Annotated in this window: 40 protein-coding genes and 1 pseudogene; 21 read left to right on the forward strand and 20 right to left on the reverse strand. The window is 53.4% G+C overall.

Going from position 1 to position 53573, the window contains the following annotated elements; all coding sequences use genetic code 11:
* Together POG22_RS22490 and shc are read left to right on the forward strand one after the other, a co-directional pair.
* Positions 1–133 (forward strand): annotated as a pseudogene (locus POG22_RS22490) (IS30 family transposase); the annotation flags it as partial.
* Between the two features lie 506 nt (positions 134–639).
* Positions 640–2595 carry a squalene--hopene cyclase gene (shc, locus tag POG22_RS22495; RefSeq protein WP_498907204.1) on the forward strand — a complete coding sequence of 652 codons (1956 nt, stop codon included), beginning with the start codon at positions 640–642 and terminating at the stop codon, positions 2593–2595.
* A gap of 104 nt (positions 2596–2699) precedes the next feature.
* Here shc and POG22_RS22500 read toward each other — a convergent pair whose 3' ends face one another.
* From POG22_RS22500 to POG22_RS22515, 4 genes are all read right to left on the reverse strand, one after another.
* Positions 2700–3653, reverse strand: a complete 954-nt coding sequence (locus POG22_RS22500; RefSeq protein ID WP_063716817.1) for a GDP-L-fucose synthase family protein — start codon at positions 3651–3653, stop codon at positions 2700–2702.
* A gap of 109 nt (positions 3654–3762) precedes the next feature.
* On the reverse strand, positions 3763–4839 hold the full coding sequence (gene gmd / locus POG22_RS22505) for a GDP-mannose 4,6-dehydratase (protein ID WP_063716818.1): 1077 nt from the start codon (positions 4837–4839) through the stop codon (positions 3763–3765).
* A 165-nt stretch (positions 4840–5004) separates the two neighbouring features.
* Positions 5005–5742 carry an undecaprenyl-phosphate galactose phosphotransferase family protein gene (locus POG22_RS22510; RefSeq protein ID WP_063716819.1) on the reverse strand — a complete coding sequence of 246 codons (738 nt, stop codon included), beginning with the start codon at positions 5740–5742 and terminating at the stop codon, positions 5005–5007.
* An 83-nt stretch (positions 5743–5825) separates the two neighbouring features.
* Positions 5826–7007, reverse strand: coding sequence for a glycosyltransferase (locus POG22_RS22515; protein ID WP_063716824.1), 1182 nt, complete (start codon positions 7005–7007; stop codon positions 5826–5828).
* A gap of 174 nt (positions 7008–7181) precedes the next feature.
* Here POG22_RS22515 and POG22_RS22520 point away from each other — a divergent pair, with 174 nt between their 5' ends.
* Positions 7182–8303, forward strand: a complete 1122-nt coding sequence (locus tag POG22_RS22520; RefSeq protein ID WP_498907205.1) for a DegT/DnrJ/EryC1/StrS family aminotransferase — start codon at positions 7182–7184, stop codon at positions 8301–8303.
* 15 nt (positions 8304–8318) lie between these two features.
* Here the strand turns inward: POG22_RS22520 and POG22_RS22525 are convergent, their stop codons facing one another.
* Positions 8319–9086: a proteasome-type protease gene (locus POG22_RS22525; protein ID WP_063718234.1), complete on the reverse strand. Its 768-nt coding sequence runs from the start codon at positions 9084–9086 to the stop codon at positions 8319–8321.
* A 28-nt stretch (positions 9087–9114) separates the two neighbouring features.
* Here POG22_RS22525 and POG22_RS22530 point away from each other — a divergent pair, with 28 nt between their 5' ends.
* The 7 genes from POG22_RS22530 (at position 9115) to POG22_RS22560 (ending at position 11599) form a co-directional block, all read left to right on the forward strand.
* Positions 9115–9243 carry a hypothetical protein gene (locus POG22_RS22530; protein WP_498907206.1) on the forward strand — a complete coding sequence of 43 codons (129 nt, stop codon included), beginning with the start codon at positions 9115–9117 and terminating at the stop codon, positions 9241–9243.
* A 49-nt stretch (positions 9244–9292) separates the two neighbouring features.
* Positions 9293–9661 (forward strand): rubredoxin, encoded by a 369-nt coding sequence (locus POG22_RS22535; RefSeq protein ID WP_017662398.1) that lies wholly within the window; start codon positions 9293–9295, stop codon positions 9659–9661.
* Between the two features lie 99 nt (positions 9662–9760).
* On the forward strand, positions 9761–10765 hold the full coding sequence (locus POG22_RS22540) for a photosynthesis system II assembly factor Ycf48 (RefSeq protein WP_498907207.1): 1005 nt from the start codon (positions 9761–9763) through the stop codon (positions 10763–10765).
* Between the two features lie 108 nt (positions 10766–10873).
* Positions 10874–11119 carry a cytochrome b559 subunit alpha gene (psbE, locus tag POG22_RS22545; RefSeq protein WP_026097836.1) on the forward strand — a complete coding sequence of 82 codons (246 nt, stop codon included), beginning with the start codon at positions 10874–10876 and terminating at the stop codon, positions 11117–11119.
* Positions 11120–11155: 36 nt separating this feature from the next.
* Positions 11156–11287, forward strand: coding sequence for a cytochrome b559 subunit beta (gene psbF / locus POG22_RS22550; protein ID WP_017662395.1), 132 nt, complete (start codon positions 11156–11158; stop codon positions 11285–11287).
* Between the two features lie 9 nt (positions 11288–11296).
* The gene (gene psbL / locus POG22_RS22555; protein ID WP_017662394.1) at positions 11297–11419 is read left to right on the forward strand and encodes a photosystem II reaction center protein PsbL; all 123 of its coding nucleotides are present in this window, start codon (positions 11297–11299) and stop codon (positions 11417–11419) included.
* A gap of 60 nt (positions 11420–11479) precedes the next feature.
* A complete protein-coding gene (locus POG22_RS22560; protein ID WP_071592116.1) occupies positions 11480–11599 on the forward strand; it encodes a photosystem II reaction center protein J in 120 nt (39 codons plus the stop codon).
* A gap of 230 nt (positions 11600–11829) precedes the next feature.
* On the opposite strand, the gene POG22_RS22565 is transcribed toward POG22_RS22560, so the two are convergent.
* The 9 genes from POG22_RS22565 to POG22_RS22605 form a co-directional block, all read right to left on the reverse strand.
* On the reverse strand, positions 11830–12369 hold the full coding sequence (locus POG22_RS22565; protein ID WP_017662392.1) for an NAD(P)H-quinone oxidoreductase subunit J: 540 nt from the start codon (positions 12367–12369) through the stop codon (positions 11830–11832).
* Complete coding sequence (locus tag POG22_RS22570; protein WP_498907208.1) at positions 12362–13093, reverse strand: NADH dehydrogenase subunit K; 732 nt, start codon at positions 13091–13093, stop codon at positions 12362–12364. The genes POG22_RS22565 and POG22_RS22570 overlap by 8 nt, the downstream gene beginning before the upstream one ends.
* Positions 13090–13452, reverse strand: coding sequence for a photosynthetic/respiratory NAD(P)H-quinone oxidoreductase subunit C (gene ndhC, locus POG22_RS22575; protein WP_017662390.1), 363 nt, complete (start codon positions 13450–13452; stop codon positions 13090–13092). Before ndhC ends, POG22_RS22570 begins: the two co-directional genes overlap by 4 nt.
* 252 nt (positions 13453–13704) lie before the next feature.
* The gene (locus tag POG22_RS22580) at positions 13705–15384 is read right to left on the reverse strand and encodes a glycosyl hydrolase family 28-related protein (protein ID WP_498907209.1); all 1680 of its coding nucleotides are present in this window, start codon (positions 15382–15384) and stop codon (positions 13705–13707) included.
* A gap of 30 nt (positions 15385–15414) precedes the next feature.
* Complete coding sequence (locus POG22_RS22585) at positions 15415–16812, reverse strand: folate/biopterin family MFS transporter (protein ID WP_063718232.1); 1398 nt, start codon at positions 16810–16812, stop codon at positions 15415–15417.
* A gap of 107 nt (positions 16813–16919) precedes the next feature.
* Positions 16920–17696 carry a TIGR01458 family HAD-type hydrolase gene (locus POG22_RS22590; protein ID WP_498907210.1) on the reverse strand — a complete coding sequence of 259 codons (777 nt, stop codon included), beginning with the start codon at positions 17694–17696 and terminating at the stop codon, positions 16920–16922.
* Between the two features lie 96 nt (positions 17697–17792).
* Complete coding sequence (locus tag POG22_RS22595) at positions 17793–18392, reverse strand: Uma2 family endonuclease (RefSeq protein ID WP_498907211.1); 600 nt, start codon at positions 18390–18392, stop codon at positions 17793–17795.
* Positions 18393–18430: 38 nt separating this feature from the next.
* Positions 18431–20182: a caspase family protein gene (locus tag POG22_RS22600; protein WP_498907212.1), complete on the reverse strand. Its 1752-nt coding sequence runs from the start codon at positions 20180–20182 to the stop codon at positions 18431–18433.
* A 524-nt stretch (positions 20183–20706) separates the two neighbouring features.
* On the reverse strand, positions 20707–21084 hold the full coding sequence (locus POG22_RS22605) for a hypothetical protein (protein ID WP_498907213.1): 378 nt from the start codon (positions 21082–21084) through the stop codon (positions 20707–20709).
* 208 nt (positions 21085–21292) lie between these two features.
* On the opposite strand from POG22_RS22605, the gene POG22_RS22610 reads away from it, so the two are divergent.
* Positions 21293–21877: an NADPH-dependent FMN reductase gene (locus POG22_RS22610; RefSeq protein ID WP_498907214.1), complete on the forward strand. Its 585-nt coding sequence runs from the start codon at positions 21293–21295 to the stop codon at positions 21875–21877.
* A gap of 253 nt (positions 21878–22130) precedes the next feature.
* Here the strand turns inward: POG22_RS22610 and POG22_RS22615 are convergent, their stop codons facing one another.
* Positions 22131–24050 (reverse strand): tetratricopeptide repeat protein, encoded by a 1920-nt coding sequence (locus POG22_RS22615; protein ID WP_498907215.1) that lies wholly within the window; start codon positions 24048–24050, stop codon positions 22131–22133.
* Between the two features lie 327 nt (positions 24051–24377).
* Here POG22_RS22615 and POG22_RS22620 point away from each other — a divergent pair, with 327 nt between their 5' ends.
* From POG22_RS22620 to POG22_RS22640, 5 genes are all read left to right on the forward strand, one after another.
* Complete coding sequence (locus POG22_RS22620) at positions 24378–29246, forward strand: WD40 domain-containing protein (protein ID WP_498907216.1); 4869 nt, start codon at positions 24378–24380, stop codon at positions 29244–29246.
* A gap of 204 nt (positions 29247–29450) precedes the next feature.
* Positions 29451–30842 carry an adenylate/guanylate cyclase domain-containing protein gene (locus tag POG22_RS22625; RefSeq protein WP_498907217.1) on the forward strand — a complete coding sequence of 464 codons (1392 nt, stop codon included), beginning with the start codon at positions 29451–29453 and terminating at the stop codon, positions 30840–30842.
* Between the two features lie 626 nt (positions 30843–31468).
* Positions 31469–31771, forward strand: a complete 303-nt coding sequence (locus POG22_RS22630) for a hypothetical protein (protein ID WP_017662374.1) — start codon at positions 31469–31471, stop codon at positions 31769–31771.
* A gap of 48 nt (positions 31772–31819) precedes the next feature.
* The gene (locus tag POG22_RS22635) at positions 31820–32614 is read left to right on the forward strand and encodes an SIMPL domain-containing protein (protein WP_498907218.1); all 795 of its coding nucleotides are present in this window, start codon (positions 31820–31822) and stop codon (positions 32612–32614) included.
* 76 nt (positions 32615–32690) lie between these two features.
* Positions 32691–33353 (forward strand): HhH-GPD family protein, encoded by a 663-nt coding sequence (locus tag POG22_RS22640; RefSeq protein WP_498907219.1) that lies wholly within the window; start codon positions 32691–32693, stop codon positions 33351–33353.
* Here the strand turns inward: POG22_RS22640 and POG22_RS22645 are convergent.
* Positions 33350–34039 carry an SDR family oxidoreductase gene (locus POG22_RS22645; RefSeq protein ID WP_498907220.1) on the reverse strand — a complete coding sequence of 230 codons (690 nt, stop codon included), beginning with the start codon at positions 34037–34039 and terminating at the stop codon, positions 33350–33352. The genes POG22_RS22640 and POG22_RS22645 overlap by 4 nt on opposite strands.
* A gap of 50 nt (positions 34040–34089) precedes the next feature.
* On the reverse strand, positions 34090–36282 hold the full coding sequence (locus POG22_RS22650) for a hypothetical protein (RefSeq protein ID WP_498907221.1): 2193 nt from the start codon (positions 36280–36282) through the stop codon (positions 34090–34092).
* A 901-nt stretch (positions 36283–37183) separates the two neighbouring features.
* Here POG22_RS22650 and POG22_RS22655 point away from each other — a divergent pair.
* Entirely contained in the window at positions 37184–44395 is a 7212-nt protein-coding gene (locus POG22_RS22655; protein WP_498907222.1) for an Ig-like domain-containing protein, read from the forward strand.
* Between the two features lie 93 nt (positions 44396–44488).
* Here POG22_RS22655 and ribD read toward each other — a convergent pair whose 3' ends face one another.
* Complete coding sequence (gene ribD, locus POG22_RS22660; protein ID WP_498907223.1) at positions 44489–45610, reverse strand: bifunctional diaminohydroxyphosphoribosylaminopyrimidine deaminase/5-amino-6-(5-phosphoribosylamino)uracil reductase RibD; 1122 nt, start codon at positions 45608–45610, stop codon at positions 44489–44491.
* A 360-nt stretch (positions 45611–45970) separates the two neighbouring features.
* Between ribD and psbP the strand changes: the two genes are divergently transcribed.
* The 4 genes from psbP (at position 45971) to POG22_RS22680 (ending at position 50603) form a co-directional block, all read left to right on the forward strand.
* A complete protein-coding gene (psbP, locus tag POG22_RS22665) occupies positions 45971–46519 on the forward strand; it encodes a photosystem II reaction center PsbP (RefSeq protein WP_017662512.1) in 549 nt (182 codons plus the stop codon).
* A 163-nt stretch (positions 46520–46682) separates the two neighbouring features.
* A complete protein-coding gene (locus tag POG22_RS22670) occupies positions 46683–47321 on the forward strand; it encodes a nucleoside triphosphate pyrophosphatase (protein ID WP_498907224.1) in 639 nt (212 codons plus the stop codon).
* Between the two features lie 152 nt (positions 47322–47473).
* Positions 47474–48991 (forward strand): phytoene desaturase family protein, encoded by a 1518-nt coding sequence (locus tag POG22_RS22675; RefSeq protein ID WP_026097849.1) that lies wholly within the window; start codon positions 47474–47476, stop codon positions 48989–48991.
* A gap of 247 nt (positions 48992–49238) precedes the next feature.
* A complete protein-coding gene (locus tag POG22_RS22680) occupies positions 49239–50603 on the forward strand; it encodes a 16S rRNA (cytosine(967)-C(5))-methyltransferase (protein WP_498907225.1) in 1365 nt (454 codons plus the stop codon).
* Here POG22_RS22680 and codA read toward each other — a convergent pair.
* Both codA and argJ read right to left on the reverse strand, forming a co-directional pair.
* Positions 50583–51809: a cytosine deaminase gene (codA, locus tag POG22_RS22685; RefSeq protein WP_498907226.1), complete on the reverse strand. Its 1227-nt coding sequence runs from the start codon at positions 51807–51809 to the stop codon at positions 50583–50585. The two genes, POG22_RS22680 and codA, sit on opposite strands and share 21 nt — an antisense overlap.
* A 177-nt stretch (positions 51810–51986) precedes the next feature.
* Positions 51987–53228 (reverse strand): bifunctional ornithine acetyltransferase/N-acetylglutamate synthase, encoded by a 1242-nt coding sequence (gene argJ, locus POG22_RS22690; protein WP_498907227.1) that lies wholly within the window; start codon positions 53226–53228, stop codon positions 51987–51989.
* Positions 53229–53573 lie beyond the last annotated feature (345 nt).

Here is a 53573-nt window from a genome sequence, read left to right on the forward strand (position 1 = left end):
AATCTTGTCACCAGATGCGGTCAAAAAAGCAGTAGATTTACTCAACGATCGTCCTCGAAAATCTCTTGACTATCGAACCCCTTCTGAGGTATTTTATAGTCAGGGATCGGAGACCGTTGCATTTCAAACTTGAATTGGCGTTCTTTAAGTCTTAACCTAGATCGGAAATTGCAAATGGTGGTGGGCATTACCTACCACCAATCTTTTTTGATATCAAAACTTCACAAACGTCAAACATAAAAACATAGTTTGGAGTAGGTTAGGTTTCAGCTTCGCTCAACCCAACAGCCGCAAAATTGAGTGCTAAAGCTTGCATTTGATACAAAATCCGAATTTCAAACACTGGTTTTTTTAACCCGATACGCCCTTATATCCCCCTCTCCAAAGGAGGGCTAAAGGGGGATGTGGTGAAGACTTCTTAAAAACCCAGCTTATCGGAAAAGAACTCCATTTCGTATTACCAAATAGCCTAAAAAACTATTTTTTTGTTATAATTTACGCCAAAAAACAAGTTGATTTGATAAACGGCGATCGATCTTACCGATATCTGACTTACAAAAAATACTCTGTCACGAGCCTGCCCCCAAAAACTAAAAAATACGGCACAATATCAAACGGTCTTTCCAAACAACTAGGTTTATGCAAAACCCAAATTCCGTTATCTCAGGAGTGAACGTCAACCCAGAACGCCTAAGAACAGGCATCCAAAACATCCAAAACTACTTCTTCAGCCAACAACATCCCGACGGCTACTGGTGGGCGGATCTCGAATCCAACGTCACCATGCTCGCCGAAGTCGTTTTACTCCACAAAATTTGGAATACGACCAACCGTATTTCCCTCAACAAAGCCGAAGCGTTCTTACGTCGAGAACAGCGAGAACACGGCGGTTGGGAACTCTGTTACGGCGACGGCGGCGAACTCAGTACCTCCGTCGAAGCGTACATGGCGTTACGCTTGTTAGGTGTCGATCTCGATGACGAAGCCCTCGTCAAAGCCCGAAAATTCATCTGCGATCGCGGCGGAATCAGCAAAACCCGAATCTTCACCAAACTGCACCTCGCCCTCATCGGATGCTACGACTGGCGGGGACTTCCTTCCATTCCGCCCTGGATTATGCTGCTTCCCGGCGACGCCCCCTTCAGCATTTACGATATGTCTAGTTGGGCGCGGGGGAGTACCGTTCCCCTGATTATTGTCTTCGATAAACAACCAGTTTTTCCCGTCGAACCCAAGTTTACCCTCGACGAACTCTACAGCGAAGGCGTCGAAAACGTAAAATACGATCTTCCCAAAACCGGCGATTGGGGCGATTGGTTCGTCGAACTCGACAACGGCTTTAAATTCGCCGAACAGTTGAACCTGGTTCCCTTCCGCGAAGAGGGTTTAAAAGCCGCCGAACAGTGGGTGTTAGAACGTCAAGAACCCACCGGAGACTGGGGCGGAATAATTCCGGCGATGCTCAATTCCATGTTGGCGTTGCGCTGCTTGGAGTACGATGTGGCCGATCCCGTCGTCGAGCGGGGATTCCAGGCGATCGATCGCTTCGGCGTCGAAACCGAAAACGCTTATTGGGTGCAGCCTTGCGTGTCTCCCGTGTGGGATACCGCCTGGGTGGTTCGCGCTTTAGTCGAATCGGGAATCGCCCCCGACGACGAACGGGTGGTGAAGGCGTCGCAGTGGCTGCTAAACGAGCAAATTCTCGATCGCGGCGATTGGGCGGTGAAAAATAAAAACGGCGAACCGGGCGGTTGGGCGTTCGAGTTCGACAACCGCTTCTATCCCGATCTCGACGATTCGGCGGTGGTGGTGATGACCCTCAACCAAGCCAAACTCCCCGACGAGAACGGAAAACAGGCGGCGATCGCTCGCTGCGTGCGCTGGATGATGTCGATGCAATGTCGCGATGGCGGTTGGGCGGCGTTCGATGTGGACAACGACAAAGACTGGTTGAACGCTCTCCCCTACAGCGACTTAAAAGCCACGATCGATCCCCCCACGGCGGACGTCACCTCGCGAGTCTTGGAAATGGCGGGAGAATTGGAGTCAGATTCCCACGACGCGCCCTTGAAGCGGTATCGCCAGCAATTTCAACAGGCGTTGAGTTACGTAGTTCGCGAACAAGAAGCCGACGGTTCCTGGTTCGGGCGTTGGGGCGTCAACTACATTTACGGAACCAGCGGTGCGCTCTCGGCGTTAGCGTTAGTCGCCCCGGATACCCACCGTGAGGCGAGCGATCGTGGCGTCTCCTGGCTGGTTAGCGTCCAAAACGACGATGGCGGCTGGGGCGAAACCTGTCGCAGTTACGACGATCCTGCGTTGAAAGGACGAGGCGACAGTACCGCTTCTCAAACTGCATGGGCGTTAATCGGTTTGTTAGCCGTTGGGGAGGCGACGGGTTCCTGGGAACGGGAAGCGATCGATCGCGGAATCAACTATCTCCTCGACACGCAAAAGCCCGACGGTTCCTGGTTTGAAGCCTACTTCACCGGAACTGGATTCCCCAGCCATTTCTATCTCAAGTACCACTACTATCAGTTGTACTTCCCCTTATTGGCGTTAGGGCGCTATCGCAAAGCCTTCGGAGAGCGTTAAAATCCCAGACTCCCAAAAAAGATCCCCGGCATCTCCAAGATGCCGGGGATCTCGCCCGAAGCTAGGGATCTCGCCCAAGATTTTGCTTGAGAAAAATCCAAATCTCAATCGATTTTATCGGCGTTGGCACGATACCAGTCGATGGTATTTTTCAACCCTTCTTCAAAACTCACCTGAGCTTCAAAGCCAAACCGTTCTTTCGCCCGTTGGGTGTCCAAACAGCGGCGAGGTTGTCCGTTGGGTTTGTCTCTTTGCCAAGCAATTTCGCCGTCGAACTCCATCAGTTTACAAATTAACTCGATGAGGTCGCGAATCGAAATTTCCGAATTCGTTCCCAAGTTCACGGGATCGGGATCGTCGTATAACTGCGTCGCCATGACGATACCTCGCGCCGCATCCGTCGAATATAAAAATTCCCGCGTCGGCGAACCGTCGCCCCACACGGGAATCGTTTTTTCCCCTCTCTGCTGCGCTTCGTGAACTTTGCGAATCAACGCCGGTATCACGTGGGAACTTTGGGGGTTGAAGTTATCTTCGGGTCCGTACAGGTTCACCGGAAGCAAGTAAATGCCGTTAAATCCGTACTGGAGGCGATAGGCTTCCAACTGTACCAACAACGCCTTTTTTGCAATGCCGTAAGGGGCGTTCGTCTCTTCAGGATAACCGTTCCAAAGGTCGTCTTCCTTAAACGGAACTGGCGTAAATTTAGGATAGGCGCAGATGGTTCCCACACAGGTAAATTTCTCGACGCCTGCCTCGTAAGCCGAATGGACGAGCTGCGCCCCCATCATCAAGTTGTCGTAAAACAACTCGGCGGGTTTCTCGCGATTGAGACCGATTCCGCCCACGTGAGCCGCCAAGTGAACGATGATATCTTGATTTTCCACCACTCGCTGACAGTCCGAGAGCTGGCGGAGGTCGCAATCTTTCGATCGCGGAACGGTAATTTTATCGGGATTGGCTCCGGCTTCGATCAGTTGGGCGACCACTTGACGGCCGAGGAATCCCGCACCCCCCGTCACCACAATTCGTTTGTCCGCTAACGCTAAACCAGCCATGAGAGTGCCTCGCTGTTATCGAGAATCTTAAAGAGCATCGTACCGAACGCTGCCCGAGAGGGAGAATTGAGAGAACGGCGAATCTCTCCCAATTCTCAGGCGATCGCATTTAATCGACAGTATTCACGGCCTCTTGCCGAATAAACGCGCGATCGTCGGGGGCTTTTCCGCCTTCTTTCGGAGAAGGCAACCCTAACGCCGCCATATCCGCATCGACCATTAACTGAACCAACTCCTCGAACGTCACCGACGGTTCCCAACCCAGATTTTTCTTCGCTTTCGTGGCGTCGCCGATGAGCAAGTCCACCTCAGCCGGACGTAAATAACGGGGATCGAACTCGACGAAATCCTGCCAGTCTAAACCCACGTAGGTAAACGCCAAATCGAGAAATTCGCGAATCGAGTGGGTTTCGTTGGTGGCGATGACGTAATCGTCTGGTTCGTCCTGTTGCAGCATCAGCCACATCGCCCGCACGTAGTCTTTGGCATAACCCCAGTCTCGCTTGGCGTCGAGGTTGCCCAAAAACAGTTTTTTCTGCATTCCACCGACGATTCGCGCCACGGCTCTCGTGATTTTGCGCGTGACGAAGGTTTCCCCCCGTCGCGGCGATTCGTGGTTGAACAGAATTCCGTTACAGGCGAAGAGGTTGTAAGACTCGCGGTAGTTAACCGTTTGCCAGTGGGCGTAAACTTTGGCGCAAGAATAGGGACTGCGAGGGTAGAACGGGGTCGTTTCCTTTTGGGGAATTTCTTGAACCTTGCCGAACATTTCTGACGACCCCGCTTGATAGAAGCGCACTTCGTTTCCGGTACGCTGCTGGTAGTCGCGAATGGCTTCGAGCAAGCGCAACGCCCCCATGGCCACGGTGTCCACTGTATATTCCGGCGAGTCGAAACTCACGCGCACGTGAGATTGAGCGCCGAGGTTGTAAATTTCGTGGGGTTGTACCTGTTCGAGCAGACGGCGCAAGGTGGTTCCGTCGGTTAAATCGCCGTAGTGGAGAAACAGGCGGGCGTCTTCACTGTGGGGATCGACGTAGATGTGATCGATGCGATCGGTATTGAACGTCGAGGTTCTGCGGATAATGCCGTGAACCTGATACCCTTTCTCTAAGAGAAGTTCGCTCAGGTAAGAGCCGTCCTGACCCGTAATCCCCGTAATTAGCGCTCGCTTCGCTTCGGTCATAGTTACTGAATCCTCATTCGCTTACGACAAGGTCGAACCCAAGTCACTTGTCACCCATTAAAGTCTCCCCGAGCGGCGATCGTCCACACTCGAAATCGAGGGGCGATCGTTCAGTCGGCTGACGCGATCGCTCTGGTGACGGTTGCTCGTCGGGTCGGATCGACCTTAGTAGGCGCCGTTGTTTTTGGGAAAAACGATGACACCGATCGTTTTGACAGCAATCCAAATATCCATCCAGAGACTGCCAGCGTTTACGTAGTAGACATCGATTTTTACCCGCTTTTCGTAAGGGATGTCGTTGCGTCCGGAAACCTGCCACAATCCCGTAATTCCCGGTCGAATGGTCAACACTTTATCGATATAGCGTCCGTATTTGGAAAGTTCTTCGACCACTAAGGGACGAGGACCGACGACACTCATGTCTCCTTTTAGAACGTTCCAAAACTGCGGAAATTCATCGAGACTGGTAAAGCGTAAAAAGCGACCGATCCAGGTGATTCTGGGATCGTCTTTAAGCTTGAAGTTGTCTTCAAATTCTTCCCGAAGTTGAGGAGAAGTCTCCATAATCTGCTCTAGCACGGCGTCGGCATTAGGAACCATGGTTCGGAATTTAATACATCCGAAAATCCTTCGATTTTTTCCGACGCGTTCTTGAACGTAAAAAACCGGCCCGGGAGAGCTGATAAAAATTAGGAGCGCTAATAACAGATAAACTGGCGAAAAGAAGACGAGAACAAAAGTCGAAAACGCGATATCGAACAGTCGTTTGCTGACGGCTCCGCTCGGTTCGTCGAGATCGATAGCGAGGAATCGCGCCAGTGCCTCCGATAGACGGGGACTGAATCCACGTTTGACAAACGCCCACAGTCCTTTACCGGAGATGAGTTGGCTATTGGCAGTCATCTTACTCCTTTCGATTCACACCACACACACTGTCCTGATATTAAAGCCATATCGATCGGCTTCGATCGCACTCGAGGCGATCGTTATGAGGACAGGACACTCACTTCGTCTGGCGTACCAGAGCGAAAGTCACGATAACAGCGTTCTAGGAACGATAAATAACGCTGTTGGAAAATTGTAGGGGCAAACCGAGCCGAATGCGATCGCGCGGCGGCGGAATTAAACTGCGATCGCACGGTTTCAAAGGTTTTGACGGCTTCGATGAGAGCGGTTTCGGTTTGTTCGTCAAAGAACAGGCCGGTTCCGTTTTCTCCCCAAGTTCGCAAGTCGCGCACGGTTTCGAGAGCGCCACCCGCACCGTAGGCGATGACGGGCGTTCCGCAGGCTTGGGCCTCCACCGGTGCCATGCCGAAATCTTCACAAGCGGCGTAGACGAAGGCTTTGGCGTTCGAGAGGTATCGATCGACCACCTCGTCGGGTTGTGCGCCTAAAATTTCGACGTTCGGTTTGGCGATCGCTTGCAGGCGATCGCGCAGCGGCCCGGTTCCGATCACCACCAAGGGTTCCCCTAACTGATTGAAGGCTCGCACGATCGGCTCGACTTTTTTGTAGCTTACGAGTCGAGAGACGATGACATAGAAGTCTTGTTTCTGTTCGACGAATGGAAATCGTTCGACGTTCACCGGCGGATAAATCACTTCGGCTCGCCGTCGGTAACACCGCCAAATTCGCCGAGCGGTATGTTGGGAATTGGCCGCGAAGTAATCGACGCGGTTGGCAGAAATAACGTCCCACTGACGCAAATAATGCAGGAGCGCCCGCGTTAGAGCGCCGGGAAGCCCCCGCCCCGCCCGAGATCCCCGAAGATAGTCAAACGTTAGATCCCAGGCGTAACGCATGGGCGTATGACAGTAACACAGGTGCATTTGGTGCGATCGCGTCAACACCCCTTTGGCGACGGCGTGAGACGATGACAGAACGATGTCGTATCCCTCTAAATCCAACTGTTCGATCGCCAGCGGTAACAAAGGTAAGTATTTCTGAACGCCGCGACGGGCGAACGGAAGGTTCTGTAAAAACGTCGTTTTGATGGGGCGTTTGTAGAGATAACTCTCGGGATTCGACGACTCGAAATCGACGAGGGCATAAAGATCGGCCGCGACGTGCTGTAAAATCTCTCGCACCACCAGTTCCGAGCCGCCCGTTGCTTCTGGGGTCAACCACTCGTGAACCAGTGCAATTTTTGAAGTGTCCCAATCTGGCATCGTTTGCCCGCGTCCCACATCACACCACCACAACATCAGGTTACGATACCGTATTTCATCGACCGGGCGATCGCACCCGGAGGGGATTTGTCCGGTACGATATTTTGTCAGTTGGGAATTCCATTCCATTATTCTGTAAAGAGCCAACGGAATTTATCCTGAGTGGGTGTGTGTGTGACTTCAATTCCTCCGATCGATTTAGGACAACAATATCGAACCCTCGCCTCGGAAGTCGAAACCGCCGTATTGAAGGTGATGGCATCGGGTCGTTACATCGGCGGCGACGGCGTGACTCAGTTCGAGCAGCAGTTTTCCGACTACGTGGGAACGAACTACTGTGTTTCTTGTAATTCCGGTACGGATGCCCTGTATTTGGCACTGAGAGCCTTGGAAATTGGAAAAGGAGACGAGGTCGTCACGACTCCCTTTTCCTTTTTTGCCACCGTGGAAGTCATCAGTGCGGTGGGGGCGACTCCCGTATTCGTCGATATCGACCCGACGACGTTTAATCTGAACGTGGCAGCGGTGAAAGCGGCGTTGAGCGATCGCACCAAAGCAATCCTTCCGGTTCACCTGTTCGGCCGTCCGGTGGAGATGTCAGCATTGATGGAGATATCTGCTTCGCGAAACATTGCGATCGTCGAAGACTGCGCCCAAGCTACGGGGGCGACTTGGAACGGCCGTCAAGTGGGTAGTTTCGGACGCATCGGCTGTTTTAGCTTTTTCCCCACGAAAAATTTAGGAGGCTTTGGCGACGGCGGGGCGATGACGACAAACGACCCTGAGTTAGCCCGTCGTTTGCGGGTGCTGAAAGAACATGGTTCGACCCGACGCTACGTCCACGAGGAAATCGGCATTAACAGCCGTCTCGACGCAATACAGGCGGCGATTTTACAGGTCAAGCTGGGGTATCTCGACAAATGGAACGCCCAGCGGCGAGAAATCGCCCGTCGTTACGCGGAATTGTTACGGCCGATTCCTCACGTCGTTTTACCGTCAGAGTCCGATAACGGCGGCGAGAGCGTGTGGAATCAGTATACGATTCGCCTGAGTACCCCCCTCGATCGCGATCGCGTCCGCGAATCTCTCCAAACTCTCGGTGTCAGTACGATGGTGTACTATCCGATTCCACTCCACCGCCAACCCGTCTATCGCGAGTTAGGCTACGACGAGGGCAGCTTTCCCGCCGCCGAGACAGTCTGTCGCGAGGTGTTGTCGTTACCCATGTTCCCCGAACTGACGCCAGACCAACAACAGGCGATCGCCTATCGTCTCAAAGAAGCGATCGGTGATTGAGAGGGAACTGCGAAATCAATCGATCGAAATCTCCTGACCGTTCATGCCGACGTCGTCTTGCCATTCGATATCGGGCATTTGCTCGAAGGTTTGGCGAACGGCGTCTTCCCAGTACCTGCGAATTTTCGCCAGATAGGGGCTACCGAGACGCAACCGTAGCCGATGGCGAATTTCAAAGGTGTCCCGCTGGTACATGAGGACGTTAATCGGTGGACCGACGGAAATGTTCGATTTCATCGTCGAATCGATCGACAAAACAGCACTTTTGACGACGAGATCGAGGGGAGTGTCGAAGGCGAGCAGGCGATCGAGGATGGGTTTGCCATATTTCGTTTCGCCGATTTGTAGAAATGGCGTTTCGGGAGTAGCTTGAATGCAGTTCCCTTGACGGTATACCAGAAACAGCATGGGGTCTTCGCCCGCGACCTGTCCTCCCACGAGAAAGTTACATTGAAAATCGATATTATCTCGCTTGAACCAAGGGCGATCGAGGTCTTGAACGTCGCGGATTTTGCCTCCAATGTAACGGGCGACATCGTAAAGACTCTCGAGGGTGTAGAGGTTCGGTTCCACTTGATGTTTGATGTCCCGTTTGACTTCCTGCATCACCGATTGCGTCACCGATAGGTTGCCACTCGTACACAAGACGATCGCCCGATCGCCCGGTTGCGCGAAATCGAAAAGCTTGTGGTAGGTCGAAATATAATCGACCCCCGCGTTCGTGCGCGAGTCGGCACCAAACACGAGACCGTCAGCGTTCAAGATGCCAAGACAGTAGGTCATCGAGTTCCTTCAGTAAATTGTTCGATAAATGAGAGGCCGTCCGGCCGTCAGCGCCAAGCAGTTCGATCTTACCGGAAGCGTGACGGGCAGGTACAGTCACTATTGCGCCGTTTTTCTCGAAAATCGCGATCGAGGGTCGGACGCTTCTATGTCATAATATTTAACAGTTTTTTTAAGGTTGGCTGACACCACCCACACGCCGAGTCATGGATACCCAAGAATCCAACGATCTGCAACCCGATCGAGAGGGACAATCGGAATCGCCCGAACTTGATCGCTACGAGTGTCGCGCCTGCGGCTACGTTTACGAACCCGAACTCGGAGACGACGCGCGGAACGTCGCACCGGAAACTACTTTTGAGGAGTTACCGGTCTCTTGGCGCTGTCCAGTTTGCGGCGCACGCAAGACGGCCTTTGCCAACGTCGGCCCGAAAGGAACGGCATCTGGGTTTAAAGAAAACTTCGGGTACGGCTTGGGGGTCAACCAACTCACGCCGACTCAAAAAACACTGTTAATTTTTGGCGGGTTAGCCTTGGCATTTTTGTTTATGCTCAGCCTCTACGGTTTGAGGTAGACGGTCTGCCAGTAAGCTAACACCCATAACTCGCCTGAGTTGCTCGCGACTCACCCCTGCGTTTCGAGGATTGACGACCGACCACGATTGAAATACCCGATGAAAGCTATCCTGCAACGTTTCAAACCGATCGCGATCGCGCTGGCTGTAGTTTTCCTACTGGTCGGATGCAGTTATGCGCCGCCGCTCGAAGGAAATCCCTGGCAAGTGCGATCGTTACCCACCGACTCGACGTTTTCCGACCTTGCCTTCACCGACGACCTTTCCCGAGGTTGGCTCGTCGGCAGCAATGCCACCCTGTTCGAGACGGACGACACCGGGAAAACCTGGAAAGCTCGTCCCTTAGATTTCGAGGGGGAAAAGGTTCGGTTGAACTCCGTCAGCTTTTCCGGTGACGAGGGCTGGATCGTCGGCGAACCAGCAGTCTTGCTTCACACGCTCGACGGTGGAGACACCTGGTATCGCGTTCCCTTAAGCGAAAAACTACCGGGAAGTCCCAGCACCATTACCGCCTTGGGTCCTCACTCGGCAGAAATGACCACCAACGTCGGTGCGATTTACCGCACGGAGAACGACGGTCAAAATTGGACGGGACTCGTGCAGGAAGCCCTCGGCGTGTTTCGGAATATTTCTCGTGCTGAAGACGGAAAATATGTCGCCGTCTCTTCTCGCGGCAACTTCTTCTCGATTTGGAATCCCGACGGCGATACCTGGCAACCGTTCAACCGCCAAAGCTCTCGTCGCCTGCAAAATATGGGGTTTGGTCCCGACGGCAGCTTGTGGGTTTTGGCTCGAGGCGGACAGTTGCAGTTTAGCGAACCCAACGATCCCGAAAGTTGGCTCGAACCGCTTTATCCCGAATTCTCGACCAGTTGGGGACTGCTCGATTTGGCCTATCGCACCCCCGAGGAAATGTGGGTCGTCGGAGGAGGGGGTAACTTAATGGTGAGCTTTGATGGCGGTCAGACTTGGTTGAAAGATCGCGAAATTGAAGACGTTCCCTCTAACTTAAACCGCGTTAAATTTATTAACCCGGAGTTAGGCTTTATTTTGGGTCAACGCGGAACGTTACTGCGTTACGAAGGGCCGTCAGAAGCAGCGTAAACTGAAAATCGAGCCGCCGCCTTCGGGTGGCGGTTGCTTGTGAGTGTATCGCTGTTTTTGTATGATAGGGTTTGAGTTTTAAGCTATTGTAAGGAGACGTTTAACAACATGGCTGGTACTACTGGAGAGCGTCCGTTTTCAGACATTATTACGAGTGTTCGCTACTGGCTGATCCACGCTGTAACGATTCCAATGTTGTTCGTTGCAGGGTGGTTGTTCGTCAGTACGGGTTTGGCTTACGATGTGTTCGGCACGCCGCGTCCCGATGAATACTACACCAAACAGCGCCTGGAATTGCCGATCGTTTCCGATCGCTTTGAAAGTCGCCAGCAAATCGAAGAATTTATCAAATAAACCGAGACAATCGCTGTTTAACGTGAGGTTTTAACCATGACTAATCCCTCGAACGAACCCGTTTCCTATCCGATTTTTACCGTTCGCTGGATTGCCGTTCACACCCTGGCCGTTCCCACGATTTTCTTCTTGGGCGCGATCGCCGCTATGCAATTCATTCAACGCTAGGAGTTATCCATGCCTACGAGAGAACCGAACCCCAACCGCCAGCCCGTCGAATTAAACCGCACGTCCCTCTATTTGGGATTGCTGCTAATTTTCGTTCTGGGCATTCTGTTTTCGAGTTACTTTTTCAACTAAATCGACGTTGAATCGATCGTTCCTCTCTGTTGTTGAGTGAAGTCTAAGGAAATTACCCCCATGTCTGGAGATACCCGTATTCCCCTTTGGATCGTAGCCACGATCGCTGGACTCGGTGCAGTCGGAATCCTGGCGCTCTTTTTCTACGGATCTTACGTCGGCGTCGGTTCGGCGATGTAAGACGGCGAAATTCAAGATTCGCCTGCGATCGACCTTCTCACTCGAGGAGGTCGATTTGTTTTGTGCGCCTTGTTTTGTTTGCCTCTGTGTTCTCTGTGTCTCTGTGGTGAACATTTGTTGAAACTCAGCTTATCGAAATAACTCCCGCTCCAGTACCACATTTTTATCAAAAAAGCAATACCCCCAACCTTAAAAAAGTTGGGGGCAAACTCGAGTCGAGCGATTCGCCATTAATAAGCGTCTTGAAGCTCGTAGAAATCGGGGGAAATATAATCCTTCCGCAGCGGCCAACCTTTCCAGTCTTCCGGCATCAACAACCGTTTCAAATTGGGATGTCCTTCGTAGACGATGCCGTACATATCGTAAGACTCGCGCTCTTGCCAATCCGCCCCTTTCCAAATCCAGTACACCGACGGCACTTTCGGATTGGTTCGAGGTAAAAACACTTTCAGACGAACTTCTTCCGGCTGGCGTGCGTTGTCGCTGACTTTAATCAGGTGGTAGAAACTCACCAACTCACCACCCGGGCCAGTATCGTAAGCGCCCTGACATTGCAAATAGTTGAAACCGTAGGCGTACAATGCCGTGGCGACCGGAATCAAAACTTCCGCGTCTACCTTCAGCATTTCCACCCCCAGATTGTCCCGTTCGAGGGCGTCGTGGCTAAAGCCGTTGTCCGTCAGCCAACTTGACACCGGACCGGCGGGAACGGGTTTGTTTTCCTGGTTTTCTTGAGCTTGTTCGGCTTGATTTTGAGACTCTTCAGCCACGGCTTTCCTCCTGCTTGACGGTAGATTGAAGAGCGGGGGGAACGGGCATTCCCATCGCTTCGGTGAGTTCCTTCGGCGGCGTGTGACGCGCTTGAGAGCGCATATATTCACCCGTGAGGATCGGATCGACCGATTTCATCTTATGAGAAATCGTATGATAGCGGTGGGTTTGTTGGTTCTGACCCCGTTCGATTAACGACTCGTTAGCGACTTTTTTCCGCAGTTTGACGATCGCATCGAAAATGGCTTCTGGACGCGGGGGACATCCGGGGATGTAAACATCGACGGGGATGAGTTTGTCAACGCCACGCACCGCACTCGGGGAATCGACGCTGAACATTCCGCCGGTGATGGTGCAAGCTCCCATTGCGATGACGTATTTCGGTTCGGGCATCTGTTCGTACAGACGCACGACAGCCGGTGCCATTTTCATAGTGATGGTGCCGGCGGTGATGATTAAGTCCGCTTGTCGCGGGCTGTTGCGCGGGACTAAGCCGAAGCGATCGAAGTCGAATCGAGAGCCGATCAGTGCGGCAAACTCGATGAAACAGCACGCCGTCCCGTACATCATCGGCCAGAGACTCGACAGACGCGCCCAGTTGTAGAGGTCGTCTACCGTCGTCAAAACGATGTTTTCCGAGAGTTCTTGCGTCACTTGCGGACGCTCGGGAGGGTTAAACAGTTTTTGCGCTGATGGATTTGTTAGATTTGCGTTGTCGCTCATGACCATTCCAATGCTCCTTTACGCCAGGCGTAAACTAAGGCAATCACTAGGATCGCGATAAAAATCAGCGCTTCGATAAACGCCAAGAGTCCCAGTCGGTGAAATGCCACCGCCCAGGGATACAGAAAGACTGTTTCCACATCGAAGACGACGAAGACCAGCGCGAACATATAGTAGCGAATGTTGAACTGAATCCACGCCCCGCCGATGGGTTCCATGCCGGACTCGTAAGTGGTGTTGCGCTCTAAACCCAAGCTTTTGGGTCGGACTAGCTTCGAGACGGTCAAGGCCAGAACTGGCACGAGACCGCAGATAATCAGGAAGCCTAGGAAATATTCGTAACCGCTGAGAACAAACACAGGTGCTAACGTCTTTACTTATATTTACACTCATGATAATCGAGGGATCGCGAGATCTCAAGGAACGTTAAGGGCGCAGGCGCAAACCTACCCGTTGCGATCGCCCTTGAATTCTCAGCTTCGCCAATCCTCGACCAGTCCTTAGTTTAGGGCAACGAGGGCCTGGGTAGATAGAGGCGATCGAATGCGATCGCTTATCGCTGTCATTGGAACTTTCGTTCGATATTTATCGAACTCAGATCGACACCGAAGCTAATCCGAACAGGGTTTCTCCTCAAATCCTCGGTTATCGCGAAGCTGCACGTGACACGATCGCAAAATTGCCCCGGTTCCATCGCCGCGATTCCCCACCACCGAGTTATTGCGTCCTCCAGCTTTAGCAGAGACGGTAATACTTCCACCAACGCGATTGTTTTCGACTCGGACGTTTTCCATCGAATGGGGGCGATCGTTCGTGTCGGCGACGACGTATACCGCTGAAGTGTCTGCATAAGCAGGCGGTTCGATGTCATTGTCGGCGATCGCCACGTTGCGAATATCCCCCACTTTATACAATCCGATATAAGCGTTACCGCGATTGGCGCGAATTGTCGCCCCGTTGACAGTCGTTCCGCCACAACAGGCTTGAATCAAAATCCCTTCCCCGTCTACGCTGAGATAGTTGGTACTTCCCAAACGGTGACGGTACACCTCGAAGTCGTTCCCGGTAACCTCAACGTTCCACCCCGACCAATCGATCCCCCGATTTTCTAGGGTATTCGCACCGCGCGGTTCTCGCAATCCCGTCGCGTCCGTCCACCATTGTTTGTTGCGATCGTCGCGAATTACGTTATCGCGAACGATTAACCCGTCCCCGGCGGCGTGAATGGCGACGCGCATGGTGTGATACACCCAGTTGTCGCGAATTGTAACGCCTTTGCGAAACAGTTCGGGGGCAGTTTCTGGGGTTTCTGACGGCTCGAATTGCCCCGATCGATTGACGATGATTCCGTAGTGATTCCCGTAATGAAACGGGACTTTACTGCCGTCGTTGTAGGTTATGACTTCGGTGCGATCGAGGGATTTTACGGTATATCCCGGCTGATCGAAATTGTCGGTAATGGCATCGTTAACGCGATTGTTTGCCACTAAAACGTTTTCGCGAGCGTCGATGTCAATATTTGCCGCGAAGCGATAACTGTAACGAAACCAGGGTTTTTGAAACGAGCGATCGGGAACGTTCGGATCGGGTTCGGCGACGTTGTTACTGCGAACGCCAAAGACGACGATATTTCGAGATTCGGTAATTTTGGGATTTCCTGAAAATTTGATTCCAGCGCGATCGATATCGAGATCGATCAAACCGATTTTATTATCACGATCTGCGTCTTTTGTCAATATCTGTTTGAACGCCGTTTCGTTGGGCGTGCCGTTTCCCGAAAATCGAGGTTCGTATTTCGGAAATTCTAAACGCGTCGGCGGTCGAAAGTCCGAGGATTTCGCATCTGTCACTGCTGGCGTCGCCCCTCGCAGCACCACACCGTCTGCTAACTCCAAATTCTCCGAAAAACGATAGGTTCCAGCCGGGAAGTACACCACGCCACCGCCGTTGTTTGACGCGGTATCTCGAGCCAGAAGAAACCGCTCGTCGAGGCTGTTTCCGGGGAAATCTTCGATGTTGTAAACGCACTGCCAGCGAATCTCGTTCGTCCAAGGATAGGCAGAATTTCCGTAGGCGGCGGCGATGGGATTATCGGTTTCGCCGGGGGTGGAAGTTCCGCAATTGTTAACGAAACGAGGGAGAGACACGGGCGTTGAGGCTTCGGTGTTCGGCGATCGCATCGAAACGGCTTCGCTACCGGGATAGGTTCGGTACAGAATATAACTCCCGAGGACGAACGCTAGAGACAACAGTGCGATCGCCACGTATTTCCATTTGCGAGGAAAGTTCACCTATCGCCTCCGTGGATATCTCGAACCGCCTCAAACACCAATCCCTTCTTCGATCGCATCCAATTCTGGCACGGCCTCTTCCGACGGCGGTAAACTCGTCTCCGCATCGTCGCCACCGTCACCCGAAGCACTACTCGAGGGTAGCCAGTTGAGAAACGGTAACGGCAGTAACGTACTCAAATTCGTGACAACCACCAACAGCCAGAGATTCTCGAAATTGGTTTCGGTGATGTTCATCCAGTGCATCAACATCGCACCGAACTCGTAAGACACCATCCCCGCAATGTTCGACACCGACATCAACAGGGCGAACAACGTGGCTTCGACACCACTCGGACACAACCGCGCTGCCAAGACTAACACGGGCATAAACGCAATTTGTCCCATCACCGTTAACACGAGACTGTCGCCGAGACTGAACCAGCGATCGTCGATACCGATCGCGCGGTTGGCGTGTGTGACGAGGAGTAACGCCGTCATCCCCAATACTGCCGAGAGTACCGTAGACCAGGCGAAAATGGTGCGGAAGGGAACGGATTTAAAGAACCGCTGAAACAGCCAAATTCCCACCAGCGAGGCAATACTCGTCACCAAACGGACTCGTCCGAGAAATTCCGGTTGAAAGTTCAGTTCGTTGGTGGTGAAGTAGAAAAAGGCAGCGTCGGCGGTTGGCGTCGCTTGCCACAGGAACAGAAACGCCGTCGGAAGCCAAATCGCTTTCTGTGTCACGGCATTTTTCAGTTGTCCGACTTGCTTCTTCACGCTGTCGAAGTGGATGCGATCGCGCGTCGGTTCTTCAGCAATCAGCCAAGCGACACAGGAGACAATCAGCGGAAACGTCGCCGTAATCGAGAACATGGTGCGCGTACTGAAGATTTCCAGCAGCGAACCGCTGAGATAAGCGGTAATCAATCCCCCCAACGCCGACGCTCCCCAACTCACCGATTGCAGGGAACCGGCGTCGCTTTGGGACTCTTTTCTCGCTCGTTCGACTACGAGGGAATCGACGATGACATCGCTCACCGCCACGGAAAGCGAACCGAGAGAAATGGCGGCGATCGCCTGCCAAGGGCGCGTCACCACCGTAGCCAGCGTCAGCCAGGAAAACGCCCCCAGAAACCCCGAGAGAATCAAATAGGGGCGGCGACGATAGCCGAAAATGGGCAATCCATCGGAGATGAAGCCAAACAGCGGTTTAATCGTCCAAGGGAGGGCGACAATCCCCAACAGGGCAGAGGTTTCCGCCGGACTGAGGCCGAGATCGTCTTTGAGGAAAAAGCTGACGGCGAGACGGGCTAACCCTAGAATTCCCTGGACGAAGTACACCAGGAGAATCGCGAAGAGTTCGGGCGTCGGTTCGTTGCCGAACAAGACTTTTTCTTTGAGCGTGTCTTTAATGCGATCGATACCGGATTGAGAAACGAGCATTGATTAACAAAACTTCAAATTATCCGTTGCTTTATCTTAACGAGTCCCTTCTGAAGACGAGAGGAGAGGAGATCCGAACCGTCATCGAATCGTTACAAGGATTGGCATTACAGCAAATTGGCTAAGTCGGCGATCGAATCGAGGACGCGATCGGGACGCACGGGGGCTTCCTGCGCCAGTTCGGGGCGGTATTTGCCAGTTTTCACCAAAACCCCCATCAGTCCAGCTTTTTGCGCTCCCCCGACATCGGAATAGATATCGTCACCGACGAGGGCGACGTTGTACGGCGATCGGTTCAAATCGCTTAAGGCTAATTTAAAGAACGACGCCGACGGCTTGCCGATGACGGTGGCAGTTTTTCCACTGGCGTACTCCAATCCGGTGACGAACGCCCCGATATCGAGTTGCAGTCCCCGTTCCCCTTCGCAGTAGCGACCTTTGTGGAGGGCGACGAGTTCCGCACCCCGGACTAACATTCCAAACAGGTCGTTCATGAGATTGTAATCCCAGCGATCGCCGATATCGCCGATGACGATGACATCGGGTTCGGTGTCGGATTGTTGGAATTCGGAAAACTCCCGTTTGGCGTCTTCTGAGAGCAACAGGTGACATTTGGGGTTTTCCATCTGTCGCAGGTGTAGAACGGCGGCGTAGGGGGCGCTAATGATATCTTTTTTCTCGATAGGAAGTCCCAAATTTAGAAGTTTTTGGTGAAAGGTATCGATGGACTGGGTCGTCGTGTTGGTAATGTAGCGACAGGGAATCTCTCGGAGTTTCAAGGTTTTGATGGTGTCAACGGCTCCGTCAATGAGGCGGTTTCCGACGTAAAACACGCCGTTGAGGTCGAGGAGAAAAGCATCGATACCGGGGAAGGCGTCAGTCATGGTTTTGAAATTCGATCGAATTGGCGAGGGACGATAGAACGCCGCGACGAACTCTCCGTTTCGTCTAGGCGATCGCCAGTGTACGATCGATCTCGTTCAGCGAGACTCCAAATTTAAGGTTTTGCGAAACACCCTCGCCGCTTCCAATCGAGAAGTCTCAGCCATCAACACGCAGCGAGTCAATAACTCAATATCGAGGGTTGCCAGTTGGGGAATTTCGCTACGGTTAATTTTGGCGTAACCCTCATCGCGCAGACGGTAGAGGCTGAATAAGCCGTCTTGCCAAAACCAAACTTCCGGAACGCCTAAAACTCGATATCGCTGGAGTTTTTGGAGTCCGCCACTGGAAAACACCACTTCCACAACCAAATCGGGGACGGGTTTGGAGGTGCCAAAACAGTACGACTCGTCTGCTTGAACCGAGACTTCTCCTTCCCGTTCCTGCGTCATCGCTCCCGTTGGCTCGAATTCAATGCCCTTTTCCAAGCAAAACAAGCCAATCAGAAAGCCGATGAGCCGTCCAAACAGTTCGCGATCGCGCCCCGGCATTAAAATTTCAATTGTATTGTCGTAGTACGCCAGTCGAATGTTGGGAGAGTCGGCGAATCCGGCTCGAATTAGCTCGAACTGTTGCCAGCTCATGCCCGACTGCACGATACGCCGATCGATCGATTCCAGACTGGTGGCTTGCGTCATCGCTATCTCTCGGTCTGGTGAGATTCCCATTCTCTACTTTATCTGTCGAGCCAACCGGCTGGGGTGCGATCGGAAATCTCGAACGCCAGACGCGCTGTTTCGTCGTCGGCTTTACGCCAACGTCGTTCTTTCAACGCCTCGTGTAACCGATCGTAGTTCTTACCGCGCTCCGATTGTCGTCCGACTCGCGCCCAAATTTGCTGTCGTGAGGGCCAGTTCGGATCGACTCCCGCCCAAAGTTCTAAAATGACAACGCGATCGCCGTTTTTGACCGTACCGGTAATGTCGGGATTTAAGAAATATTCCGAACCTTGAGGCGGAGTGCTGCGAATGTTACTCGTTTGCTCCACTCGGACGGTGACAGTTTGTCCGATTTCTGGAATCTGAGGCGGTTCGATCGCGATCGGGGTTTGTTGTTCCTGTTCTCGTAACGGCGTTCCAGGATCTACAGGGGTTGACGTACCTTCGATCGCGCCGATGCGAATCCACCCCAACGGTTGCACGAGAGAGTCGAGTTCGGGTTCTTGACGTTCGATATCCTCGGGAGAAGGTGGGGAATCTCGGAATTGCCACCATGCAACGGGAACCCCAAACAGTAACACGAGAACAGCCACCACCCATCGACGGCGAACGAAACGGCGATCGCGCTTGACATCGGGTTCTCGAGGGGATTCGTCATGCGGCTTCTCGGGTATTCCTGGCTCGATCGCTGGCTTTTCTGAGACCTTCGGTGTCAGGCGTTCTTCAATGGCCGCCACATCTTCAGCCCGCAAACCCAGAACGTCGCGCAATCGGCTTAATTCCTGTCGCGTCGCCTCACTCAACGGGAATTCGTTCTGTACGGTTTTCTCGAATGCTTGCTCGTAATGGGCGAGATTCTGTTGATATTTGCGATGGGGTTCTAAAACCTCAGCTTCGATTTGTCGAGCGACTTCAGAATCGAGCTGTAACTGTTCCCGTAACGCGTCTAACGCCAGTCGAGCGACCTCAGAAATCTGACCGTCGCGGACGAAGCGATCGACCTCTTGACGGTATCGTAACTCGGGATCTTGTCGGGCTGCGTTGGCGACGATAATGCGAAATCCTTCTTCAACGGCAAAAATTTTGGGTTTCATGGCCGGTGCGGCTTCGCGAACTTTTTGTCTGGCGTAATCGTGCAGTTCGTCGATGGAAATTTTACCGTCTGCGTCTAAGTCCGCCGCTCCCGTGCGAATGCCTTCTACTAAGTAGCGCGTGTAAACCGATAACTCCTCGTTTTCTTGCTCGAACGAATATTGAATAGCTGTCGATGAAGTGAGGACGGCTCGTCCTTCTCCGCCGAGTTGCGATCGCACGTCCACAGTGCGATCGTCTTTTGCGGTCATTCCTTCTGCAAACGCACCGCTAAAACAACAGTCGAGCATGACGATCTGACGTTTACAACGACTGCCGCTCATCATATCCTGTACGAAATTGGCAGGAACGGCGGTGGATTTGAGCAATTCTCCACTTTGACTTTTTTTAGTAATTCGGGTGGCAAAATAGAGGCGACCGCTTTCGTCTTTGATACCGTGTCCCGAGAAAAAGAGTAATGCAAGATCGCCTTTTTGACAGTTGGAAAATAAAAGCTCGATTTCCTGTTCCATCTGCTGGAGATCGGGATCGAGTAATGTTTTGACGCGATCGAATCCTCCGAGTTCGCGATTTTCTAGCACCGCTTTCATGGCATTGACATCTGCGATCGCGCCGGGAAGGGGGGTTAGTCCGGCAGCGTACTGACTCACGCCGATGAGTAGGGCTGTTTTAGTCATTTTACTTAGGGTTTGCTGAAAAAGTATTCAAGTTAAAGTGTGGGAAGGGAACAGGGAACAGGGGATCGGAAGCTGAGGAATGCGTGCGACTCGCGATTGACTTTCTCTCGAATTTTTAACTTCATTATAGACAAAAACTAGGAACCTTTTAGGGAGCAATTCCCTTAACATCCTTTTTTATAAAAGTTTCTGCTTTATTCAGCAGACGGGTGCATCTCACTTTTGCAAAAAAATCAGTTTGGGGTGGCAAAATTCCCGATTAGCACTTCCGGTATAAGATCCCCGGCATCTTGGAGATGCCGGGGATCTGGAAATTGAGTGCGCCCAATTCGATGAATTTACATTTTTGAGATGCACCCCAGCAGACTCTACTTGAGTTTTTTGTTTTTATAGCCGTCCCAAATGAGTTGTCAAAAATTAAAACACCCAAAAAAACGATTCCCCGTTCCCCGTTCTCGATTTTGTTACATAACCGATCTAGGGTTGCTATATAAGTATTCAAATGTATTGCAATTTGTTCGAGCTTACGCTTTCGCCCATTGCATAGCTTGTTGGATCGCAAATTCGAGTTCTTCTCGGCTGCTGGCAGATACTTCGAGAACTTTGCCTTCTACTTCAACTTTTAGGTCGATCGTTTTTCCAGACAGGCGATCGCCTAAAAATCTAAACAATGCTTCAACATTTTCTCGAGTCACTTCTGCGGTCAGCAAGCCAATTAAAAAACCACCAAAAGCTTTGTTCCCTTGAGGGGGGGTCGGATCGAGAACGCGATCGACTCGCTCGACCTCATCGAGTTTCTTCAAGCTATTGAAAAGCCGTTGAGTTTCCATTTCTTTTTCGTCCTCGTCTAAATCGGTGTCGACAAACGAAACCGTGATTTGAATTGAAGAGTTAGTTTCCATTTTTTTTAGAAATAACGAATAGATCGCTCGATTCTGTTATACCAAAACCTCATAGGAACTGTCTTCAAAACGAATCAAATCTTCAAATTTTGTAAGCCGATCGCATCGCAGTCAGTCGTTCCGAGACGATCGTGTCGGCGATCGCGTTTTAAATTCGCGAAAATAGGACATAATTGAAAACGATTTGCAGAAATTGGAGAGCGAACCGGTGAGCGATACACCTAAGATTCTCGCGTTTGCAGGCAGTGCTAGAGATGGCTCCTTCAACAAAAAACTCGTGAAAATTGCGGCCTCGGGAGCCGAAGCCGCTGGAGCTAAAGTCACCTATCTCGACTTTCGAGAGTTGCCCCTTCCTCTTTTCGACGAGGATTTAGAGGCAAAATCGGGCATTCCCGACAACGCGATGCAGTTGAAGGCGTTGATGAAGTCACATCAGGGCTTTTTGATTTCCTGCCCCGAATACAACAGCTCGATTACCCCACTGTTGAAAAATGCCATCGACTGGGCGTCTCGTCCCGAACCGGGAGAACCGCCGCTGGCGTTAACCTGTTTTCGCGGCAAAGCAGCGGCGATTATGAGCGTGTCTCCCGGTGGGTTGGGGGGAATGCGCGGACTTGTCCACGTGCGAGATATTCTCGGGAATATCGGCGTGTTGGTGTTGCCCGGCGAGAAATCCATTTCCAACGCTTACGAGGCGTTCGACGAGAGCGATCGCCTTAAAAACGAAAAACAGCAGGCAGCAGTGGAAGATTTAGGCAAGCAACTGGCGGAAGTGCTGGCTAAACTCTCGTAGTCTGTGCGATTTTTCCAGATTTTAGGCAAATACTCGGTAAGTCGATCGGACTTGCCGAGTTTTGAGTCATTGAATTGTTTTTTTAAACAACTTAGACGATCGCGCCGCGAAAGACCTCTTGACAACTCGGGCAATTTCTGAGATTCTAAGAAAAATAATTGTAGGGTTGAACCTGAATACACGCTTGATTTTTTATTCAATACTTGTAATTCGACCTCAGCAAAAATAAAAATCGCAACGATCGCCCCCAGGACTACAACTTCCCCATCACCTCAGACAGCAGAGCCGGAGGAAGTCGAGAAAAAGCTCGAGATTGCCCCTCAATGCCGCCAATGGCGTAACACTGACGAACCGAACGAGCGATCGCCTCGATAGCCGTTTTCGCCCGTTCGGGGCGATCGCCCCAGCCTTCAAACGCCTTGAGATGGTGGTGTAGCGCCGTTTCGAGATGTTGGAGAGCCTCGGCGCGATCGCACTGCAACGCTAGGCGATCGTGTGCCAACCCGAGATTGTTGTGCGTGGCGTTGGCGTCGAAGGTCAGGGAGTCTAAAGAGTCCGAGACCGCGATCGCCGTTTCGTAGGCTGCGATCGACTCTTCCAAATAGGCTTTCGCCGTCGGCGGATCGGACTGCGTTTGTTGCGCCAAATGCCAGTACGCCGTTCCCAAATTGTTCTGCGTCGCCGCACAGCCAGCGGGGAAGCGATCGGGGGTGCGATAGCGTAACGCCTCCCGATACGCCGCCACCGCCAAATGCAAACATTCCGGGGCTTGCGCCTGTTGAGAGAGCGTCCAGTAGGCCGTCCCGATGTTGTTTTGCAACATGGCGTAATTGAGTTCGTCGCGATCGCTGGTGTAGTATTCCAACGCCGCTGCATAAGCGGCGATCGCTGCGTTGAGGTGCGTCGTCGCCTCGCCGTATTGCGCCAAACTCCAGTATGCCGTTCCCAAGTTGTTTTGCAGGGCGGCGTACTGTTGCGGGTCGGTCTCAGGATCGTGACAGTACAAAGCCGCTTCAAAGGCTGCGATCGCCCGTTTCCAATCTCGAGGCTGTTGGCGAACCCGCGCCAAATCCGCGTACACCGAACCGATATTGTGTTGCAGCGTCGCCCAAATCTGCGGTTGCGTTTTCATATCGAGGAGCGACAACCCCTCCCGATACGCCTCTAAACTCGCTTCGAGGTCGCGGAGTTTTACCTCGCGGGGTTGCGACTTCGAGAGCAGCCCCTGTAACGTTCCGATGTCGTTGAGAGCCGCCAGACAGCGCCCCCCATCTGCCTCGGGATCGAGTTGCCACAGTTGTACGGCGCGGCGGTAGAGTCGAACGGCGACGCGGGCGCACGCTTCCGAAGGCGAATCCTCCTCGAGTCGTTCGCGGTAGCGGTTTCCCAAGTGGTAATAGCGATCGGCCAGTTGAGACGGACTAGCACGGCGTTCGTGCAGTCGGTCGATGTCGTGTAACAGTGCCACAGGATCGATCGTCTCGAACTCGTGACGGGTGGCGAGAACCGAACGCACCAAGGCCGCATCGATCTGTTTCCAAACCGGAGGCGGCGGAATGCGTTTCGCTAACGTGCGTTTCGGCGACGGACGAGACGGGGGTGTCGTCGTCGGAACCGAAGTAGACTGTCCGGTCGGTTCGCCGTGAAACTCGAATACCCCCGTGCAATGTTGCCAAAATTCCGGGGCGGACTGTTGGATGACGTGCAGCCAAGGACGAGAAATCCAAAAGATTAAACTAATATCGAGAGAGGCGATCGCGCCGGGCATTTTGCGTAGATGTTTGAGAAACGACCATTGACTGTTCGCCGACTGGCGCGTCAGTGCCGAAATCCCCAAAACCTGCACTCCCATTGGCTTACGATCGAGCGGCGTCGGAGCGTCTCGCGACGTGGGGAGAACGCGGCGAATTTGCACCAACGGTTCGGGGTGACTAATATCGAATTGCAAGCTCAGCAGTAGGATTTGCGGGCTGAGTTCGGCTTGCAGTCGAGCCGCCAGTGCGTTCGATCGCGCCGTATCGTCGCAGACAGCTAAAAACAACTGTCGGCGCAACCCCAACGCCAAGGCCAACTTGAGTCGTTGGTAAACCGGTTGGTTCGGGTCTGACGGTTCGGGGGTTGCAATACCCGAAGCCGCCAAATGGGTTGGCGTCGAGGCGGATGGCACGGACATAAGGCGCGATCGAAGCTGTGGAGGTCTATTCCTTTTTTCACGAATCCCGTTGATAGTCAGGAATTTACCGGGAGAAGGGGAGAGGGGGAGAAGGGGAGAAGGGGAGAAGGGGAGAAGTTGGCGGTGCGTGACAGAGCGATCGGTCTCACGATTTACACCCGATTTTTTAAGTCACGCACCCTACAACGGGTGACTGTCAAAGTGACAGCCTTTCGCCTGTCACGGGAAATTCCGAAAGGTTGTGGGTTTTGGCTAAACTGAAAAAGTCTCGTTCCCATCGATACGAGTGACGGGGCGATCGCGTTTTCTACAGCGACGGAGCCGAAGATGGACTTAGAACGCCAAAACGATACGTTACTGCGCGAATTGGCGTTCGCGATCGAATCGGCGCAGGGACAGTTCAAATTGATGTTCGCCCGGTGCAATTACGACGCCTTGCGATCGCACCTCCTCGAAAAACTCACGAGTCTCGTCTCGGTGGAGGTCCTCGACTTGCGCCTGTCTCCCGACGCCTGTAGTCTGTTTCACGCCGTTAAAGCGACCGCCGCCACCCAGAAACCGGCGGTTCTCTCCGTTTGCGGCCTCGACGACATCGCCAATCGAGAGCGCCTGTTACAAGCGAACTCTACGGTGCGGGAGGAATTTCGCAAACGTTTTCCCTTCCCCATCGTGCTGTGGGCCAACGACGATCTCTTAGTACAACTGGTGCGTCGCGTTCCCGACTTTGAAAGCTGGGGCATCACGTACGAATTTAGCTTGTCCGCCCCGCAAATTCTCCATTGGATCGAAGCTCGTACCGAACGCGCCTTTCATACCGTTCTCAACGCTTCCTCGACTCACCTGCTAGCCGTCGCCAGCGGCTTCGACGACCGCGATCGCAAAGAATTGCGATCGGCCTTGCAAACCTTACAACAACAGCGAGTGTCCCTCTCGCCGTCTCTGCGAGCGTCGGTACAGTTCCTCGTCGGACGCCACGCCTACGATCGCGATCGCCTCGAAACCGCCCGCCAATACTTCGATCGCAGCCTCGACTACTGGAACCGACAACCCGACGATCGCCCCGTTCTCGAAAAGCAGGCGGCGATCTCTCTGCACCTCGGACTCGTCCACCTGCGCTACTGCGACGCCACCGAAACCGACGAACGGTTGAGTTGCGCTAAAACCGCCCTGACCCAGAGTCTCGAGATCTTCGATCGCGCCGGACGAGAAGACTGCACCGCCGGCCCGATAACCCTCCTCGAAGAAGTCCTCGATCGCCTGCACCAGTGGGACGACTTACAAACCCTCGCCCATCGCGCCGTCAACCTGCATCAAACCTATGGCGACCCCATCCAACAGGCGATCGATTACGGATTTCTGGCCAAAATCTCCGCCATCGAACAGCGGTGGTATCGCGCCCACCTGTGGGTAGATAAAGCCATGGAGGTTCTCGCGCAACAAAAAGTCGCCGAAACCAAAGGCCCCGCACCGTACCGAGCCTTACTGACCCAACAGTTTCGCCTCGACCTCGTCACCATCCAAACCCACCTCAAACTACACGATCGCGCCCGAGACAACCTCGAATGCGCCCTGCAAGAGCTTCCCGACGCCTTGCGCGATCCCTCCCACCAACTCGACCCCCAACGCTACCTGCGATCGCTCGATATCCTGCAAACCAGCTACCGCCATCACCACCAGTATCTGGCTGCGTTTCACCTCAAACAACACCAGCGCTCGATCGAACAACAGTACGGATTCCGCGCCTTCATCGGCGCCGGTCAACTCCGACCCCAACGTCAAACCCTCAACCTGCGCCGCCCTCACAGCCCGAATCGCGAACGCATCGCCCCGGAAATTCTCGCCTCGCCACGACAGTTCGATATCGATCGCCTCATCGAACGCATCGCCCGTCCCGATCGCAAACTCATCGTTCTCTACGGCCCCTCGGGCGTCGGAAAAAGTTCCCTCGTCGATGCGGGGTTCGTTCCGGCGTTGCACCAATCCACCCTCGCCACCCGAGAAGTCCTTCCCGTGGTGTTGCGCGTTTACAGCAACTGGTGCGATCGCCTGGCTCGCCGACTCTACACCGCCCTCGTCCGCGCCAACGCCAAATCCCTCGCCGTCAAATTTCTCGCCCCCACCCTCGAGACGCACCTCGCGCAAATCCTCGACGCCCTCACCGCCGTCGTCGATCGCAACCGCATCGTGGTTTTAATTTTCGACCAGTTCGAGGAATTTTTTTTCGTTCGCCCCCCCAGCCAGTACCGCCGCGTCTTTTACGAATTTCTCGATCGCTGCTTCGATATCCCCTACGTCAAAGTGGTTCTTTCTCTGCGCGAAGACTACCTGCACCACCTTCTCGAATGCGATCGTCAAATCGTTATCGACGCCCTCGACAACGACATCCTCAACAAAAACAACCGCTACTACCTCAGCAACTTTTCCCCCGACGACACCCGCCACCTGATTCGCCATCTCACCGAAACCCGACCTCACCTGGAACTCGAGGACGAACTCATCGACGAACTGGTGCGCGACTTATCTCGCGAAACCGGCGACGTGCGCCCCATCGAACTGCAAATCGTCGGCGCCAGTCTCCAACAGGACAATATCACCACCCTCGAAAAATACCGCCAGCTCGGAACCAACCCCAAACAAGAACTCGTCGAACGCTTCCTCGAGGACGCCGTGCGCGATTGCGGGGCCGAAAACGAAGACGCCGCCCGCCAACTCCTCTACCACCTGACCGACAAATACGGAAACCGCCCCATCAAATCCTACAGCGAACTGGTGCGGGACTTGAGCGGCAGTACCGACACCTTAGACTCGATGTTCAAGTCCGTGCTGGATTTAGTCCTCGAAATTTTCGTCAAATCCGGCTTAGTGTCCTTGCTTCCCGAGGTTCCCGACAACCGCTACCAACTGGTTCACGACTACCTCGTTCCCTTCATCCGCCAACATCGAGAACGGGCCGACTCCCAAGCCGTGGCGGACTTGCGGGCGCAGAATCGAAAACTCAGCCGCGAAAAAGACATTCTCCAACAACTGACCTTAGCGCAGAAACGCCAGCGCAAAAGCGACACCCGCCTCAAACGCTTTCTCGTGACCGGCGCGATCGCCTCGTTGTTCGGAACCCTCGTTCTCGGAATCTTCGCCAACGTCGCCCAGCGAGAACGCCGCAACGCCGCCCTCGCCGAAATTGAAGCCCGCAACGCCGCCGCCAGTCGCACCTCGACCCCCGATCGCTTCGCCGCGTTGTTACAAAGTCTCTACGCCGCCTCGAAAATCCAACAACTCGACCCGCCCCCGGATCTCTCGTTGCAAAGTCAAACGGTGCGGATCTTACAGCACAGTCTCGACACCACCCGCGAACGCAACCGCCTTGAAGGCCATCGCAACAGCGTCGTCGATGTCAGCTTCAGTGCGGACGGAACGTTTTTGGCCACCGCGAGCTGGGACAATACGGTACGGTTGTGGCATCGCGACGGCACGTTGATGGCGGTTCTCACGGGACACGAAAAACCCGTCACGAGCGTTAGCGTCAGTCCCGACGGAACCCTCGTCGTGTCGGGAAGTTCTGACGGAACGGCCAAACTCTGGCGTCGCGACGGAACCCTCGTAAAAACGCTAACGCCAGAAGCGATGGTGACGAGCGTGGCTTTTAGTCCCAACGGGGAGATGTTGGCCACCGCTAGCGACAATGGAACCGTGCAATTGTGGACGGTGGCGGGAGAGCTACTGCAACGTTGGACGGGTCATCAGGGGTTCGTGTTTGCGATGGCGTTCGATCGCGCGGGAACGACGCTGTGGACGGCGGGAGGCGATACGGTGGCGATCGCCTGGACGCTAGACGGGACGGAAGTGCGGCGGCTCGACGGACATCAGGGGGAAGTCACGGGAATTTCCGTCGCCCCCGACGGGGCGATCGCCACCGTCAGCACGGACAAAACTCTCAAACTCTGGACTCCCGACGGACAACTCCAGCGATCGGCGATGGCGGACGCCTTGCTGTTCGACGTGAGTTTTAGCCCCGACGGAACGACGTTAGCGACGACTGGAGAAGACCGCACGGTGAAGCTGTGGAACCGCGACGGAACGCTTCGTCAAACGCTCACCGGACACCGAAATCGCGTGTGGGCGGTAAGTTTCAGCCCCGATGGAGAAACGTTAGCGACGGCGAGTACGGACACTACAGTACGCCTGTGGTATCGCGACCCAACCCGGCGATCGATCCTGTCGGATCACTTAGATTCGGTGTGGGCGGTGAGTTTCAGCCCCACGGAAGACCTGTTAGCCACCGCCAGCGCCGACAAGACGGTGAAACTCTGGAACCTCGACGGAACGCCGAACCGAACTCTCAACGGCCATCAAAACCGGGTTCACAGTATCGCCTTCAGTCCGGACGGACAGATTTTAGCCACCGCCAGCGCCGACGGAACGGCTCGATTGTGGCGGTTAGGTCAAACTGACCCCGTTGCCATCTTAAACCACCCCGACAGTGTCAAAAGTGCCAGTTTCAGCCCGGACGGAACGTTTCTGGCCACGGCCGGTCTCGACGGTTCGGTGGTGGTGTGGCGGGTGTCGGACGGGGTGCGAGTCCGGACGATCGCCGCTCACACCGAACAAGCCAACGCCGTGATGTGGAGTCCCGACGGACGAACGTTGCTCTCGGCCAGCGACGATAAAACGTTTGCGCTGTGGTCGTTCGAGGGGAAACTGCTGCGGCGCGTCGAAACGCCGAGTTCGGTGTATTGGGCGAGTTTCAGTCCTGACGGCGAGGCGATCGCCACGGCGAGCAAGGACAACACGGTCAAGCTCTGGAACCGCGAGGGCGTCCACCTTCAAACGTTTGAGGGGAATACGGCGTTTGACGGCCATACCGCCCCGGTTAACTGGGTGAGTTTCAGTCCCGACGGGGAACTCTTGGCGTCGGTGGGGAACGATCGCACGGTGAAGCTTTGGCGACGCGACGGAACGCTCCTGGACGATTTTGAAGCGCACACCGACAGCGTTCTCAGCGTGAGTTTCCACCCGCACGGCCATCTGTTCGCCACCGCCAGTAAGGACGGAACGGCGAAACTCTGGCTGCTTCCGAAAGGTGACAATTTAGAGCGTCTGTTACAACAGGGGTGTAGTTGGGTTCGGGATTATTTGCAAACCAATCCTCGCCTGCTGGAGCGCGATCGCACCCTCTGCGATCGACGCTCGAGGTCTTGACAAAAAGACAAGTGTGTGCGTTGCTCGAAAACCGCAGTTCGCGGAAAACAGTCTTCGCGGTTCGCGGTTCCCTGCTCGTTGAAAAAGAGGCAAGATTAAGGGGTAAGAGTAGGAGGGGGTGACAGTCGGTCGTAACAGTGTCTCAGGCAACTGTTCGACGTGCGTCCTTCTCGGGTTCTATATCCATCACGGTGTGCGGGAACCATGAATTTACAATCGATGCAGAACTGGCTCGGGACGATAAGGTGTCGGCTTTTAGAAGCATGGCCACATTCACCAAGGCAACCGACGCATCCCGACTATCAGCGGTGGCGCGATCGCTTCGTGCGGCGGCGTTTGATATTGGGCGCGGTACTCGTCTGCTGCGTGTATTTCACGTTTTTCGGTCTCGAGCTGTGGCATTTAGCCTTCGAGATCGAAAAATTTAACCGGGATTGGATAGTCGTACAGCTCGTCACGTTGGTAGCGACGGGATTGTGTTTCGGCTGGCTGCGATCGCGTTGGGGACGCCAGCGACTCGGTTGGGTGTTCGTGGTGTTTTCTGTCTCGATTACCCTCACGCCGTTGGTGCAGCGGATCTTCACCGGAACCCTCGCCCCGTCGTTGATGGTGTGGCCGCTGGTGTTTCTCGCTCAAGCGACGCTGATACCCGTCTATTGGCGATTGCACGCGATCGCTCAACTGATTCCGCTGGGGGTTTACCTCGGCGCCTCGACGCTGTTGGGAATTCCGACACAAATTCCGATTCCAGAACTGACTCAGGGCGGATTGATGCTCTATTTGGGGTGGACTTGTGCCATCTGCGATCTGTCGGTGTTGTTCTACGAGAAGATGCAGCGAGCTGAATTTACCGCTCGACGTCAGTTAGAGGAGGCTTACGATCGCCTCTCTGAAGAACAAGCGCGATCGGAAAAGCTACTGTTGAATATTTTGCCGCGCCCCATCGCCCAACGGCTCAAAGCACAAACGCGTCACTGCGCGATCGCCGATAGTTTTTCGGACGCTGGGGTGTTGTTTGCCGATATCGTCGGCTTCACGAAACTGTCGGGGCAAATTTCTCCCCCGGAATTAGTCGAATTACTCAACGAAATTTTTTCGCAGTTCGATCGCCTGGCGGATTCCTACGGATTAGAAAAGATTAAAACCATCGGCGACGCGTACATGGCGGTATCGGGATTGCCCGAACCTCGAGCGGATTTCGACGCGGCGATCGCCGATATGGCCTTGGAAATGAAACAGGCGTTGCGAGCCTTCAACCGGCGACATCCCCATCAGTTTCAAATGCGGATCGGTATCGCCATCGGCCCCGTCGTCGCAGGCGTCATCGGCTTGAAAAAGTTTATTTACGATCTCTGGGGCGATACGGTCAACCTCGCCAGTCGCATGGAATCTCACGGCGTTCCCGACTGCATTCAGGTGACAGAGACCACCTACGAACGTCTCAAAGATCGCTATGAATTCGAGTCGCGGGGGGCGATCGACATTAAAGGGAAAGGCACGATGACGACGTACTTGTTGCTCGCCAAGCGTCCGTCGCAACCGCTAACGGCCGGCGTCACTGCCGGCCCCAACCCGAAAAAAAACGCCCAGGACTGAAATCCGGGCGTTGCCATCAGGGTGCATCTACTGTGTTTACTATACCCATGAGGGGTATGACCCCGCAACCCACTTTACAAAAATTTTACAATTCTCATCATCGGTGGTGTTTTCTGCTGTCGGGTCACGTTAAATTGTCTCAGTCAAATCTATAGCGGTTATATCGACTTATATTGCTGCAAAATCGCTAATATCGCAGTTCTAGGCGTTTTGAAAAACTAAATCTTAGAAAAATTTTGCAATTTTTCCCGATCGCGTTCCGAAATCAAACGACTTCGTACGATTTCGAGCTGTCTCGTTGACTAGGGGCGAGCCAGCAGATGACTGCCGTACGACCGGCGATAACGATCGCATTTTATCAAGAGATGTAACAAAAAATTTACGCGATCGCGATGACGCTTACGCGAAAACATCGAACTCAAGGGCGATCGAAAGACAAATTGCCAAAAACACAAAACATTGAAATTATCAAATTCTTATTAAGTCTTTTATCGTTTTCGATCTCGGTCGGGATAGCTTGCGCTTCAATAAAACTAGAAACGCTGCCAACGGGCAGTCGGTCGATCCCCTGTGACGAATCGATGCCGTCACAGACTATTGAGATTGTTTAATAATCGTAATTAATTATGAAACGTACCTCTCAACTCGTTCGCCTACTGTGGGATTTCTATCGCGAAGACCTCGCCGAACTGAAACAGCTAAAAATTCTCCAGCACTGTAATGTCTTTCGTTTTTGGGGCATTTTGTATATCCGCTGTCAAACTCCCTCGACTGCCGAACTGGTCATAGCAGCCGAACCCCTCATCGAAATACCAATCCAGCAACTTCGACTGTCGAAAAAAATTAGAATTCTCATCGGGCGCAAACCGATCGCCACGTTCGAGGTAGGTGGAAACCGATCGAATGCAGAAGTTCGCGAGCGGTTGTAAAAATTTCGAGTTACCTTAGACTCGATCTAACGTGAAGAGTGACCCCGAATGTCTAACCCCTTTTCGTCTCGTGTGGCAACGTGGCTGTTCGAGGCCAGTGCGATCTCTGTCGTGGGGATCGCACTTAATATCGTACCGTCGGCGATCGCAATCGCCAGTCCCGTCGCGACTCCAGACGATACGACTCGCCTTTCCCAACTGTACGTCGGCGATCGCCCCATGATGACCACCTACGGTCGCGGTATTGCCAGTTCTCCCGCCGACACCGCCGAAATCCGCTTTTCCTTCGGCACCACCGATCCCATGTCCCCCGAGTTCGATCCCGAAAACGTCGAACCCCTCTCTGAAGGGATGTTACAGCCAGTCACGAGCGCGATCGCAGCCCTGGGAATTCCCACCGACAACATCGAAGTCGAGATCGATCGCATCGATCCGCGTACCGTGTATCCCGGTCAACCGATGGGTAGCGTTATCGTGACCCTCGATAACCCGACCCTCGCCACCATCAACGCCGTGAAGGACGCCGCCGAAACCAGCGCCCTCGAAAACGGTTCGGTCTATCTCTATTCCTCCTACGATACCTGCTTCGTCGAAGACTTCCTACCCCTCGAAAACGAAGCTCGACTGTCCGCCGTCGCCGACGCTCGCGATCGCATTCAAGCCATGGCCGAGGCGGTCAATACCACCGTCGGAGAGATCCTCGCCACCATTGAAGTTCACAGCTACCGTCCCGTCTCGTCCGCCTGTGCGCCTCCCCCCGAAGACAGCGGACTCGGGTTCGATACGCCAGAAGTCGAAGTCGAACTCGGCGTGTTAGTGACCTTTGGCATGGGGAACCGATAGTCTAGGAGCGCGATCGTGGTTTTTTGCGATACTGGGTTTTTGCGATACTGTGAGTGCAAAACACGCCCGCGATCGTATGTCTGTTGACGATCTCAATATTCAGTGGTTTCGCCGTCGTTTGACTGCTTGGGGTCGAGAAAACTTGCGACAGTTTCCTTGGCGCGACACGCACGATCCCTATCGCATTTTGATTGCTGAATCGCTCTTGCAAAAAACGACGGTCGAAGCCGTTCTTCCCACGTACAACTCTTTTTTAAGACAATATCCCGATGTCGAAACGCTGGCACGCGCCGACTTAAACGACCTCGAAACGCGCTTGCAACCTCTGGGGTTGTTGTTTCGCGCCGCACGAATTTTAGACGCCGCCCGTACCGTCGTCAACGACTACGACGGTCGAGTTCCCAACACCGAAACCGAACTGTTGAGCTTAGCAGGAATCGGGAAATACAGTGCGCGATCGATCCTTGCCAATGCCTTCGGTAAACCGGCCGCAGTTCTCGACACCAACGTCGCACGGATTTTCGAGCGGTTTTTCGGCGTCGAAGGAGAACGGGTCAAATCTCGTTGCAAACGGTTGTGGGGACTGGCCGATCGCGTCGTTCCCAAACGCAACGCCAGCCGTTGGAATTTAACCCTTTTGGATTTCGGGGCGCTCGTCTGTACCGCCAGCCGTCCCAAATGCGATCGCTGTCCGCTACGCAAACGCTGTTGCTTTCTCACTTCAGACAACGCCGATTAAGCCGAAACCCGCAGCGACGCTCCGTTATCAGCAGCCGTTAACCCCAACAACAACGGAACTGCGGCTTTTCCCCAGGTTTCCGGCGACATATAGTTTTTCGCACTCGAACCGAAGCAGGTTTCGAGCATATCCGTGTGGATGACACCGGGATTGAGGGCGATCGCCGCCAATCCCGAGGGGAGTTCTTGAGAGAGCGATCGCGTCAACCCTTCGATGCCCCATTTCGTCGCGCAATAGGGCGCAACTTGCGGAGACGTAGTGTGTCCCCAGGTAGAACTGAAGTTGACGATAACCCCTTCCCCTCGGCGAACCATCGCCGGGACGAAATGACGCAACAGGTTCGCCACGCCTTTCAAATTGACATCTACAACGCGATCGAATTCTGCGGCGGGAACTTCCCAAAGATTCGCCGGTTCGTTGATGAACCCCGCGTTGTTGACGAGTAAATCCGGTGCGGAACGTTGCGACAACACCGCCTCACTCCACTGACGCACGCTGTCATCATCCGTTACATCTACGCTCGCGAAATGGTGGGGTCGGCCAAACTGTTGGTTTAAGGAGGCGATCGCCTCTTCGTCTCGCGCACAGCCGTATACGACGTGACCCGCCTCGACAAATCCCTCGAGCATCGCCCGTCCCAAACCGCGAGTAACTCCGGTGAGAACGATCTGTTTTTGCTGGCTCATATATCTCGAAAACTCGTCGCTTCTAGGCTATCGAGTCGAGGCGATCGCCTTCAACGACAGTTGGCGTTATACCAATTTCGAGCGCGATCGATGCCAGCTCGATACGCTCCGAGTTCGTCTTGTCGGTAGTTCGCCGGATCGCGCATATACATATCGTAGCCGCGACCGCCAGACTGTCGAATTTGTGCCTGACAGGTATTGCGATGGAACTGTTCGTGAGCCATATTTGCGTTATAAATGACCGAACCCGCCGTTTCGCCGCCGTAGGTTCGGATGTATTCGCTCAACGGTTGCGAGGAAATTTTGCAGGTGAGGGGATTGGTTCCCATCGGGGCTTCAAGTCCAGCTTCCGCCGCACTTCCCGTTTCGCCAGGTTGGGGAAACATCGTGTCGTTGATGGCATTGGGGGAGAGATTGTCCCAACCCCCTGCATCGAACATTTTTTTAATCAGGTTGTTGACGGCTCCTGCGTAAGCGTATCCGTCTTTTCCGAGTTGTTGTGCCAGCCGAAGCAGACGCTCGTTTTGAAACGCCCGCAAAATGCTTTCTTGACTGGCGATGTCTTTTTGGACGGTTTCGCAAGCTTTCTTTTTGGCTTCGTCTTCGTTGGGACGAGTCGATTGCGCCAAACGTTGCTGCGATGTATTGGCGGGAACGGCGACACCGAGATCGACGGTATTGGAGGCGGAGCGATCGCGTTGGCGACGACGGGCGATCGCGTCTAGGTTCGAATCGAGATCCGACGAGGCCACGAGAACCGGAGCGATCGTCGCCTGTGACGATGAAGTTTGACACGCTCCCGCACGACGACAAACGGCATATTGCCAGGCTCGTCGAGCCAAATCGATGCCATCGTCGGCCCAAGCCACATCTCGATTTCCCTGGAGAACTTGTTGGAGTGCGTCGGTGTAGTGTGCCAGATCGAGAACGTCGTCGATATCTCCGTCGGCATCGATCGCGTCGTCGAGGGTGTCGAGTTCGTCTAAATAGGCAGCTCCGCGATCGTACCGTTGTTGGGCATCAGCAAATCGTCCCGAAGCGGAAACGCGGCCGTTTCCCGACGGAACTCCCACGAACGTCCATCCGACATCGTTCCAGGTGGCGGTGAGGTCGAACGCGAGTTCGGGTGGGAGGACGGTACGGCGCACGACGCGGATCGAGCGAAAGGCATATCCTTGCAAGTTCGAGTTGCCAGAAACGCTTAGCGGGGCGATCGCATCGTCGTACTCAGCTTCGATGCGGTTGCCCTGGGTATCGGCGATCGCCACAATGCGATCGCGATCGTCTCGTTCGACGGTGACGACATCGGGAACCGATACGTCAATTTGAGTTAGAGAGTAGCCCGAGGGTCGATAGCGGATAAAGTAACCGTTGCGGTGGTAAGACCAACGCCCCCCTGGAATTTCTCGCTCTCCGGTATCGGGGGGTTCGCCAAACAGAACGGCGACGCGTTCCAAATCGCTGTAAACCGCGTTACCTTGGGCAAAGAGCGATCGCAGTCGGGCTTCGGCTTGTAAGACTTGTTGGACGGGGGCGGGTAAGTGAGCGATCGCTTCTTGCAGAGCAAGTTGGGAAATGACATCGAGCGCACTTCCGTCGAGATCGTCGATTTCGTCGTCCGACAACAGGGCGTTGGCCGCCTGTTGGATATTGGGCGACATCTGCGAGAGTTCAGTTCGCGCCAAAATCCCCCAGAGTAGGATTTGAATGTCCTGTTGGGGGATATCTGGGCGATCGACCGACCGTCGCAAGATATTGCCGACGATTTCGGCACGAGAGCCTCGTAACGGGGCGTAGAGATAGCCATCGCCACGCGTGGGGGCGTAGGTTCCGGCGTGCAAACAGTAGCTTTCGGCGGGTAAGGTGTAGAGTCCCGGTTGCCAGAGGAGTTCGCCGCGATCGTTGCGGGGAAGCACTGTCAACGGCGTCACGATATCGGGATCGAAACGGTCGAGAAACGGAACTTCCGTCGCCGCATCCTCAAAGCTCGTTTCGATGGGGGCGTCACCTCTGAGAAGGTCGTTTAAAATGCCTTCAACACCGGGGATGTCTGGAATAGGAACGGGAATTCCGGGGAACTGAGACCGTTCGATGGGGTTTTCGAGAGCCGGTTCTGGAGTTGCGATCGCCGCTGTTGCAGAGATGTTGGCTGAAGTGGGAGCGAGTAGGGGCAAGCTACCGAGGAGTAGTCCCACGCAAGCAGAGCGGTACAGTTGGTGTTTGAAGTTTTGAGATGGAATCATGAGGCGAACCTCCCGCGCGGCCTGAATTTCGCGTTCGGTCGCGTCTGGGTTGGGGATACGACCAACTTAGCTCAGCTCTCGGGCGAGCGATCGCGTTTTTTTGCAAATATTGGCCGTATTAGCCGAGAGTTGCGATCGCTGAAGCAAGTGCTTACATGGTGAGTGCGAGCGGAGGGTTTGAAAAACACGTGCGATCGGTATCTTGTCAACCTCGAAGCATCTCGACGATTTTTAAAGACGAGATGAACGGCTATCGCAGTTCTATAAAGATTTCATGAATCCATAACTTCGATATTGCCGGTCTACGTATAAACACATAATATGGCGATCGAGCCCAGAACAAATATTGCGTAAAAATACGCAAAAACGGTATGCGATCGTGAATCCCTCAATAGAGGTTTTCACTCTTTCAGTTTGCCGTTTCCACGCGATCGCTCCCGTTAGACTTTTCAAGTTTTTTGCGAACGAGCGGGCAGCTCGAAATCACGTGCTTAAGTGAAAACACCGAGCTTTGCTCCAGACATTTTTCTTCAGAAACACGGCCCCACAACGCTCGAAATTCTAGCCGAGCTAGGCGATCGAAACTTGAAATTTTCGAGATCGATGTCGCCGATCTGATTTCTATATTTCATAAGCTCGTTTTTTAAAAAACGGCACGCTTTGCAGCTTCATTTTTTAATAGAAGCTCGAAATCGCTGTTGCCATTTTTGAACTACAGCTTTAAGCGATCGCAAAATGTAAAAAAATGGGGTACATCTCAGTTTTTTAAAAAAAAAATATGAGAATTGGAGGCTGAAATCCTTATTCTTTCGTATAGATTTACATTTTTGAGATGCACCCAAAAAATGCGATAGAACTGCAATTTCACTGAACAAAAAATCAAAAAAGGACGATTAAAGCCATGTCAGGCAATACCTTCATAATTGGAACCCTATTCGACGAAAATGACGGCGACTACAGCGCTAACGATCTATCTTTACGAGAAGCCATCAGCTTAGCCAACGACGGCGATGCGATCGCTTTTGATGCTAACTTAGCGAACCAAGATACCGGATTTGGCTTAGGGACAATTGGTTTAATACTAGGCGAGTTAAATATCGATAAATCCATCACCCTCGACGGTCTGGGTGCAAACCAACTGACCGTTAGCGGCAACGGTAACTCTCGTGTCTTTCGGGTTGACGATGGGAACGACAGCACGGCGATCGACGTTACGATTCAAGGATTGAGCATCACCGACGGTTCTGCTGACCAGGATGGTGGCGGTGTCTTCAACCAGGAAAATTTAACGATCGCTGACAGTCATCTCAGCAACAACATCATTACCGGCGATAATCTTCCTCCAACTTCGTTCGTCCGAATTCCACTTCGAGGGGCAGGGATTTACAGCAACGGCACTCTGACCCTCAACAACACCACAGTCAACAGCAACACGATCGAATCTTCAACAGAGGATACCCCAGGTCGTGGGGCTGGCATCTACAGCCTTGGTACGCTGACCCTCAACAACAGCACCATTGCCGGAAATCGCATCCTCGATGGAGGCGGTTTCACAGGCGCCTTCGGACGAGGGGCAGGAATCTACACCCAGGGAACGCTAACCGCCTTAGACAGTGCTATCAACGATAACGATGCATCTACCCACCGGAGCGAAGGAGGTGGTATCTACAACCGAGAAGGCGTGGTCGAGTTACAAAACAGTGAGGTGAGTGGCAACCAAGCCTATCGCGATGGGGGTGGAATTCACAATCACAACGGCACTGTTGAAATCGAGAACAGCACGGTTAACAACAACCGACAAACTTCCGGTAATGGCGGTGGAATTTTCAATAAAGCCGATTTGACCGTCACTGGCAGTACGGTTAGCGGGAATTTGGGCAACGGTATTTTTAGCAACACCACTTACAGTCAGGGAACTCTGACAGTTGACAATAGCGTTATTGCAGACAATGCCGGCTATTTCGGCGGTGGCATTCAAGTTTTTTCAAACAGTACGGCTACGGTGCGCGAAAGCACCATTAGCGGCAATTTAGGAAACTTTGGCGGTGGCATCCACAACAGCGGCAATCTGAGTTTAATCGGCAGCTCGATCGACAACAATCGATCGTTTGACTCCTACGGAGAGGGGTTTGGTGGCGGTCTCGACAACTTAGGAACCTTAGAGATTCTCGACAGCACGGTGAGCAACAACCAAGCCGGTGATGAAGGTGGCGGCATCCGAAATATGGGAAGTCTCACCTTAACCAACAGTACTGTCAGCAACAACCAGGTCAATATTGCAGGGGGCGGCATTTTCAACAATGGCGGCGATCTTACGGTTCAAAACAGCACGATCGCCGCGAACGTTGCCGATAACGACGGTAACGGCATTGGTGACGGGGGTGGAATCTTTAACGGAACGATCGATGCCAGCCCCCCTATAAACAATGGAACCGTCGATCTTCGCAATACCATTGTTGCCGGAAACTTCGACACGCCGAACAATGCCGGTTCTGGAGCGATCGCCCCCGACGTTGCGGGCAACTTCACCAGTAACGGTTATAACTTAATTGGTAATGACAACGGCAGTACGGGATTTACCAGTACCGGCGATTTGGTGGGGACGAATACGACTCCCCTCGACCCGCTGTTAACTCCGTTACAAGACAACAGCGGTTCGACGTTCACCCATGGATTGCAAACCGGTAGTCCCGCCATCAATGCCGGAGATCCCAACTTTACCCCACCTCCCGATTTCGATCAGCGAGGTACGGGATTCCCGCGTGTGGTCAACAGTCGCCTCGATATCGGAGCCTTTGAATCGGACTTAACGCCTCCTGCTGGCAATGACGATCCAGTCGCACAGAACGATCGCTTCGTCTTAGAGAAAGATACCCTGTTTGTTGGAGATGTGTTGGCCAACGACAGCGACCCAAATGGCGATCCGCTCAATGCATCACTGGTGAGCGACGTTCTCAACGGAAACCTGGTTCTGAATACCGATGGCTCGTTTGATTATACGCCTGCTCCCAACTTCACGGGTTTAGATAGCTTTGTCTATGAAGTCACCGATGGCAATGGAGGCAGTGCAACCGCAACCGTCGATCTAAATGTTGTTTCCTCCATCAACAACGACCCGCTCGCGATTGTCGTAGATACCTTAGTCGATGAAAACGATGGTAACTACAGTGCCGGTGATTTATCCTTCCGAGAAGCGATCGGCTTAGTGGATTCAGGTGGCACCATTACCTTCGATACCAGCCTGGTCAATCAAGATGTTGGCTTTGGCTTAGGAACCATCGGCGATCTACTTGGGACGGTGGAGATAAATAAGGCCGTCACCATTGAGGGTTTCAGCTTCATAACCCTTGACAGCAAGCTCGTTGCGAACGACTCGAACGGCAGCACTAAAATCGATGTCACCATTGACGGACTGAACCTAACCGAAGGAGTTGAAAACAATGAAAATCTAACGGTTAACAACAGTACCGTTAGCAATAATATCTTCAATGCCTATGGTGGTAGTATCTTTACAGCAGATAACATCGTCATCACCGGCAGCGATACGGATGGATTTATCAACGACATCGGTGGAACCGCCACCATTCAAAACAGCCTCATTACCAACAATAACGGAACGGGTCTCCTCAACAACGAAGGCGACCTCACCGTCATTAACAGTACGATTTCAGACAACGCCTCGAGCGATGGATTTGGACTTGTCGATGGGGGAGGCGGGATTGTCAATTACGACGGAAATGTAACCGTCACGAGCAGTACCGTTTCCGGCAACAGTACGACGGGTAACGGTGGCGGCATTATCAACTATCGGAGTTCGCCGTACTGGTCAGCCACTCTGAGCGTGACAGATACCGTTATCAGCGGCAACCAAGCCGACGGTTCGGGAGCCGGAATTCATAACAACGAAGGGGTTGTTAGCCTCGATAACAGCAGCATTTCTGACAATACTGCAACTGTCGATGGGGGTGGCATCAACAACGACGGCGGAGACTTAACGCTGACGCAGAGCAATATCACCGGAAATATCGCTCTCAGCGGCGGGGGAATTTTCAACCGAGGTTCCAGTACCATCGACGGAACGACGATTTCCAACAACACCGCCAGTAACGGCGGAGGTCTCTATGTTAGCGGTGATGTCACCTTAATCGATAGTGCGATCGAGAACAACACCGCCAATCCCGGAAACGGCGGCGGCGTCTTCTTTGAAAGCGGCAACTTCAGCCAAACCAACACGGCGATCGTCAACAATACCCCAGATAATATCTTCGGACTGAACCAATCGCCGATCGCCACAGACGATCTTTACAGTCTCGATGAAGATACAATTTTAGCGATCGCTCCCAACGAAGGCATCCTCAGTAACGACAACGACCCCGATAGCGATACACTAACGGCAACACTGCTGGCCGATGTCGCCCATGGAACTCTCAATCTCAACAACGACGGCAGCTTTACTTATACCCCCGACCCCAACTTCAACGGTAGCGATAATTTTACCTACGAAGTCAGCGATGGCGCTTTCACCGATACCGCCACAGTCGCTCTCACCGTCAACCCGGTTAACGACGCTCCCGTAGCTGTTAATGACGTGGCCAGCACGAGTGAAGGTACGCCCGTGGCGATCGACGTACTCAGCAACGATACCGACATTGATGGCGACACGCTGAGTGTCAGCAGTGTGGGAACCCCCAGCAACGGCGCAGTGGCGATTGATGCCGATAATACCCTCACCTACACGCCCGATGCCAACTTCAGCGGAGACGATAGCTTCACCTACACCATCGACGACGGCAACGGTGGCACTGCCACAGCAACTGTTAACCTCACCGTGACTCCCTCCTTTGATGTCCTCGTTGTAGATACCTTGCTCGATGAAAACGACGGTGACTTCAGCGCCGGTGATTTATCCTTCCGAGAAGCACTCGACTTAATTGGCGTAGGTGGCACGATTACTTTCGACCCCAACCTTGCCACTCAAGATGTTGGCCTTGGCTTGGGAACCATTGGCACGGGGTTAGGGGCATGGGCGATCGACAAGCCGATGACCATTAACGGTCTAGGCTCCGATTTAATAACCCTGAGTGACGATGTCAGCGTTAATGACTCTAACAACAGCACTAAAATCGAAGTTGCTCTCGATGGACTGACCTTCGCCGACGGTGTCGGAAACAACGAAAATCTAACGGTTACCAGCAGTAAATTTTTGGGGAATCCTCTATTTAACGGCTCTGGGGGCAGTATCCTCACCGCAGATAATATCGTCATCACGGGTAGCGAATCCGCTGGATTTATCAACGATCCCGGTGGGACAGCCACCATTAGTAATAGCCTGATCGCGAACAATAACGGTATAGGCGTTATCAATAATGGTATAGCCGACCTCACCGTAATTAACAGCACAATCTCGGGGAACGGTGCAAATCCCGGAGTTAGTGGGGGAGGCGGCATCGAAAACTTTGGCGGGAATTTGACCGTCATTAGCAGTACCATTTCTGGCAACAGCACCACAGCCAATGGGGGCGGTATCCTGAATATCGGAAGTTACGGGTTAGGCAATCTAACCGTGACGGACACCGTTATTAGCGGCAACCAAGCCAGTGGTTCCGGAGCGGGAATCTACAACAGGGAGGGTACCGTTAACCTCGACAACAGCACCATTAGTGGTAACGCGGCTGGTGAATCGGGGGGTGGCATTTTCAACAACGCCGACTTGACGGTGAACAATAGCACGATCGCGGCAAACACCGCTGATAGTAACAGTGATGGAAGCGGTGACGGCGGTGGCATTTTCGGAGATTTAGGTACAGCACAAATCGCCAATACCCTCATTGCCGGAAACTTCGATACACCCAATAATGCTGGTGGTGGAACTATCCATTCCGACGTGTCCGGCGACTTCACCAGTAATGGATATAACTTGATTGGTGACGACACGGGTAGCACGGGCTTCACCAATACTGGCGATTTGGTCGGCACGACAACAAATCCCATCGATCCGCTGTTAACTCCGTTACAAGACAACAGCGGTTCCACGTTCACCCATGCCTTACTCTCCGGTAGTCCTGCCATTAATGCCGGAGATCCCAACTTTGCACCTCCTCCCGATTTCGACCAACGAGGTACGGGATTCCCGCGCGTCGTAGACGATCGCCTCGATATTGGAGCCTTTGAATCTAACTTGACTCCCCCGACGAACAATTCCCCAATCACAGGTGACGATAGCTTCAGTGGCGACGAAGACACCGACCTCAGCGGCAACGTCTTAACCAACGATAGCGACCCCGATGGCGACCCGCTAACGGCAACGCTCCTCACCGATGTGGCTAACGGCAGCCTCAGCTTTAACAGTGACGGTTCCTTCAGCTATACCCCCGCGGCCAACTTCAACGGTTCTGATAGCTTTACTTACGAAATCAGCGATGGAACCTTCACCGATACAGCGACCGTCAATCTCGCCATCAATCCCGTCAACGACGCTCCGGTGGCATCAGACGATAGCATCAGTACGCTGGAAAATACTGCTGTCACCTTCGAGGTTCTCAGCAACGATAGCGATGTTGATGGAGATTCCCTCAGCGTCGCGGCGGTGAGTGATGCTGGCAACGGTACAGTAGACCTCAACGCCGATGGAACGCTGACCTACACTCCCAATACAGGCTTTAGCGGTAGCGACAGTTTTACTTACGACCTCAGCGATGGCACTCTCACGGATACGGCGACGGTCGATGTGGTTGTCGATGCTATGGTGCCCAACGATCGCCTGGAAGTTACCGCTGACGGTTCGACGGAGTTCTACGCTGTCGATTCCTACGGCGGCTCTCAGGATGTCACTTCGCAACTGACCTTTGCCCCCGATGGCAGTAGCGTGGATATTACCGGCAATAGCTGGAAAAAGCTGTCCTTGGATTACACGATTACCCCTTACACCGTCCTCAAGTTCGACTTCAAAAGTACCGCTCGCGGCGAGATTCACGGCATCGGCTTCGATACGGACAACAATATCAGTTCGAACCGCACGTTCAAGCTGTACGGAACGCAGAATTGGGGTCTCCGTGCGTTCGATAACTACGCTACTCCCGATGTCTGGCAAAGTTACGAGATTCCCGTGGGTGAGTTCTTCACCGGCCCGATGAACTCTCTCACGCTGACGAACGACCACGATGTGAGCAATCCGACAGCCAACAGTCAGTTCCGCAATCTCGAACTAGTCGAGGAGGTTCCGGCAGACCTTCCCACGTTGACTGTGACGACAAATGGCACGTCTGAGGCTTATCCTCTCGAGTCTGCCTACAACGGACAGGATGCGTCACCCCAGGTGACGCTGAGTCCCGATGGCAGTTCTCTGCAACTGCAAGGCAATAGTTGGAAGCGGATTAACTTGGATTACACTGTCACCGCCGACACGATTTTGGAGTTGGAATTCCGCAGTACGTCGCAGGGTGAGATTCACGGCATCGGCTTTGACAACGATAACCGCGTGAGCAGCGATCGCCTCTTTAAGTTTTACGGAACACAAAATTGGGGTCTAAGTGAATATGAAAACTACGCGGCACAGTCGGACGAGTGGAAGTTTTATCAGATTCGCGTGGGAGACTTTTTCACGGGATCGATGCCTTACTTGATTTTGACGAACGACCACGATACGAACAATCCGACCGCCAGCAGCGAGTTTCGTAACATCAAGGTTTACGAGGGAACGAACGTTCAGTTTGGAAGCGGCGGCAACGATATCCTGACGGGAGGCAGCGATGACGATGTTTTAATTGGGGTCGATCCCAACCAGATAACCCCCGGTTCGGGTGAAATCGACGAGCTGACGGGAGATGGAGGAGCCGATACGTTCGTTCTCGGTGATGCGACGCAAGCTTACTACGACGATGGCGACGCGGCCACTGCGGGACTCGACGACTATGCCTCGATTACGGATTTTAACGCCAGTGAGGGAGATGTGGTGCGCTTGAGCGGGACGGCGGCGAACTACGAGTTGCGACCGGCTGCTAACGGTAACGATATTGACATTTATCGGACTGTTAATAACGAGTCTGAGTTGATTAGTGTGGTTGAAGGAGTCAGCGATCTCGATTTAGCGAGTCCTGCTTTTGAATTCGTCTAATTCTCCGAACAACTCGGAATCTGGCTTGAAAACCTCCTCTCAGTCGGGACGCTGTCCACAGCGTCCCAATGGGATTTTGCAAAAGCGATCGCCTCACCGAGACGCCAACGGCTTGGGTAAATAGCCTTCCATCACGAAATCTCGACCGACGGAATACCAGCGGAGGCGTTCGAGTGTTAACGCGTCGGTCATTTTTTCGAGTCCTAAATCGCCGATGGGGGTGGGGGCGTCGGTTCCGCCGACAATTTTAGGGGCGATAAATGCCAAAACTTTTTGAATCGCACCGTCGGCGATCGCACGAGCCGCTAGAGTTCCGCCACATTCCCATAATACCGACATGGCGTCGCGATCGAACAGCAGTTGCAACACCTTATCTGGCGTCACGTCGATAACCTCAACGACTTCCACACCACGATCGCGTAACTGGCGTTGAACCTCTGGCTTGACGCCTTTCTCCGTCACCACCAACGTCGGGGCTTCCGATACGTCCCACAACCTCGCCTGAGTCGGTAAATCGAGAGTTCTCGTCATCACGACGCGCAGGGGATTGCGCGACTCTGTATCGTGACTCGTCAAACGCGGGTTATCGCAGCGGACGGTATTTCCCCCCACGATCACTGCATCGCAGACACTGCGAAGATGATGCACTTCGCTTCTGGCTTCGGTTCCCGTCACCCACGCACTATGTCCGGTGGTACTGGCGATTTTCCCATCGAGGGTCATGGCGTACTTCAAAATCCCAAACGGACGGTGATAGAGAATTCGGTGGAAAAAGGCTTCGTTGAGACGGCGACAGTCTTCTTCTTCGACACCGATGACGACTTCAATTTCCGCGTCCCGCAAACGCTTGACGCCCCCCCCACCGACTTTAGGGTTGGGATCGACGGTTCCCACGACGACTTTCGCCACCCCAGCTTCTACCAACGCATCCGAACAGGGAGGCGTTCGTCCGTGATGGTTGCACGGCTCTAAGCTGACGTATACTGTGGCACCTTTGGCGCGATCGCCCGCTTCGCGCAATGCGAACACTTCCGCATGAGGGTCTCCGGCTTTGGGATGAAACCCTTCTCCGACGATTTGACCGTTGCTGACGACGACCGCCCCCACCATCGGATTCGGCGCAGTCCGCCCCAACGCCTGACGCGCAAGGGTCAGACAACGCTGCATCATGGCGCGATCGAAAGCACTGACGGAAGGTGGGTTCGCTGCGTTCATCGTCCTAAAACGGTTCGTGTGCGGCTGTCCGGTGCGACAGCTTATCACTTTGAGTGTATCTTTTACCGCGAACAGCGAACAGCGTGCCGTGTTGTAGGGTGCGTGACTTGAAAAATAGGGTGTCGATGGTGAGACCTATAAATCGTCACGCACCGCCAATGTACACCACCCACATACAAGGGTACGTGACCTAAAGACAGGAACGATATTGCACCCAACCGATCGACTCGTCACGCACCGAACCCGTTTCTCCTCATCTCCTCATCTCCTCGCCAGACTTGACGTGATGGCAAATTCATCGGATGGTGAATGGGGCGGTGTGCGCCCCGACTTCCGCACCTCATTCACCCTCGAACAGTCATGCTCAAACGAATTGCGGCGATCTTGCTGGTTGCAGTGACAGTCACGCTGACGAGTTGCTCGACTTCTCCTACGAGCGGCTTAACCTCGTATGTGGATAGTTACGATGGCTATCGCTTTCTCTATCCGAACGAATGGATCGAGATGGACGCAACGAACCTGACGCCAGATGCAATTTTCCACGACCTCATCGAACGCAGTGAGAACGTCAGCGTGATTATCAATCCGGTTCCGGAAGGTCAAACTCTCGCCGATCTCGGAACGCCTACAGAGGTCGGATACGAGCTATCTAAACGTGCGATCGCTCCGGAAGGGTCCGATCGCGTCGCCGAACTGATCGACGCCGAATCGCGACAAGACGAGGACGGAAAAACTTACTATATTTTTGAATACGCCGTTCAGTTACCCGATCGCCTACGACACAACATCGCGAGTATTGCGATTTCCCGCAACAAACTCTTTACGCTCAACGTCTCGACGACCGATCGACGCTGGAAGGAAATTCAAGATAAACTCCGTTTCGTGGCAAAGTCTTTCTTTGTTTACTAAACCTCGCACGCTCGGGGCGATCGAGACGACCGGATAACGAGATGATGCGATCTCTCCCCTTTTACAGCGAGCAGCGAACAGTCAGCCGCGAAACAGTGAGGACAGTTGAGAGTTGACAGTTTCTCCCCCTCTCCCTTGCTCCCCCTCTCCCCCTCTCCCCACCATGAGTCAACCGATTCTGATTCTGGCTTCTGCCTCTCCCGCTCGCCGTCAATTGCTACACAACGCGGGAATCGAACCGATCGTTTGTCCGAGCCATTTCGACGAATCGCAAGTTCAACTGACAAATCCTGTGGCGTTGGTGCAAACGTTAGCGCAACTTAAGGCTGAAAGTATCGCGACGCAGGTTCGTCACGGAAACACCCCGCCACGAACGACGACGGTGCGAAATCCCGAGTCGGTGCTGATCCTCGCTTGCGATTCGGTGCTGCTCCTTGAGGATCGCATTTATGGAAAACCTGAAAATCCTGAAGCTGCCGTCAAACGTTGGAAAGAAATGCGAGGACAGGTAGGTGAACTTTATACCGGACACGCGATCGTTGACATAGCACAAAATACAACAATTGTCAACTGCGAGACGACGCGAGTTCACTTTGCCCAATTGAGCGATCGCCAAATTGAAGCCTACGTGGCCACTGAGGAACCCCTTAACTGTGCGGGATGTTTTGCCATCGACGGACGCGGAAGTTTGTTCGTGGAGAAACTCGAAGGCTGTCACAGCAACGTCATCGGTTTGAGTATGCCGTTATTCCGACGAATGTTAGGTGAATTGGGCTACGATCCGACGGATTTTTGGTCGTGAGGCGTTTGAGGGGTACGGGGGCGATCGCAACTGAGATCGCCTCGAACGTTCTTTCTAAGGTTCTGATGTGGAAAATTCCTTAGATTTCTACATTGAGTTTCACCCACTTTTCGGTTTACATGGAAAGGTGGCATCCATCTCTTTCCTAACCCATGTCTGATGTAGAAGTCGTTGTTATCGGTAGCGGCATTGGCGGGCTTGTCACCGCCTCTATGCTGGCACGATACGGGTTCTCGGTACTGCTGTGCGAGAGTCATACGATTCCCGGCGGTTCGGCACACGGCTTCTCGCGCCAGGGATTTCATTTCGATGCCGGACCGTCGTTTTTTTGCGGATTGACCGATCCCAGCAGTCTCAACCCACTACGCCAAGTGCTGTCGGTTTTGGACGAAGCGATCGAAACCATTCCCTACGATCCCCTCGGTCACTATCATTTTCCCGATGGAACGCTCGAAGTTTGTAGCGATATCGATCGCTACCGACAGGCGATCGCCGAAATTACCCCCGATGGCGCCCGAGAATTCAGCCGCTTAGAACGGCGGTTAGCGACGATCTACGAAGCGCTGCGAGGCATTCCACCGCTGGCATTGCGCCTCGATTGGGAAGCAATTCCCTTTCTCGTCCGACATTATCCCTTTCGGCTGTTTAAATTACTGCCCGCGATGGGGTTAATGCAGCGAACTGTTGGGGAGTTGATGGACGAGTGCGTTCGCAATCCTTGGGTCAAACGCACGATCGATCTCGAATGTTTCCTGCTGTCGGGATTGAAAGCCTACGGTACTATCGCCCCAGAAGTGGCGTTCATGTTCGGGGAACGGGCGCGATCGACGGTAGACTATCCCCTCGGGGGAAGTGCGGCGATCGTGGACGCGTTGGTCAGGGGATTGAAAAAATGGGGGGGCGAGTTACGCCTGAAAACCCACGTCGAGAAAATTTTAGTCGAATCGGGAGAAGTGCGGGGCGTTCGGTTGCGCGGAGGTGAAACGATTTCTGCCCCTGTCGTCATTTCTAACGCCACAGTTTGGGATACGTATCTCAAACTCCTCGATGCGGCCGATTTACCGCCGACTTACCGTCAAGAAAACCTGTCGCTTCCCGCCATCGATAGTTTCATGCACCTGAATCTGGGTATCCGCAGCGACGGTTTAGACGGGTTGACGGGACATCACGTCGTCGTGTTGGACGAACTGGCCGATATTACCGTTCCAGGGAATACCTGCATGATTTCGATTCCTACAGTATGGGATAAAACCCTCGCCCCGGAGGGATATCACGCACTCCACGCTTACACTCTCGAACCCTATCGCGATTGGAAACTCGATGCCGATTACGAACGGCGAAAACAAGAGCGATCGCGATCGCTTTATCGGGCAGTCGAAAAAATTATTCCTGACTTGCGCGATCGCATCGAATTCGAGATGATAGGAACTCCCGTCACGCACGCGCGATTTTTGCGACGCTATCAAGGGACTTACGGTCCGGCAATTCCTCCAATTCGAGGGATTTACCCGACGATTCACACGCCCGTTAAAGGACTGTATCGGGTGGGTGACTCTACGCTTCCTGGCATTGGCGTTCCTGCTGTTGCTGCCTCGGGAATTATGTGTGCAAATACGTTAGTCAGTCCTTCCAAAATGTCAGAAATGTTGCAAGAAGTCGGACTATTATAATTGACAATTGATATTTGATAGTCGTAGGGTGTGTGACGCGGGCATAAAATGTCTTTTATTGAAAGCCCGATGGGATTTCCCGCGTCACGCACCTTTAGAACGCGAACCGCGAACAGTCAGCCACGAACAGTTGTAGGGTGCGTGACCTAAAGACACGAGAAATTTGGCGCGAAACCGGCAAACTCGTCACGCACCGACTCCTTATCTCCCTTGTTTTCCTTGTCTCTCTTGTCTCAATCTTAAAAAATTGATTCTTTCAAATCCTCGTCAAGTTGCATTTCTTGCGTTAAAAGATGTCGATCGCAAAGGGGCTTACGCTGATGTTGCCCTCGATCGCCAGTTGGCAAAAGCTCAGTTAAAACCGCTCGATCGCGGCTTAGCCACTGAATTAGTTTATGGCTGCGTTCGGGGGGCGCGATCGCTCGATGCCATTCTCGATCGCTTCGCCAAGAAACCCGCCCACCAACAACCCCCTGATTTGCGGATTTTACTGCACTTAGGATTTTATCAACTCGTGTTTCTCGATCGCATCTCCGACGCGGCGGCTGTCGATACCACCGTCAAGCTGGCGAAAGCGAACCGTATGATGGGGTTATCCGGCGTCGTTAACGGGGTATTACGTCAGTATTTGCGATATCGAGATAAAAACCCTAATAAAAAACCATTTCCAGAAGAAATTCTTCCCGAAGAACCTATTTCGAGATTGGGAATTCGCTACAGTTATCCCGATTGGATTGTCAAAACTTGGAGCGATCGCTTCAGTTTTGAAGAAACCGAACAGTTGTGTCAGTGGTTTAATACACCCCCCAGCGTTCACTTACGAATTAATCCCTTAAAAACTACGATCGAAACGGTTGCTCCTGCCTTACAAGAGGCAGGAGCAAACGTCGAACAAATCCCCTACATTCCCCAAGGTTTAAAATTACAAAGTGCCGGAAAAATCGAAGCGTTACCGGGATATGCTGAGGGATGGTGGACAGTACAAGACAGTAGCGCCCAGTTAGTCACCCATCTCCTCGAACCGCAACCGGAAGAAGTCATCGTCGATGCGTGCGCTGCACCTGGGGGAAAAACCACCCATATCGCTGAGTTAATGCAGGATACCGGGACAATTTGGGCGATCGATCCGACGCCGTCGCGGTTGAAAAAAGTGCGTCAAAATTGCGATCGCCTGCAACTCAAATCCGTCAAAATTCTCGAAGGCGACAGTCGCCAAAAATCCCAATTTAACGGAACGGTCGATCGCGTACTTCTCGACGCCCCCTGTTCCGGCTTGGGAACCCTCCACCGACGGGCGGATTTGCGCTGGCGACAAACCCCCGAAAACGCGATCGAACTCTCCCAACTCCAACGACAACTTTTAGACGCCTGCGCGAGTTGGGTGAAACCCGGCGGCGTCTTAGTCTACGCCACTTGTACCGTCAACGATATCGAAAACGAAGGCGTCGTGACACCGTTTTTAGACAGTCACGACGACTGGCGCATCGAAGCCCCCGTCTCCGAGTCTCCCGTCGCCTCCTTCGCCTCTCCCGAAGGTTGGATTCGCGTGTTTCCCCACCGTCACAATATGGATGGTTTTTTCATGGTGAAATTACGGCGAATCGAAGGTTAACTGTTTCCCCTGAGATACCACCCATTTTACCCTCGCCCGTCGTCGCAAAGCGTCGAAAGGATCGATCGCCTCCAACACCACAAACGACGCCGGTTTTCCAATGTCCAAACCGTACTCGTTTTCAACGTTTAACGTTTTCGCGCCGTTCGTCGTCACCATTTCATAACAGGCGTCAATTTCCGCACGCCCCGTCATCTGACAGACGTGCAACCCCATCCACGCCACATCTAGCATATTTCCCGTTCCCAAACTGTACCAAGGATCTTGAATACAATCGTGTCCGAAACTGACGTTAAGTCCCTGTTGCCAAAGCTCTTTGACTCGGGTAACTCCGCGCCGTTTCGGATAGCTATCGGTACGCCCTTGTAGGGTGATATTAATCAATGGATTGGCGATGAGATTCAACCGCGCCCGTTGCAGAAATCCCATAAGTTTTTGAGCGTAGGCGTTGTTATACGAACCCATCGCCGTGGTGTGGCTGGCGGTAACGCGAGAACCCATATCGCGGCGAATCGTACAAGCCGCCATGACTTCGAGAAACCGCGACTGTTCGTCGTCAATTTCGTCACAGTGAATATCGATGAGGCGATCGCTCTTTTCGGCGAGTTCGAACACGGTTTCCACAGACTTTACCCCATCTTCTCGCGTGAGTTCGTAATGGGGAATTCCGCCGATCGCATCTGCACCCAAGGCGATCGCTTCTCGCAGTAACTCCAGATTTTTCGGATGGCTGTAAATCCCATCCTGCGGAAACGCCACCACCTGCACCCGCATCCAATCCGCCACGTTGTCGCGTACCTCCAACAAGGCTTTGAGGGCGCTTAACGTCGGTTCGCTAACATCGGCGTGAGTCCGCACCCAGAGAACCCCTTGGGCGGCTTGTTGTTGGAGCGTTTCTAACGCACGATGTTTGACATCATCGATCGAAAGAGATTTCTTCCGTTCTCCCCAAATCTGAATCCCCTCAAACAGCGTTCCGCTTTCGTTCCAACGAGGTTCTCCCGCCGTCAACGCCGAATCCAGATGGATGTGAGATTCCACAAACGGCGGCGAAACCAACCGTTCGGCGGCGTCAAGTTCCCTCACAGCGGAAGCGGGAAGCTGCGGCGCGATCGCGCCGATGCGCGTTCCCTCCACCCCAATATCGACAATATCCCCCTGGGGATAGCGTCGCGCCCGTCTGAGAATGAGAGTGAAATCGCTCATTGTTGAAGCCAGAGTCGTAGGGTGCTGTGACGCGGCCGGAAAATGGGGGTAAAACCCGGTCAATGTGGTATTACCGCGTCACGCACCGCCCCCACCGACCACCTCACCCCATCATCTCATCATCCCATCATCCCGATCGCACCATTACCCCATCATCCCGATCGCACCATCACCCCATCACGTCGTATATTCCGCGTTGATGCGAACGTAGTCGTAACTGAGATCGCAACCCCAGGCGAAGCCCTCACCAGAACCATAGCCGAGGTTAATCTCGATCGACACCGTGTCGTCTTTAAGATACTCTCCGGCTGCCTGTTGTTTCAGGTACTCGCTGGCGGCGGCGCGATCGAAGTCTAAAGGCTGTCCGTTTTCCATTAAATGGAACTCGCCCAGCTTAATTCGTAAGTTCTCTTGCTCGAAGTTTACCCCAGCGCGTCCGGCTGCGGCGGCGATGCGCCCCCAGTTGGGATCGCGCCCGAAAATGGCCGATTTAACGAGGGAAGAACCCGCCACCGTTCGGGCGATTTTCCGGGCGTCGTCGTCACTGGCGGTTCCCGAAACTCGCACTTCAATTAAACAAGTCGCTCCTTCACCGTCGCGGGCGATCGCTTTGGCTAAATGCTGGCACACGTGCGTCAGCATGGCTTCGAGTTTTTCGGCTTCTGGCCCCTCTTTGACGATCGCCGGGGTGCGGGATTGTCCATTGGCGAAAGCAATCAACGTGTCGTTGGTGCTGGTGTCGCCATCTACCGTAATTTGGTTGAAGCTTTTATCGGCAGCACGACGCAGCATATCTTGCCACAGTTGGGAAGACACGACAGCGTCGCAGGTGACGAACGCCAGCATCGTGGCCATGTTGGGGTGAATCATCCCCGAACCTTTGGACATTCCCCCCATCCGCACGGTGCGATCGCCGAATTGTGCTTCGATGGCGATCGATTTCGTGACTAAATCCGTCGTGATAATGGCTTCGGCGGCGCTGTCTCCGCCGGTATCTGATAGGGCGGCGGCCACTTTGGGAACGCCTTCCCGCAGGGCGTCCATTTTGATGCGCTGTCCGATAACGCCCGTTGAGGCGAGAAAGACTTCATCGAGGGGAATACTCAAGGTTTGGGCGACGAGGCGGGCGCTTTCTCGCACGTCTTCCCACCCCGCTTCTCCCGTGGCGGCGTTGGCTTGTCCGGCGTTGCAGAGGATAGCGCGGCCGCCGCTCTTGGACTGAAGTTTCTGACGACAGTAATCGACGCAAGCCGCCCGAACCTGAGTTTTCGTAAACACCCCTGCGGCGATCGCTTCGACGTCCGAGACAATTAAGGCTAAATCTTTTGCTCCCGACGGTTTGAGTCCCGCCGCGATGCCCGCCGCGCGATAGCCTCTCGGGGCGGTTACGCCGCCAGAAATTTCTTGCCACTCCACCACGATCGATCTTCCTCGCTGATACGTCGATATCGAGTGGCGATTATATCAAAGTTAAGGGGGGCGCGTTTCGGCCGGCCGCTACCAATCCCCCGAAAAACGCGCAAAAAAAAGGGAGAGCCGCAACTCTCCCCGCCATCAGGGTGCATCTATATACCATATTTTAGTCAATTCAGGGTGGGGGGTCAAGCCCCTTTTTTTAGATGTAGGGTGCGTGACTTGAAAAATCCGGTGTAAATCCTGAGACCGAGAAATCGTCACGCACCGCCGATGTACACCGCCAACATACAAGGGTGCGTGACTTGAAAAATCCGGTGTAAATCCTGAGACCGAGAAATCGTCACGCAC

It is taken from the genome of Geitlerinema sp. CS-897 (assembly GCF_028368005.1).
Lineage (GTDB): Bacteria > Cyanobacteriota > Cyanobacteriia > Cyanobacteriales > Geitlerinemataceae > Baaleninema > Baaleninema simplex.

What these genes read in the sequence shown, in the direction of transcription:
- POG22_RS22590 (WP_498907210.1), bottom strand. Translation starts at nt 17,696, where the DNA reads ATGACTGACGCCTTCCCCGGTATCGATGCTTTTCTCCTCGACCTCAAC.
- POG22_RS22595 (WP_498907211.1), bottom strand. Translation starts at nt 18,392, where the DNA reads ATGACGCAAGCCACCAGTCTGGAATCGATCGATCGGCGTATCGTGCAG.
- POG22_RS22525 (WP_063718234.1), bottom strand. Translation starts at nt 9,086, where the DNA reads ATGACCTACTGTCTTGGCATCTTGAACGCTGACGGTCTCGTGTTTGGT.
- POG22_RS22560 (WP_071592116.1), top strand. Translation starts at nt 11,480, where the DNA reads ATGTCTGGAGATACCCGTATTCCCCTTTGGATCGTAGCCACGATCGCT.
- POG22_RS22530 (WP_498907206.1), top strand. Translation starts at nt 9,115, where the DNA reads ATGAGAGGCCGTCCGGCCGTCAGCGCCAAGCAGTTCGATCTTACCGGA.
- ribD (WP_498907223.1), bottom strand. Translation starts at nt 45,610, where the DNA reads ATGAACGCAGCGAACCCACCTTCCGTCAGTGCTTTCGATCGCGCCATG.
- POG22_RS22635 (WP_498907218.1), top strand. Translation starts at nt 31,820, where the DNA reads ATGTCTAACCCCTTTTCGTCTCGTGTGGCAACGTGGCTGTTCGAGGCC.
- POG22_RS22620 (WP_498907216.1), top strand. Translation starts at nt 24,378, where the DNA reads ATGGACTTAGAACGCCAAAACGATACGTTACTGCGCGAATTGGCGTTC.
- POG22_RS22650 (WP_498907221.1), bottom strand. Translation starts at nt 36,282, where the DNA reads ATGATTCCATCTCAAAACTTCAAACACCAACTGTACCGCTCTGCTTGC.
- POG22_RS22615 (WP_498907215.1), bottom strand. Translation starts at nt 24,050, where the DNA reads ATGTCCGTGCCATCCGCCTCGACGCCAACCCATTTGGCGGCTTCGGGT.
- POG22_RS22640 (WP_498907219.1), top strand. Translation starts at nt 32,691, where the DNA reads ATGTCTGTTGACGATCTCAATATTCAGTGGTTTCGCCGTCGTTTGACT.
- psbP (WP_017662512.1), top strand. Translation starts at nt 45,971, where the DNA reads ATGCTCAAACGAATTGCGGCGATCTTGCTGGTTGCAGTGACAGTCACG.
- POG22_RS22515 (WP_063716824.1), bottom strand. Translation starts at nt 7,007, where the DNA reads ATGCCAGATTGGGACACTTCAAAAATTGCACTGGTTCACGAGTGGTTG.
- codA (WP_498907226.1), bottom strand. Translation starts at nt 51,809, where the DNA reads ATGAGCGATTTCACTCTCATTCTCAGACGGGCGCGACGCTATCCCCAG.
- POG22_RS22655 (WP_498907222.1), top strand. Translation starts at nt 37,184, where the DNA reads ATGTCAGGCAATACCTTCATAATTGGAACCCTATTCGACGAAAATGAC.
- POG22_RS22585 (WP_063718232.1), bottom strand. Translation starts at nt 16,812, where the DNA reads ATGCTCGTTTCTCAATCCGGTATCGATCGCATTAAAGACACGCTCAAA.
- POG22_RS22500 (WP_063716817.1), bottom strand. Translation starts at nt 3,653, where the DNA reads ATGGCTGGTTTAGCGTTAGCGGACAAACGAATTGTGGTGACGGGGGGT.
- gmd (WP_063716818.1), bottom strand. Translation starts at nt 4,839, where the DNA reads ATGACCGAAGCGAAGCGAGCGCTAATTACGGGGATTACGGGTCAGGAC.
- POG22_RS22630 (WP_017662374.1), top strand. Translation starts at nt 31,469, where the DNA reads ATGAAACGTACCTCTCAACTCGTTCGCCTACTGTGGGATTTCTATCGC.
- POG22_RS22605 (WP_498907213.1), bottom strand. Translation starts at nt 21,084, where the DNA reads ATGGAAACTAACTCTTCAATTCAAATCACGGTTTCGTTTGTCGACACC.
- POG22_RS22570 (WP_498907208.1), bottom strand. Translation starts at nt 13,093, where the DNA reads ATGAGCGACAACGCAAATCTAACAAATCCATCAGCGCAAAAACTGTTT.
- shc (WP_498907204.1), top strand. Translation starts at nt 640, where the DNA reads ATGCAAAACCCAAATTCCGTTATCTCAGGAGTGAACGTCAACCCAGAA.
- POG22_RS22535 (WP_017662398.1), top strand. Translation starts at nt 9,293, where the DNA reads ATGGATACCCAAGAATCCAACGATCTGCAACCCGATCGAGAGGGACAA.
- POG22_RS22645 (WP_498907220.1), bottom strand. Translation starts at nt 34,039, where the DNA reads ATGAGCCAGCAAAAACAGATCGTTCTCACCGGAGTTACTCGCGGTTTG.
- POG22_RS22670 (WP_498907224.1), top strand. Translation starts at nt 46,683, where the DNA reads ATGAGTCAACCGATTCTGATTCTGGCTTCTGCCTCTCCCGCTCGCCGT.
- psbF (WP_017662395.1), top strand. Translation starts at nt 11,156, where the DNA reads ATGACTAATCCCTCGAACGAACCCGTTTCCTATCCGATTTTTACCGTT.
- POG22_RS22510 (WP_063716819.1), bottom strand. Translation starts at nt 5,742, where the DNA reads ATGACTGCCAATAGCCAACTCATCTCCGGTAAAGGACTGTGGGCGTTT.
- psbL (WP_017662394.1), top strand. Translation starts at nt 11,297, where the DNA reads ATGCCTACGAGAGAACCGAACCCCAACCGCCAGCCCGTCGAATTAAAC.
- POG22_RS22540 (WP_498907207.1), top strand. Translation starts at nt 9,761, where the DNA reads ATGAAAGCTATCCTGCAACGTTTCAAACCGATCGCGATCGCGCTGGCT.
- POG22_RS22675 (WP_026097849.1), top strand. Translation starts at nt 47,474, where the DNA reads ATGTCTGATGTAGAAGTCGTTGTTATCGGTAGCGGCATTGGCGGGCTT.
- psbE (WP_026097836.1), top strand. Translation starts at nt 10,874, where the DNA reads ATGGCTGGTACTACTGGAGAGCGTCCGTTTTCAGACATTATTACGAGT.
- POG22_RS22600 (WP_498907212.1), bottom strand. Translation starts at nt 20,182, where the DNA reads ATGACTAAAACAGCCCTACTCATCGGCGTGAGTCAGTACGCTGCCGGA.
- POG22_RS22625 (WP_498907217.1), top strand. Translation starts at nt 29,451, where the DNA reads ATGAATTTACAATCGATGCAGAACTGGCTCGGGACGATAAGGTGTCGG.